The 57,671-nt window shown below is 53.1% G+C and carries 56 protein-coding genes (2 of these 56 only partly in view); 9 read left to right on the top strand and 47 right to left on the bottom strand.

The features are described 5' to 3' along the window. The 7 genes from ACOCF6_RS02160 to ACOCF6_RS02190 form a co-directional block, all read right to left on the bottom strand. On the bottom strand, window positions 1-1,458 hold the 5' portion of the coding sequence (locus ACOCF6_RS02160; protein WP_482458745.1) for an aconitate hydratase. The gene continues 474 nt to the left of window position 1, outside the view; 1,458 of the gene's 1,932 nt are visible here — the first part of the coding sequence; its start codon is at window positions 1,456-1,458; its stop codon lies beyond the left edge, outside the window. 97 nt (window positions 1,459-1,555) lie between these two features. Then, complete coding sequence (gene lpdA / locus ACOCF6_RS02165; protein WP_482458746.1) at window positions 1,556-3,025, bottom strand: dihydrolipoyl dehydrogenase; 1,470 nt, start codon at window positions 3,023-3,025, stop codon at window positions 1,556-1,558. A 58-nt stretch (window positions 3,026-3,083) separates the two neighbouring features. Then, entirely contained in the window at window positions 3,084-4,277 is a 1,194-nt protein-coding gene (locus ACOCF6_RS02170; RefSeq protein ID WP_482458747.1) for a tetratricopeptide repeat protein, read from the bottom strand. Between the two features lie 11 nt (window positions 4,278-4,288). Next, the gene (odhB, locus tag ACOCF6_RS02175; RefSeq protein WP_482458748.1) at window positions 4,289-5,563 is read right to left on the bottom strand and encodes a 2-oxoglutarate dehydrogenase complex dihydrolipoyllysine-residue succinyltransferase; all 1,275 of its coding nucleotides are present in this window, start codon (window positions 5,561-5,563) and stop codon (window positions 4,289-4,291) included. Window positions 5,564-5,717: 154 nt separating this feature from the next. Then, on the bottom strand, window positions 5,718-6,893 hold the full coding sequence (gene nifS, locus ACOCF6_RS02180; protein ID WP_482458749.1) for a cysteine desulfurase NifS: 1,176 nt from the start codon (window positions 6,891-6,893) through the stop codon (window positions 5,718-5,720). Further along, window positions 6,890-7,762, bottom strand: coding sequence for a Fe-S cluster assembly protein NifU (nifU, locus tag ACOCF6_RS02185; protein WP_482458750.1), 873 nt, complete (start codon window positions 7,760-7,762; stop codon window positions 6,890-6,892). Before nifU ends, nifS begins: the two co-directional genes overlap by 4 nt. 95 nt (window positions 7,763-7,857) lie before the next feature. Further along, window positions 7,858-9,276, bottom strand: coding sequence for a phosphoglucomutase/phosphomannomutase family protein (locus tag ACOCF6_RS02190; protein ID WP_482458751.1), 1,419 nt, complete (start codon window positions 9,274-9,276; stop codon window positions 7,858-7,860). A 171-nt stretch (window positions 9,277-9,447) separates the two neighbouring features. Here ACOCF6_RS02190 and ACOCF6_RS02195 point away from each other — a divergent pair, with 171 nt between their 5' ends. Beyond that, the gene (locus ACOCF6_RS02195) at window positions 9,448-9,741 is read left to right on the top strand and encodes a PxxKW family cysteine-rich protein (protein ID WP_482458752.1); all 294 of its coding nucleotides are present in this window, start codon (window positions 9,448-9,450) and stop codon (window positions 9,739-9,741) included. 106 nt (window positions 9,742-9,847) lie between these two features. Beyond that, on the top strand, window positions 9,848-10,288 hold the full coding sequence (locus tag ACOCF6_RS02200; protein ID WP_482458753.1) for an NUDIX domain-containing protein: 441 nt from the start codon (window positions 9,848-9,850) through the stop codon (window positions 10,286-10,288). 7 nt (window positions 10,289-10,295) lie between these two features. Here the strand turns inward: ACOCF6_RS02200 and ACOCF6_RS02205 are convergent, their stop codons facing one another. The 13 genes from ACOCF6_RS02205 to aroC form a co-directional block, all read right to left on the bottom strand. Further along, complete coding sequence (locus tag ACOCF6_RS02205) at window positions 10,296-12,680, bottom strand: putative bifunctional diguanylate cyclase/phosphodiesterase (protein WP_482458754.1); 2,385 nt, start codon at window positions 12,678-12,680, stop codon at window positions 10,296-10,298. A 1-nt stretch (window position 12,681) separates the two neighbouring features. Then, on the bottom strand, window positions 12,682-13,524 hold the full coding sequence (locus ACOCF6_RS02210; protein WP_482458755.1) for a menaquinone biosynthesis protein: 843 nt from the start codon (window positions 13,522-13,524) through the stop codon (window positions 12,682-12,684). Beyond that, complete coding sequence (locus tag ACOCF6_RS02215) at window positions 13,524-15,005, bottom strand: TolC family protein (RefSeq protein ID WP_482458756.1); 1,482 nt, start codon at window positions 15,003-15,005, stop codon at window positions 13,524-13,526. Before ACOCF6_RS02215 ends, ACOCF6_RS02210 begins: the two co-directional genes overlap by 1 nt. 75 nt (window positions 15,006-15,080) lie before the next feature. Continuing rightward, the gene (gcvH, locus tag ACOCF6_RS02220; protein WP_482458757.1) at window positions 15,081-15,467 is read right to left on the bottom strand and encodes a glycine cleavage system protein GcvH; all 387 of its coding nucleotides are present in this window, start codon (window positions 15,465-15,467) and stop codon (window positions 15,081-15,083) included. A gap of 5 nt (window positions 15,468-15,472) precedes the next feature. Further along, window positions 15,473-16,813: an acetyl-CoA carboxylase biotin carboxylase subunit gene (gene accC / locus ACOCF6_RS02225; protein WP_482458758.1), complete on the bottom strand. Its 1,341-nt coding sequence runs from the start codon at window positions 16,811-16,813 to the stop codon at window positions 15,473-15,475. Between the two features lies 1 nt (window position 16,814). After that, the gene (gene accB / locus ACOCF6_RS02230; protein ID WP_482463244.1) at window positions 16,815-17,285 is read right to left on the bottom strand and encodes an acetyl-CoA carboxylase biotin carboxyl carrier protein; all 471 of its coding nucleotides are present in this window, start codon (window positions 17,283-17,285) and stop codon (window positions 16,815-16,817) included. 69 nt (window positions 17,286-17,354) lie between these two features. Next, entirely contained in the window at window positions 17,355-18,422 is a 1,068-nt protein-coding gene (locus tag ACOCF6_RS02235) for a M24 family metallopeptidase (protein ID WP_482458759.1), read from the bottom strand. 85 nt (window positions 18,423-18,507) lie between these two features. After that, window positions 18,508-18,942 (bottom strand): type II 3-dehydroquinate dehydratase, encoded by a 435-nt coding sequence (gene aroQ, locus ACOCF6_RS02240; protein ID WP_482458760.1) that lies wholly within the window; start codon window positions 18,940-18,942, stop codon window positions 18,508-18,510. 2 nt (window positions 18,943-18,944) lie between these two features. Then, a complete protein-coding gene (locus ACOCF6_RS02245) occupies window positions 18,945-19,307 on the bottom strand; it encodes a roadblock/LC7 domain-containing protein (RefSeq protein ID WP_482458761.1) in 363 nt (120 codons plus the stop codon). Then, window positions 19,298-20,422: a tetratricopeptide repeat protein gene (locus ACOCF6_RS02250; protein ID WP_482458762.1), complete on the bottom strand. Its 1,125-nt coding sequence runs from the start codon at window positions 20,420-20,422 to the stop codon at window positions 19,298-19,300. Before ACOCF6_RS02250 ends, ACOCF6_RS02245 begins: the two co-directional genes overlap by 10 nt. Further along, window positions 20,419-21,504, bottom strand: a complete 1,086-nt coding sequence (aroB, locus tag ACOCF6_RS02255; protein ID WP_482458763.1) for a 3-dehydroquinate synthase — start codon at window positions 21,502-21,504, stop codon at window positions 20,419-20,421. The genes ACOCF6_RS02250 and aroB overlap by 4 nt, the downstream gene beginning before the upstream one ends. Then, window positions 21,501-22,019, bottom strand: a complete 519-nt coding sequence (locus tag ACOCF6_RS02260; RefSeq protein WP_482458764.1) for a shikimate kinase — start codon at window positions 22,017-22,019, stop codon at window positions 21,501-21,503. Before ACOCF6_RS02260 ends, aroB begins: the two co-directional genes overlap by 4 nt. Then, window positions 22,012-23,199 carry a chorismate synthase gene (aroC, locus tag ACOCF6_RS02265; protein ID WP_482458765.1) on the bottom strand — a complete coding sequence of 396 codons (1,188 nt, stop codon included), beginning with the start codon at window positions 23,197-23,199 and terminating at the stop codon, window positions 22,012-22,014. The genes ACOCF6_RS02260 and aroC overlap by 8 nt, the downstream gene beginning before the upstream one ends. Before the next feature lie 98 nt (window positions 23,200-23,297). Here aroC and ACOCF6_RS02270 point away from each other — a divergent pair, with 98 nt between their 5' ends. Then, entirely contained in the window at window positions 23,298-24,812 is a 1,515-nt protein-coding gene (locus ACOCF6_RS02270) for a ParA family protein (RefSeq protein ID WP_482458766.1), read from the top strand. 160 nt (window positions 24,813-24,972) lie between these two features. On the opposite strand, the gene ACOCF6_RS02275 is transcribed toward ACOCF6_RS02270, so the two are convergent. From ACOCF6_RS02275 to ACOCF6_RS02370, 20 genes are all read right to left on the bottom strand, one after another. Further along, a complete protein-coding gene (locus tag ACOCF6_RS02275; protein WP_482458767.1) occupies window positions 24,973-25,968 on the bottom strand; it encodes a hypothetical protein in 996 nt (331 codons plus the stop codon). 265 nt (window positions 25,969-26,233) lie between these two features. Beyond that, the gene (locus ACOCF6_RS02280; protein ID WP_482458768.1) at window positions 26,234-28,078 is read right to left on the bottom strand and encodes an Ig-like domain-containing protein; all 1,845 of its coding nucleotides are present in this window, start codon (window positions 28,076-28,078) and stop codon (window positions 26,234-26,236) included. A gap of 593 nt (window positions 28,079-28,671) precedes the next feature. Then, a complete protein-coding gene (locus ACOCF6_RS02285) occupies window positions 28,672-29,631 on the bottom strand; it encodes a divergent polysaccharide deacetylase family protein (RefSeq protein WP_482458769.1) in 960 nt (319 codons plus the stop codon). A 5-nt stretch (window positions 29,632-29,636) separates the two neighbouring features. Continuing rightward, window positions 29,637-31,016 (bottom strand): S41 family peptidase, encoded by a 1,380-nt coding sequence (locus tag ACOCF6_RS02290; RefSeq protein ID WP_482458770.1) that lies wholly within the window; start codon window positions 31,014-31,016, stop codon window positions 29,637-29,639. A gap of 52 nt (window positions 31,017-31,068) precedes the next feature. Next, window positions 31,069-32,247: a murein hydrolase activator EnvC family protein gene (locus tag ACOCF6_RS02295; RefSeq protein ID WP_482458771.1), complete on the bottom strand. Its 1,179-nt coding sequence runs from the start codon at window positions 32,245-32,247 to the stop codon at window positions 31,069-31,071. 6 nt (window positions 32,248-32,253) lie between these two features. Further along, a complete protein-coding gene (gene ftsX / locus ACOCF6_RS02300; RefSeq protein WP_482463246.1) occupies window positions 32,254-33,198 on the bottom strand; it encodes a permease-like cell division protein FtsX in 945 nt (314 codons plus the stop codon). Continuing rightward, window positions 33,176-33,868: a cell division ATP-binding protein FtsE gene (ftsE, locus tag ACOCF6_RS02305; RefSeq protein WP_482458772.1), complete on the bottom strand. Its 693-nt coding sequence runs from the start codon at window positions 33,866-33,868 to the stop codon at window positions 33,176-33,178. The genes ftsX and ftsE overlap by 23 nt, the downstream gene beginning before the upstream one ends. Window positions 33,869-33,872: 4 nt before the next feature. Continuing rightward, window positions 33,873-34,334, bottom strand: a complete 462-nt coding sequence (locus ACOCF6_RS02310; RefSeq protein ID WP_482458773.1) for a type IV pilin protein — start codon at window positions 34,332-34,334, stop codon at window positions 33,873-33,875. A 16-nt stretch (window positions 34,335-34,350) separates the two neighbouring features. Beyond that, window positions 34,351-34,863 carry a type II secretion system protein gene (locus ACOCF6_RS02315; protein WP_482458774.1) on the bottom strand — a complete coding sequence of 171 codons (513 nt, stop codon included), beginning with the start codon at window positions 34,861-34,863 and terminating at the stop codon, window positions 34,351-34,353. Between the two features lie 14 nt (window positions 34,864-34,877). Then, window positions 34,878-35,561, bottom strand: coding sequence for a hypothetical protein (locus ACOCF6_RS02320; protein ID WP_482458775.1), 684 nt, complete (start codon window positions 35,559-35,561; stop codon window positions 34,878-34,880). A 75-nt stretch (window positions 35,562-35,636) separates the two neighbouring features. Then, window positions 35,637-38,240, bottom strand: coding sequence for a cohesin domain-containing protein (locus ACOCF6_RS02325; protein WP_482458776.1), 2,604 nt, complete (start codon window positions 38,238-38,240; stop codon window positions 35,637-35,639). Between the two features lies 1 nt (window position 38,241). Further along, a complete protein-coding gene (locus ACOCF6_RS02330; protein WP_482458777.1) occupies window positions 38,242-38,886 on the bottom strand; it encodes a type II secretion system protein PulP in 645 nt (214 codons plus the stop codon). After that, entirely contained in the window at window positions 38,883-39,437 is a 555-nt protein-coding gene (gene pilO / locus ACOCF6_RS02335) for a type 4a pilus biogenesis protein PilO (RefSeq protein WP_482458778.1), read from the bottom strand. Before pilO ends, ACOCF6_RS02330 begins: the two co-directional genes overlap by 4 nt. Then, complete coding sequence (locus ACOCF6_RS02340; RefSeq protein WP_482458779.1) at window positions 39,434-39,973, bottom strand: PilN domain-containing protein; 540 nt, start codon at window positions 39,971-39,973, stop codon at window positions 39,434-39,436. Before ACOCF6_RS02340 ends, pilO begins: the two co-directional genes overlap by 4 nt. Further along, complete coding sequence (gene pilM / locus ACOCF6_RS02345) at window positions 39,973-40,899, bottom strand: type IV pilus biogenesis protein PilM (protein ID WP_482458780.1); 927 nt, start codon at window positions 40,897-40,899, stop codon at window positions 39,973-39,975. Before pilM ends, ACOCF6_RS02340 begins: the two co-directional genes overlap by 1 nt. 16 nt (window positions 40,900-40,915) lie before the next feature. Continuing rightward, on the bottom strand, window positions 40,916-42,634 hold the full coding sequence (locus ACOCF6_RS02350; protein WP_482458781.1) for a GspE/PulE family protein: 1,719 nt from the start codon (window positions 42,632-42,634) through the stop codon (window positions 40,916-40,918). Between the two features lie 8 nt (window positions 42,635-42,642). Then, on the bottom strand, window positions 42,643-43,851 hold the full coding sequence (locus ACOCF6_RS02355; protein WP_482458782.1) for a type II secretion system F family protein: 1,209 nt from the start codon (window positions 43,849-43,851) through the stop codon (window positions 42,643-42,645). 160 nt (window positions 43,852-44,011) lie between these two features. Further along, window positions 44,012-44,197, bottom strand: a complete 186-nt coding sequence (locus ACOCF6_RS02360; RefSeq protein ID WP_482458783.1) for a hypothetical protein — start codon at window positions 44,195-44,197, stop codon at window positions 44,012-44,014. 4 nt (window positions 44,198-44,201) lie between these two features. Beyond that, window positions 44,202-44,927, bottom strand: coding sequence for a polyprenol monophosphomannose synthase (locus ACOCF6_RS02365; RefSeq protein WP_482458784.1), 726 nt, complete (start codon window positions 44,925-44,927; stop codon window positions 44,202-44,204). 197 nt (window positions 44,928-45,124) lie between these two features. Further along, complete coding sequence (locus tag ACOCF6_RS02370) at window positions 45,125-46,381, bottom strand: NAD(P)/FAD-dependent oxidoreductase (protein ID WP_482458785.1); 1,257 nt, start codon at window positions 46,379-46,381, stop codon at window positions 45,125-45,127. A 143-nt stretch (window positions 46,382-46,524) separates the two neighbouring features. On the opposite strand from ACOCF6_RS02370, the gene ACOCF6_RS02375 reads away from it, so the two are divergent. The 4 genes from ACOCF6_RS02375 to ACOCF6_RS02390 all read left to right on the top strand — a co-directional run bounded on the left by ACOCF6_RS02375 (window position 46,525) and on the right by ACOCF6_RS02390 (window position 48,890). After that, on the top strand, window positions 46,525-46,845 hold the full coding sequence (locus tag ACOCF6_RS02375) for an Hpt domain-containing protein (protein WP_482458786.1): 321 nt from the start codon (window positions 46,525-46,527) through the stop codon (window positions 46,843-46,845). A gap of 59 nt (window positions 46,846-46,904) precedes the next feature. Further along, window positions 46,905-47,228, top strand: a complete 324-nt coding sequence (locus tag ACOCF6_RS02380) for a hypothetical protein (protein ID WP_482458787.1) — start codon at window positions 46,905-46,907, stop codon at window positions 47,226-47,228. Between the two features lie 2 nt (window positions 47,229-47,230). Continuing rightward, a complete protein-coding gene (locus tag ACOCF6_RS02385) occupies window positions 47,231-48,361 on the top strand; it encodes a glutathionylspermidine synthase family protein (protein ID WP_482458788.1) in 1,131 nt (376 codons plus the stop codon). 115 nt (window positions 48,362-48,476) lie between these two features. After that, the gene (locus ACOCF6_RS02390) at window positions 48,477-48,890 is read left to right on the top strand and encodes a DUF350 domain-containing protein (protein ID WP_482458789.1); all 414 of its coding nucleotides are present in this window, start codon (window positions 48,477-48,479) and stop codon (window positions 48,888-48,890) included. A 118-nt stretch (window positions 48,891-49,008) separates the two neighbouring features. Here ACOCF6_RS02390 and gcvT read toward each other — a convergent pair whose 3' ends face one another. Both gcvT and ACOCF6_RS02400 read right to left on the bottom strand, forming a co-directional pair. Next, on the bottom strand, window positions 49,009-50,097 hold the full coding sequence (gene gcvT / locus ACOCF6_RS02395; protein ID WP_482458790.1) for a glycine cleavage system aminomethyltransferase GcvT: 1,089 nt from the start codon (window positions 50,095-50,097) through the stop codon (window positions 49,009-49,011). A 17-nt stretch (window positions 50,098-50,114) separates the two neighbouring features. Then, window positions 50,115-50,600: a hypothetical protein gene (locus tag ACOCF6_RS02400; protein WP_482458791.1), complete on the bottom strand. Its 486-nt coding sequence runs from the start codon at window positions 50,598-50,600 to the stop codon at window positions 50,115-50,117. Window positions 50,601-50,769: 169 nt separating this feature from the next. Between ACOCF6_RS02400 and ACOCF6_RS02405 the strand changes: the two genes are divergently transcribed. Beyond that, window positions 50,770-52,008, top strand: a complete 1,239-nt coding sequence (locus tag ACOCF6_RS02405; protein ID WP_482458792.1) for an HD domain-containing phosphohydrolase — start codon at window positions 50,770-50,772, stop codon at window positions 52,006-52,008. A gap of 35 nt (window positions 52,009-52,043) precedes the next feature. Here ACOCF6_RS02405 and aroF read toward each other — a convergent pair whose 3' ends face one another. Together aroF and ACOCF6_RS02415 are read right to left on the bottom strand one after the other, a co-directional pair. Continuing rightward, complete coding sequence (gene aroF / locus ACOCF6_RS02410; protein WP_482458793.1) at window positions 52,044-53,063, bottom strand: 3-deoxy-7-phosphoheptulonate synthase; 1,020 nt, start codon at window positions 53,061-53,063, stop codon at window positions 52,044-52,046. Between the two features lie 288 nt (window positions 53,064-53,351). Beyond that, complete coding sequence (locus ACOCF6_RS02415; protein ID WP_482458794.1) at window positions 53,352-54,296, bottom strand: chemotaxis protein; 945 nt, start codon at window positions 54,294-54,296, stop codon at window positions 53,352-53,354. Window positions 54,297-54,456: 160 nt separating this feature from the next. On the opposite strand from ACOCF6_RS02415, the gene trpE reads away from it, so the two are divergent. Continuing rightward, window positions 54,457-55,932 carry an anthranilate synthase component I gene (gene trpE, locus ACOCF6_RS02420; RefSeq protein WP_482458795.1) on the top strand — a complete coding sequence of 492 codons (1,476 nt, stop codon included), beginning with the start codon at window positions 54,457-54,459 and terminating at the stop codon, window positions 55,930-55,932. 76 nt (window positions 55,933-56,008) lie between these two features. Here trpE and ACOCF6_RS02425 read toward each other — a convergent pair whose 3' ends face one another. The 3 genes in view from ACOCF6_RS02425 to ACOCF6_RS02435 are tightly spaced (at most 53 nt apart) and all read right to left on the bottom strand, a layout consistent with a single transcriptional unit that may run on beyond the window. Continuing rightward, complete coding sequence (locus tag ACOCF6_RS02425) at window positions 56,009-56,560, bottom strand: menaquinol oxidoreductase (RefSeq protein WP_482458796.1); 552 nt, start codon at window positions 56,558-56,560, stop codon at window positions 56,009-56,011. Window positions 56,561-56,612: 52 nt separating this feature from the next. Beyond that, a complete protein-coding gene (locus ACOCF6_RS02430) occupies window positions 56,613-57,461 on the bottom strand; it encodes a cytochrome C (protein WP_482458797.1) in 849 nt (282 codons plus the stop codon). A gap of 53 nt (window positions 57,462-57,514) precedes the next feature. Further along, window positions 57,515-57,671, bottom strand: partial view of a cytochrome c3 family protein gene (locus tag ACOCF6_RS02435; protein ID WP_482458798.1) — the final stretch only. 608 nt of this gene lie beyond the right edge of the window; 157 of the gene's 765 nt are visible here — the last part of the coding sequence; its start codon lies beyond the right edge, outside the window — the gene reads right to left on this strand; the stop codon is at window positions 57,515-57,517.

Raw genomic sequence — 57,671 nt, forward strand, 5'->3', positions numbered from 1 at the left:
CATAATATGGTCGGTGGTTATATTATCACCCAGCTTGATGACAACTTCCGCCCGCAACGTATCGGGCAAGGGTTCGAAATCCGGGAAGGGTACAATATTCGGACCGGTTTTTATTTCAATCTCCGAAGAGTCTTCCAACGGCGAGATGATGCCGGAATCATCCAGCAGGTACTGATCCGGGTTGCACACTCCAGGGCACTGCATGCGTTTGCCGAGATCCCGCGGGTCGGTGATCACACCGGCGAGCCCGGATGCGGCCGCTGTTTCCGGAGAGCAGAGATAGACCTTGTCACCCTTGGTACCGCTGCGGCCGGGGAAGTTACGGGGGAAGGTACGCAAACTCACCTGATTTGTCCCCGGTGCCTGCCCCATTCCAATGCATCCCAGACACCCTGACTGGTGAATGCTGACACCTGCCATCAGCAGCATCAAGACACCGCCATCCTGGGCAACATTTTCCAGTACCTGGCGACTGCCCGGATTGACATGAAAATGTACCCCGGGTGCCACACGGCTCCCTTCCACAATCCTGCAAACAGTCATCAGATCGCGGTATGATGAGTTGACCGAACTGCCCACAATGACCTGATCAACCTTGGTCCCCGCCACTTCACGCACAGTCACCACATTATCAGGTGACGAGGGACAGGCGATCAACGGCTCCAGCGCGGACAGGTCAATTTCGTCATACTCATCATAGGCAGCACCATCATCGGCTGTCAGCGTCTGCCAGCACGTTCCTCTGCCCTGCGACACAAGAAACTCGCGGGTTCGTTCATCTGACGGGAAAATGGACGAGGTGGCCCCCAGCTCAGCCCCCATATTGCCGATGGTCGCCCGGTCGGTGGCCGACAGTGTCGCAACCCCCGGGCCGTAATATTCGATTATCTTGCCGACGCCTCCCTTGACCGTATGACGACGCAACAATTCCAGAATGACATCCTTGCCCGAGACCCACTCGGGAAGCTGGCCGACCAGCTTGACTCCAAACACCTTGGGACAGGGCAGATTAAACGGATGTCCGGCCATGGCCAGTGCCACATCCAGACCGCCGGCGCCGATCCCGATCATTGAAAGACCTGCCGCGGTAGGCGTATGGGAATCGGCTCCAAGTAATATCTTGCCCGGCACATCAAAGCGCTCCAGATGCACCTGGTGGGAGACCCCGTTGCCCGGTTTGGACAGGTGCACCCCGAATTTCATGGCTGCACTCGTCAGGAAGACATGGTCGTCGGCGTTCTTGTAATCGGTCTGCAGCAGGTTGTGGTCAATGGACTGGGCGGCCAGTTCTACCTTGACCCGCGGCAACCCCATGGCGATAAACTCCAGCATGGCCATGGTGCCGGTGGCATCCTGCAGCAGGGTATGGTCAATCCGTATGGAGATCTCTGTACCCGGCTTCAGTTCACCTTCAACCAGGTGTGATTCAAGTATTTTAGTTGCAAGATTCTTTGCCATGTCACTAACCTCCTTCGATACTACCAGTATAAGCCACTTTCACCATCAAGAAACTCACATGGCGTAATCGTAACAAACCACATAGGTGCTGCTCAAATCATGCGTGTATCGCCTCTTTATGAACATCCAATGCCGCTTCCCTGATCGCTTCAGGCAGGGTCGGATGGGCATGGCAGGTCAGGGCGATATCCCGGGCGGTCCCACCGAAACTCATCACCGTAACCGCTTCTGTTATCAGGTCTGAGGCCCGCGGTCCGACGATGTGAACCCCCAGGACCCGGTCGCTTTCAGCATGGGCTAAAATCTTGACGAATCCCTCTGACTCATCCATGCAGCGGGACCGTCCGAGGGCGGCAAAGTTGAACCTGCCCGCCAGGTAGGGAACGCCGGATTCCTTGAGCTGCTCCTCGGTCTGTCCGACAAAAGCGGCTTCCGGCCAAGTATAACAGACGCCGGGTATGTAGTCATATTCAACAATTGAATGTTGACCGGCCATGAGCTCCACGCAGACAACACCCTCTTCGGATGCCTTATGAGCCAGCATCGGCCCCGCCACGAGGTCGCCGACAGCATAAATGCCCGCAACTGTGGTACGGTAGTCCGCATCCACAATCACCCGCCCCTTTTCATCACAGCTTACACCCAGATCATCCAGCCCCAGACCGGCTGTCAGCGGTTTACGTCCCACAGCCACCAGCACGCGGTCGCAATCGATCTCTTCACTGCCGCTGCCGTCGTTAAACTGCACTATCGCTTTGGTGCCGATGCGACGAATACCGGTGATCCGGGTGCCCAGCTTGAACTGGATCCCCTGCTTGCGCAATGAGCGGTACAAGATATCGGCTGCCTGGCGATCCATGGTCGGAAGGATCCGGGGCAGCATCTCGATGACCGTTACCTGAGCCCCCAGGCGTCGCCAGACAGAGCCCAGTTCGAGGCCGATATAGCCACCACCGGCCACGATCAGATGCTCGGGAAGCCTGTCAAACGAGAGCGCCTCCTTTGCGGTGACAATTACCTGACCATCCGGGGGAACAGCGGGAAGTGCGGCCGCTTCGCTGCCGGTAGCCAGCAACACCCGTTTGCCACGCAATGTAAGGTCACCCGCGCTATTTTCCACCTCCGGCTGATTGCTGCCGTCAGGAAGAGTCAACTGCCGGAGGGTCTTGACCGAAACCTCCTGCATTCCTTCAGCATCTGGCCCCTTCAGCAAGGCCGTTCCGGTAATATGTTCAATCCCGTTTTTTTTGAAAAGATAGATAATACCATCCGTCATTTTTTTTACAACGTCGTCCTTGCGACGCATCATGGCTGCCAGGTCAAGCCGGGGCGGATCAATGCCGATTCCATGCAGGGCGAACCTGTCCCGCGCCAGGGCAAACAGCTCGCTGGAATCAAGCAGCGCCTTGCTGGGAATGCAGCCCTCATTGAGGCAGACGCCGCCCAACGTGGTCCTTTTTTCAACCACCGCCACTTTCATACCCAGCTGGGCTCCCCGAATAGCGGCCACATATCCGCCAGGGCCGGCACCAATGACGATCAGATCAAAACATACTTTTTCAGGCATAGCTTCCCTCCGGTTTCTGCATGGATCGCCGCCATATTATGTACAGACAGCTTCAAATCTAGTTTGGATGCCGAAAAATTATTTCAAACGTGCCCCCCTGCAGTTTCTCCCATATTGAATGTGATGAAATCTGGGTCTGAGGCGCGTAGGCATCATAGAGGGTTGGCAGCGAAAACTTCAGGCCGAACAGCCCCTGATCGAGGATAAGACCTCTATTTTCAAGGCGCAGCTGATTTTCAGCCTGAAAATGTTCAGAACCTGCGCCTGCAGCAATTTCACAAGCTGCAGGGGAAACATTTGGCTGGCCACGATACGTCAGCAACTCCCCGATCACCTCTCTGGCCTTGCTGTTATTCTGTTGAGCCGCCTTACTGAGCCATTCGATCGCCTGGGCCTTGTCCTGGGCAACACCGTCACCGGAAAGCAGAACCATGCCGTAAGCCAGTTGCGCTTCCGCATACCCTGCAACTGCCGACTTCCTGAACCAGTCCGCGGCGGCCTGCCGGTCAACCTGCGAGCAGACACCCTGATAATAAAATGTCCCCATATAATACTGGGCGCGAACATCACCACGCTCGGCTGCTATCCGCATGAGCCGAACCGCTTCCGCCGGTTTCTGCGGCACACCTTCACCGAAATGATACATCAGGGACAGCATAAAGGCCGCACGGGGACTCTTTGTTGCTGCGGCGCGGTACCAGCGCACCTCCTCAGACCCATCTTTCGGCACACCATCACCTATCAGATACATGAACGCCAGGGTATACTGGGCATCGGGAACCTTGGCTTTTGCCTTTTGCTTTACGACAGCAACAACGCGCTCCCGGTCCTTCCGTTCCCCTCGACTCCCTTTTTCAAGGATTTTGAGCAACACAACCGCGCGATAGTCGTCGCCCGCTGAGGCTGCCAACAGGTATGACGTGGCCAGGGCCTTGTTCTTACTTACTCCTCGACCATACAGATAATGCTGCCCCAGAAGATACTGGGCGGCAGAATACCCTTCATCGGCGGAACTGCGAAGAAGTTCCAGGCCGCGGGTTTCATCCCTGGGCACCCCTTCTCCATGCAGATACATCAGCGCCAGAAAGTACGTGCCGACAGGTCCCCCCTGGTCTCCCGAGTTGAATTCGCGCAGCGCCGTAACGTAATCGCCTTTGCGGTAGGCCAGACGCCCTTCAATACTGCCGCCTACTGCGATCAGTGGAAGCAGCGTCAGTGCCAGCAGTGCCAGCAGTATCCTTGGCAGTTTCACCACGGGCCTTCTTACCCTTCCAACAGAAGTTCTTCCGGCTCTTCTATATATTCTTTGACCTTTTTCAAAAATCCAACCGCCTCGCGACCGTCAATGATGCGATGATCGTAGGACAGTGCCAGATACATCATCGGGCGTATAACAATCTGACCATCACGCACTACCGGTCGATCCTGGATAGCATGCATCCCGAGTACAGCGCTCTGTGGCGGATTCAAAATCGGGGTTGAAAGCATTGAACCGTACACACCGCCGTTGCTGATCGTAAAGGTGCCCCCGGTCAGATCGCTGATTGCAAGACGGTTGGTTGCAATCTTCTCCTTATATGTGACAATGGCCCGGTCAATTTCAAAGTATCTCATTTTGTCGACATCACGTAATACTGGCACGACCAGACCCTTTTCCGCACCAATGGCAATACCGATGTCATAGTAGTTGTGGAACACAAAATCGTCGCCATCGATACTGGCGTTTACCTCAGGAAACTCACGCAGGGCCTCCACGCAAGCCTTGACAAAAAACGGCATGAGCCCCAGGGGAGCGCCATGTAGTGCCGTAAAATGATCGCGGTATTTCGCGCGCAGGTTTGTTACCCTGGTTACATCCGCTTCATTGAAGGTTGTCAGCATGGCCGTCTGCTGGCGGACCGACACCATGCGCTCGGCTATCCGTTTGCGGATTGGAGACATGGCTTTGCGTACGTCACGGCGTACCTCATATGGAGGCGACTCCTCGCTGCGCACCGATAATTCTGGTACGGGGATATCATTTTGTATAGCAGCAGACGGCACGGAAACGCCCGGCTGCACCGCAGCCTGCTGCATGCCTGAAGCAGCCTCAGGTATGCGGCGGGCCTTCTCTTCGATGCGCGAGAACAGGTCATCCAGCGTTATCCGCCCCCCCCTGCCCGTACCGGCAACGGTGTCGGGATCAACACCCTGCTCGCGCATTTCTCGACGAATTGATGGCGATGTAGCCGTTGCCTTGACCTCGTCAACAGGGGAAAGCGATGCTGCGTCATCCGTTGCAAGAACCGGCGAAACGTTTGCAGCTCCCTCCTGTTCGGCAATTGATCCGATCACCGAACCGATGTTAACAGTGGTCCCTTCCGCAACCTGAATCGTGAGAGAACCGGCTGCATCCGCATGTACGTCCATTGTTATCTTGTCAGTCTCAATCTCACACAGCGGGTCATCTTTTTTCACCATATCCCCGGTTTTTTTAAACCACTTGGCAAGAAGGGCCTCCTGTACTGATTCACCCACCTCCGGAATCCGTATATCCATAATGTAGCTCCCTTACGTAGAGATGATACGTCGACACGTTACCTGAGGTTACACGTGCTGCTCATATTTTATATAATTTTGATCAATTCACCAGCAAAAAGGGCGACCATCTCACTCTGGTCGCCCCCGCTATTACTGTAATGTGATGAAATACTTACGCCTGTTCCTTCAAAAACTCACGCCCAAACGGTGACATCTGCCTGAGCCTGGCAATGATTGGTGGCATTTCCTGAATAACCGTATCGACTTCAGCATCGGTCGTAAAGCGGGATAGTGAAAAACGAATCGATCCATGGGCACAGGTAAAAGGCACACCCATGGCACGCAGTACATGGGACGGCTCAAGCGAACCGGAGGTACAGGCGCTGCCGGACGAAGCACAGATGCCCAATTCAGACAGCAACATCAGAATGGCCTCACCTTCTACGAACTCGAAAGCAATCGAGGTGGTATTGGGCAAACGCTCAGCTCCGCCGCCATTGATCCGGGCATGGGGAATGGCCGCCATCAAGGCATCCTGCAAACGGTCTCGCAGAGCCTTTACCGTTGTGTTCTCGGCTTCCATATGCAGCCCGGCCAGTTCACAGGCCTTTCCCAGTGCAATAATGGCAGCAGCATTTTCAGTTCCGGCCCGACGGCTCTTCTCCTGATGCCCCCCCACCAGAAACGGTCGATAGGGAGTACCCTTGCGCAGATAGAGAACGCCAATCCCCTTGGGGGCGTGCAGCTTGTGACCAGAGAGGGACAGCATGTCAATTTGCGAGGTTTTCATATTGATTGGAATCTTTCCAACCGCCTGCACAGCATCAGTATGAAAGAGCGCACCTTTAGCCTTGGCTATGGCTGCCGCCTCTTCAACGGGGAACATCACACCGGTCTCGTTGTTGGCCCACATCAAAGAGACAATTGCGGTGTCGTCATCGACTGCAGACTTCAGTTCCTCCATATCCAGGCGCCCGGCACCGTCCACACCGATTTCAGTTACACGGTAGCCCTTCTGGGTCAGGTTGCGACACTGGGTCAGCACGGCCGGGTGTTCAACCCGACTGGTGATGACGTGTCGTCGATCAGGAAACACCTCCAGTGCCGAACGGATGGCAGCGTTGTCACTCTCGGTACCGCAGGCCGTGAAGACAATCTCCTCCGGCGAAGCACCCAGGAGATTCGCCACGCGCCCCCTGGCCTCGGTCACCTTTCCCTGCACCTGACCTCCAAAAAAATGCATTGAGCTTGGATTGCCGTAAAGTTCGCAAAAATAGGGGCGCATCTCTTCGAAGACCGCTTCGTCCACTTTGGTGGTGGCATTATTGTCGAAATAGATCTCTTTCATACTGAGACCTCCTCAACAACAATATCTTCGGCCACCAGGTCACGCAGCTTGATTTCGACCATGCGGGCGGTGTTGCCGGATGAAGCGCAGCCGGCACAGGCTTTGCGGAAAGCAACCTGCACCTTTGAACCATCGATATCGATCAGTTCCAGATCTCCACCATCAGCCCACAACAGCGGCCGGATATCTCGCTCAAGCACCTCCTGGATCAGCTGCATCTTTTTCATGTTGGAGAGTTTCTCGGGGCGCTTGCGCGGCTCCTCGGGACGAGTCCCCATGACTTCATCAATCAGTTCCTTGATCTTCGGGATGCAGCCGCCGCAGCCGCCACCGGCCTTGGTGAAGTGGGTTACCTGCTCAGGCGTGGTCAGACGGTTGGTCTCGATTACCTTCTTCAGAAAGACATCGGTAATACCGAAACACTTGCAGACAACCGTACCCTCCTGGTCGGGATAGGCCGGACCGTGATCATGGTCATGGCTGTGCACGGGCAATTCATGTCCGCGGAACTTGGCAATAGCTACCTCCAGCGCCTCTTGCCCCATCACCGAACAATGCATCTTTTCTTCCGGCAGGCCGCCCAGAAAATCGGCGATATCCTGATTGCTTATGGCCAGGGCCTCGTCCAGATTTTTCCCCTTGACCATCTCGGTGAGGGCCGATGAAGAAGCGATTGCACTGGCGCAACCAAAGGTCTGAAATTTGGCGTCGACGATCTTGTCCTTGTTTTCATCCAGTTTCAGATACAGTTTGAGCGCATCTCCGCAGGCCAGGCTACCGACTTCGCCAACTGCATCGGCATCAGGGATATCCCCCACATTACGAGGGTTGAGAAAATGATCTTTAACTACCGGTGTATAATCCCACATGACTTTGTAGCCTCCAGATTAAGTTGTATGTAATTCAGTCAGCGTTTTCACTACTGCCAGCTTTGACCCGCAGCCTCTATGCCGCAGGTCAGTAGTTACCCCAGAATGAACTTCTTGCCGGCCTCTATGACCTCTGCCAGGCGGGCATCATTGGCTGCCTCTCCATAAAGACGCACTACCGGTTCGGTGCCGGATTTTCGGAACAGGATCCAGCTGCCGTCGGCAAGAATCAACTTGGTTCCATCAATCCTGATGATCTCCTTGACCCTGGCACCGGCAATTTCAGCAGGCACTGCGTCGACTTTGTCGGCATACACAGTTTCCAGTTCCGGGGAAAGCTTGAGGTTGTCACGGCGCGTAACGACCCTGCCAACCTCACCGTACAATCGTTCCAGCAATTCCCGTACCGTTTTACCTTCACGGGCAACCATCTCGGCCACCAGAAAGCAGGCCAGGATGCCGTCTTTTTCAGGCACATGGCCGCGGATAGTGAGCCCGGCACTTTCTTCACCGCCAATAACAAGTTTGTCCTGACTGATCAGTTCGCCGATATACTTGAACCCTACAGGTGTCTCATAAACAGGCACACCATGTTTTTTTGCCACTGCATCGATCAGATGAGACGTCGCGACACTTCGGGCAACGCCTCCCTCCATTTTGCGCACACGGATCAGATAGTCAAGGAGCAGGGCGATGATATAGTTGGGCTCGATGTAGCTTCCATCAGCATCAAGAATTCCAAAACGATCCGCATCGCCATCGGTGGCAATCCCCAGTCTGATGGCCGGATCCCCTTTTACCAGAGAGATGAAATCGGGAATATGCTTCTCGGCCGGTTCAGGAGGATGGCCGCCAAAATATGGATCAGGATTACCGTTGATGAGTGTATAGGCAATGCCGTGTGCGCTCAAAGGTCCATCCAGATAACCACGACCGGTACCGTACAGAGTATCAACCCCGAGTTTTCCGATGCTCTTGATGGCATCGAAATCGATTTTTGTTTCAAGGTCCGCCAGATAGGCCGGACGGGGATCAATACGCTCCACCAGTCCGTTTCGCAGGGCCACATCAAGCTGAACCTCTTTATAGCAAACCTCGCCCAGCATTTCGTTGGCGCGCCGCTCGATATCCTGAGTGGTTTCCGGCAGGGCCGGCCCTCCCCAGGAAGGAGAGAACTTTACACCGTTATATTCAGGAGGATTATGGCTGGCGGTGAAATTTACCGCGCCCGCGGCTCCACGACGCAGGATTTCAAAGGAGATGACCGGTGTCGGCGTATCCCGGTCGCACAGGTATGATTTTATTCCCGCTCCGGCAAAGACGCGGGCAGCTTCCTGAGCAAAGCGCTGTCCCATAAAACGTGTATCATAACCGATGACAACACCCTTGTGCTGTTCGCCGGCAGCAATCAGGTTGTCTGCAATCGCCTGGATGACCGCCTTGACATTGTCAAACGTGAAATCCTCGCACATAATACCGCGCCAACCGGACGTTCCGAAGGCAATACGCGTCATTTAAAACCTCCTGACCATAATAAGACAGCATTTGTCGTATTACAATAGTACACCAACGCCCGCCCGTCAAGTCAAAGAGCCGTTTATATAAAGGATTTTTCCTGTTGACTTTTTTCATCCATACTTGTTAGAGTTAAATTTCAATTCAGCACACATTCAGGAGGAAGAAGCATGCAGTGTCAGACAGTACTTCCAGGTACCGAATGTACCTTTTGGGGTAAGCAAGGTTGTATTTTTACGGATGGTTCCTGCCAGACGATCGTTGAGAATTGTGAGGGCTGTGAGCGGATCGTCACCGGTTCTATCGGCCAGGTGTGCAGCGCCTATCCGGCACCCGCCAAAAAATGGAACAACGGGATCTGCAATTTTGCCAGCCACGTCAAAATCGAGATCAAGGTTGATGATACGAAGGTCAACCCGCTGAAGGCATCCAAAAAGGCTTCAGGCGGCAGCAAGAAAAAGTAGTAATAGTTACAACCAGCAGGCACAAGGGGGGATGTTCATTCATCCCCCTTTTTCTTTATTACTTCGCCAGTAAATGCACCCTGTTTATCAGGTCAAGGAGCACGTTATGCCATTTGACACACTCAACTGCCCCGCCTGTGGTTCAGTAGTCAAACAATATCGCAATCCCTTTCCAACAGTGGATATCATAATCGAAATCCAGGACGGGATTGTGCTGATTGAACGCAAAAACCCTCCCTATGGCTGGGCTCTGCCTGGCGGTTTTGTGGATTACGGCGAAAGCCTGGAAACTGCAGCAGTGCGCGAAGCGCGCGAGGAGACATCACTGGACATAAGCAATCTGAGTTTATTGGGGTGTTATTCAGATCCCGGGCGGGATAAACGGGCGCATACCATCTCAACTGTCTATGTCGCAACAGGGCACGGAACGCCACAAGCCGCTGACGATGCCGTTAATTTGAAAGTTTTCAAAGTTGCTGACCTGCCGGAAGTTCTCTGCTTCGATCATGCAGCAATTCTGGCCGATTATGCAGCCACAATAAGATGATCACCCATCATGTAATCTTGATCATATCCCGGTGGTTAGTTTTCAGCAGCTCAAAGAGCTCATCAGGGGGCAATGGCCGACTAAAAAGATAACCCTGCACCTGATCACAGTTATTCAGTTTAAGAAATTCATACTGGGCCTGGGTTTCAACCCCTTCTGCAATAACATTCAATTTCAAGCTGTTTCCCATGGCAATAATGGCAGTAGCGATTGCCGCATCGGTGGAACTAAGTTCTACGTCACGCACGAACGACTTGTCAATTTTCAGCGTATTGACTGAAAAACGCTTCAGATGCGACAGGGAGGAATATCCGGTCCCGAAATCATCAATCGAGATGTGAATACCAAGATCAGTGATGACTGACAGGACTGAAACGGCAAAATCAGGATTCTGCATGATCACGCTCTCGGTGATCTCCAGCTCAAGCTGTTCCGGCAACATGCCGGTCTCTTTCAAGACCCTTCGGATTGTGGCGAGCAGCGCTGTATGCTGCAGTTGATACCCGGACAGGTTCACCGCCACCCTCAAATCCATAAACCCTTCGGATTGCCACTTTACGTTTTGAAGACAGGACTCCCGCAGGACCCATTCCCCCAACTGCATGATCAGTCCGTTCTCTTCTGCCAGCTGGATAAACTCCACCGGCGACAGGAGTCCCAGTTCGGGATGTTCCCAACGTACCAGAGCCTCCATAGCAACAATCCGGCCAGAGGCCACATCCACTTTCGGCTGGTAATACACCCGGAATTCGTTCTGTTCCAGCCCGCGTCGAAGACTGTTGGATATGACAAATCGCCGCGAAGCATTCTGGTCCATGTCATCATTGTAAAACTGGACATTATTGCGCCCCAATGATTTGGCATAATACATGGCGATATCTGCCTTCTTCATCATGTCATCCGTATCCTCACCGTCATCAGGATACATGCATACACCGAGGCTGGTCGAAACAAACAGTTCATGGTCATGCAATTTAAATGGCAGAGTCAGCGATTTCAGCACCTTATCTGCAAGCAGCTCTGCATCACTGTGACTATTAACGCTCGTAAGCAGGATGATAAATTCATCACCGCCAATACGGGCGACAGTATCTGTTTCCCGTAATGTCCGCTTCAAACGTGCAGCCACCATGCGCAACAGCTCGTCACCCACCGAATGTCCCAACGTATCATTGATCATCTTGAACCGATCAAGATCCAGAAACAGCACGGCAAAAAGACTGTTCATTCTGTGAGAAAATGCCTTGGCCTGCTGCAGGCGGTCCTCCAACAGAACCCGGTTTGGCAAGCCGGTCAAAATATCGTGGTGAGCAAGTTTATACAGTTCATGCTGAGCAATTTTTCGCTCGGTAATATCCCGGCACACACCCCAAAGAGTAGTCATGCCAGCCCCGTGAGAGCTGGAGGAAAGACTCATCTCAACATAGATGGAATCAACTCCCCCCGAATGGAGCTGCAATTCGACATGGCCAAGCTGGCTATCGTTTTTCAAACCATCGAACTGTTTTCTGAGGTTGTCTCGTGCGCCGGGGGCAATGAAATCAAACAGGTTGCGACTACCAAGATCTGCATCTTTAAATGCAAACGCCTCACAGCAGATCGTATTGGCATAGAGTATATGACCATCCGGACTGCAACAGAATATCAGATCATTGGCCGAATTAATGAAACCAAGCAGCGCATCTTCCCCCTCCTTGATCCGTGCGCGATCACGGCGCAGCACATCCATGACAAATGCACCGATCAGGGCCACCGTGGCGTTCATACCGGCCACCCAGAGCCACTGCAGCATCTGAAACAGGAAATCCTCGTACAGCGAAGCATCAATAAACGGCATTGCAATCGGGTTCAGGACATGAAATCCTTCCATCAGCAACAAAGCGCCATACAATACCGCTCCAAATGTACCGATCAACCAGACATCCCGCTTATCTTCAAAAAGAAATGCCGACTCCAGCGTTACCAGCAGGTAGACCGGCCAGAACCAGCTGACTATGCCGCCGGTAAAATGGATCAGCACCGTTACACACAACAGATCGAGCCCGATCTGGACATGAATGAGGCTGGTAAAACGGCGGAGCAAGGTACACGACCTGCTGAGTGCAACATTGTAAAGTACGACGACAGCAACGGACAGCAGGAGGTAGGAGGTTTGCTCCAAACCGAAACAAAACCCGAGACTGCTCATGGAAAAACTCAGCGCCGCACAGAGACCGTAGAGCGCAACAACGATCAGCATGATCCAGCGGGTTCGTGCGACCATCAAAACCCTGGAACAAAGGTCGTCGAATCGTTCCACTTCCCGTCGTTGTAACGGGTCGGCAATACCCTCGATAGTCTTGGAGAGGGAACTCATCCACGATCGATTTTGTTTGGCTGTCCTGAAATCCATGTTAAATATCCTTCTGGGGAGGGCCTGCTAAAAACTGGAGTTCAGGCTCGGCTTCCAATAGTTCCAGCTCGGTGCAATAATGATAAAACAGCATTAGTCCTTCCAGATGCCGCCCGTCAAGATCCCATGAAATATTTTCACGCCAATAATCCACAAGCCGGTCTGTCCCGATCCAGGAGGCTTCGGGAGAACTCTCGGCTATGGACTGAAGGTTATTTCGAGCGTATTCCTTTGCTGCCAACAACTTCATGGTCAGATCTGCCACTTCAGCATAACAGGCTTCGGCCATCTGCCTTCTGCAGAGCCACAGTGCAAACACAAACGGCAAACCGGTCCACGTGAACCACAGCTGGCCCAGATCAAATACGAGTAAATTCGATTCGAGGTATGATGCGCGCAATGCTGCATCGCCGATTAATAATAATGCGGGGGCGTCTCGCAGAGCTTCGTCGAAAGAAGATGTTTGTACCGAATAACTGCAGCGGCAGCCGAAACGTTTTTCCAGAAGGATTTTCAGCAGATTTACCGAGGTAGCAGATTCGGAACTGAGCATGATATTTCGGCCATCCAGAGCCTCAAGAGGTACACGGGAAAAAAGCAGGACACTTCCGACAGCACCTACGCTGCTGATCGACAGATCCGGCAGAATCAGGTAGCGCTCGGGATGGAGCGCATATTCAATTGAGGATGACGGGCAGACGTCAACCCCCCCCCCAGAAAGCAGGGCATTCAGCTGGGCAGGAACCCCCCCGACAAGCTGGTAGCAATCACTGAAACCATCTTTCAATAACGCATTGAAAATGGGGGTACAGTTGGCATACTCTATGCGGCCGATCCGTAGCATCAGCGTGAATTCTTGTAAAATTTATCAACATCGGCCTCAACAACCCGAATCCCCTCACGCTCCAGCAGTTCACCATCCAACTGCCATAGCAGCGTGATCGCATTGTTATACGAAACAAGCGCATTTATTTGGTTATTCTTGGCAGCGGCCAGATCGTTTTCAACATCCAGGACATCCTTTGTTGTGGCAAGTCCTACCTCGTTTTTTCGAATAAAGGCCTTCAGTCGCTCTTCGGCGTAGGCCCGACCCCGCTCAGCAACCTCGATCTGTTTATACCCGGTAGCAACACCACGAATTGCTGCCATTACATCTGTAGTTGCGCCAGCTTCAAGACTCTTGATCTGGAGTGCCGTTTGTTCAGTCTTAAGGCGGCTCTTGCGATAATCGTTTTCAGCCGCCCGGTTGCCGAGCGGATAAGAAAAATTCAGACCGATTGACCAATAGGGTGAGTCAAGCGTCCCTAATTTTTCGAATTCGCGGGAGTAGGTGCGGGCCTGGGCAGCAAGGCCGGCCGTTGCAACAAACTTGAGGTCGGGCTTGATATTATTCCCGAAAACGCGGGTCTGCAGCTCATTGATTTCAAGAGTACGTTTCAATTCCTTAATGTCTGGACGGTTCAAGGCCCGCCTGATAACGTCTTCTTCAGAAACCGGATACAGCTCCCGCATGGGTGGGTCTGCCACTGCAATATCGGAGCGGCCCTCAATCTGCAGCAGCAGACGCAGTACGTCAAGCTGGTCACTGAGTGCCTTTTCAACATCAATGACATCCTTTTCCCGAGAAACGGCGCCAAATTCAGCGTTAAGGATTTCCATCGCCGGCAGCACACCGGCATCAACCCGGGCCTTGGTTTCATTCAGAATCTTGCGGGCCAGTTCCAGAGAAACCTTTCTAACCTGCAGCTGTTCACGCAGATTGTAGAGCTTGAAATATTCCGTCCGCACCTGCGCCACGGTATTTAACAGTCGCGTGTTCAGATGCTCGAACGAGGCATACTTCGAAAGCCGGGAAATGGTTATATTGATCTCGGTATTTTCACGACCGGCATTCTTGAGGAGCGGCTGACTGAACGATACACCGAGTTGCGACTCCCAATAATACGGCACATTGCTTGCTGAATTCGTAGTGGTATATCGGTTCCTGTACACAGCAGAAGCCGTACCTCCGGTCCATAGCAGCTGGGACAGAGACGCATTTGCGTCAAACGTCTGACCATTGATGGTGGAAGCAGAGTTAAGAGAGGGTGACGTTGAATCAGCATACGTCGTTTCGAGCACCAGGAATGGGTCATAGATTGACCTGCTGCGATTAATGTCCGCCTCAAATTGTGCCGGATTGTAGTACTCCGCACGGACATCGAGATTCTTCTCGGCAGCCATCCGGATGGCTTCGGTCAAGGAGAGGTTCAGGGGAGCAGCGTTTGCAATGGAAGCTGACGGCAGCCATACCAATAGTAACGATATCAGGGAGACACGTTTCACAGATTATTCCTTTCAGAAAAAAAACAAGGCGAGATCAATAATCTCGCCCCTTATAGCATAAATTTCAGAAAATTTCTAATCCCTGTTTTCTACATAATCGGCATAATCATCAGCTGTCATGAGGCCCTTCATTTCATCCGTGTCGTCCAGGGCGACCTCCACCAGCCAGCCACCGTCATAGGGGTCATCATTCAGCAGGGTCGGACTGTCAAGCACCTCCTGGTTGACACTGACGACAACTCCACTGAAGGGAGCATAAATATCCGCCACGGTCTTGCGGGCCTCAATGGAACCGATTGAATCGTCCTGCTCAACCTCATCCCCTTCATCCGGCAACTCGACTCCGGATATGGCCCCCAACTCCTCCTGGGCGTAATCGGTAATTCCGATTACAGCACTGTTACCCTCAACCCGAACCCACACATGCTCTTTGGAATATTTCAGCTCTTCGGGAAAGTCCATACTCGCTACTCCAATACGATCCTTTCAAGGAACGATGTGTCAATATTGCCTTCGATGAAATCCTTATTGGCCATGATACGTTTGTGAAAGAAGATAGTCGTCTTGATCCCGTCGATCATATATTCATCCAGAGCCCTGGCCATGCGTTTGATAGCCTCATCGCGTGTGTCGGCGTGCACAATCAGCTTACCGATCAACGAGTCATAATGAGGCACTACGGAGTACTGGTCATACACAAAGGAATCCACGCGCACCCCCAGGCCTCCGGGAGGGTGATAGGCCGTGATCTTACCGGGACAGGGAGTAAATTTAAAGGGGTCTTCGGCATTGATGCGACACTCTATGGCATGCCCCCTGATCTGGATATCCTCCTGTTTGTAGCGCAGAGGAAGTCCGGCAGCAGACCGGATCTGTTCACGTACGATGTCAACACCGGTAACCATTTCAGTCACCGGATGCTCAACCTGAACCCGCGTGTTCATCTCCATAAAGTAAAAATTGTTGTTTTTGTCCACTAAAAACTCGATCGTGCCGACACTGTTGTATCCGACTGCTGCTGCAGCCCTGACAGCCGCCTCTCCCATTGCTTTACGGATTTCAGGTGTGACGACCGTAGAGGGGGCTTCTTCGATAAGTTTTTGATGACGGCGCTGAATAGAGCAGTCACGCTCGCCAAGATGAATGACATTACCATGCTTGTCGGCCAGAATCTGAATTTCAACATGGCGCGGCTGTTCGCAATACTTCTCGATATAAACTTCCGGGTTGCCGAATCCAGCCTGAGCTTCGGCGCGGGCCGTTGCAAAGGCATTGGGCAAGGTTGCCTGGGAGTGCACAATTTTCATTCCGCGACCGCCGCCACCGGCTGTGGCCTTGATGATAACCGGAAAACCTATTTCCTTAGCCACCTTGACGGCATCTTCAACTGAATGTACGCCTTCCTTGGTCCCGGGCAGGATCGGAACGCCCTGCTTGATGACGGCCTGACGGGCACTGATCTTGTCACCCATGATCCGCATGCTCTCGGCAGTTGGGCCAATAAAGACTATGCCGCATTTTTCACATACCTCAGCGAAGTTGGCATTTTCGGACAGGAATCCGTATCCGGGATGAATCGCTTCGGCATCGGTCAATTCTGCGGCACTGATGATGGCGTTGATATTGAGATAACTCAATGCACTGGAAGCAGGACCGATACAGACGCTTTCGTCGGCCAGCTTGACATGCAGGGAATGAATGTCGGCCTGTGAATAGACTGCTACCGTCTTGATGCCCATCTCTTTGCAGGCACGGATAATACGGATGGCAATCTCACCACGGTTGGCGATAAGAATTTTATGGAACATACTACACCCTTTCGACTATAAAGAGCGGATCGCCGAACTCAACTGATTGGGCGTTTTCCTTGCAAATCTTGACGATCTTGCAGCGATACTCTGATTCGATTTCATTCATGAGTTTCATGGCTTCCACGATGCAGAGCACCTGTCCCTTCTCAACAACCTGCCCGACTTCCACGTAGGGAGCAGCATCCGGTGCCGGGGCACGGTAGAATGATCCAACGATTGGCGAATTAACCGTCTCGCCGGCCTCGACAGCTGCCACGACGGCAGCTGGTGCACCCACGGCAGCCGCTGGTGACGCTGCCGCCTGCGGGGCAGCAGAAAACATCTGTGCCGCAGGAGCAGCAACATTAATATATTCCGTTTTGGGACCACGACGAATAACGATCTTCTCTTCCGAATTATCAAGTTCAAATTCAGTGATGTCGGTTTCCGTAATCATCTTTACCAATAACTTCAAATCCTTGATGTCCATCATGTGTCTCCTTTAAATTCAATGGTGTCGATGATGCAATGACCAACCTATCAGGGCCGTCTGCACGGCCTACAACTCAATCAGTTCTTTGGGGGCCTGCGTGAGCACAACACATCCATCAGCCGTAACAGCTACCGTGTCTTCAATCCTGACTCCGCCAAAACCGGGAATATAGATGCCCGGTTCAATGGTGAAAACCATGCCTTCTTCTACAACTGCGTTACTGCGAGGTGATACAACAGGTTTTTCATGGATATCCAGTCCTACTCCGTGTCCCAGGCCATGCCCGAAACAATCTTCATAGCCCTGTTGCCGTATGTAACTCCGTGCGACCTCATCAAGATCCACACACCGTATCCCGGGTTTGACCGCTGCGATCGCCCTGTCATGCGCTTCCTTGACAATTGCGTGGATCTCGCGGCCACGATCGCTGGTACGACCAAGTGAAACAGTAACGGTTTCATCCGAATAGTAGCCGTCTTTGACGGCACCGAAATCGATGGTCACCATTTCACCCTGACAGAGCGTCTTGCCAGATGCGCGACCATGCGGCATTGCGCCACGTTCGCCCGAAGCCACGATAAAATCAAATGCCCTGGCATCGGCACCACGCCGGCGCATTTCCATCTCAAGCGCCAAAGCGAACTCAGATTCCCTGATTCCAGGCTTGAGTGACACAAGAGCTGACTGTAAAGAGGCGGATGCCAATGCGGCAACTCCACTCAGAATCTCAATTTCACCCTGATCCTTGCAGGAGCGGATGGCATCCAGCGAAGCACCGATACCCACCAACTCGCAACCGATCAGACGCTCGGTCAGCTGTCTGAAATCCGAGACAACCGTATGGCTGGACTCGAAGCCAATCCGCAGGAACTTCTGGTCGGAAATCAGCGAGCAGATCGCTTCATACTTGGCGGAATACTCCCTGATCTCAGCACAACCCACCTCAGCAGCGGCCTGGGTGGTATAACGGGAGTCACACAGAAACCAGGCCTGATCACGTGTCAGCAGCAACGCACCGTCAGAACCGCTGAATCCGCACAAATAACGGATATTCGTGAGATTTGTGAATAAGAGTACATCCAAAGCATTATCTTCAAAGAACGGTGTGAGGCGAGAGCGTCTGTTTTTTAGCATAAATGAAACCAACTCTACAAACTGTTTTTACATGAGGTGAATAAATATCGGGATGACAATGTATTGACGACCTAAACAAGCATTATCAGTTTTTAAGATGGCTAAAAATGGCACGTAATCCGAGCAGATAACTTTCGCAGCCGAATCCGCAGATTTGACCAATCGCCAGAGGGGCTGTCAGGCTGACATGGCGGAACCCCTCACGCCGATAGACATTGGATAGATGCACTTCAACAAACGGCAACCCGATTGAAGCGAGTGCGTCACGAATGGCAATGCTGGTGTGGGTGTACGCGGCCGGATTGATCAGGATGCCGTCATACTCGCCCGAGGCCGACTGAATAGTATCTATCAGGTCGCCCTCGGAGTTGGATTGGTAAAATGCGACCGTACAGCCGAGATCAGCTGCCAACGTGGCTATTGACTGGTTTATCTCTGCCATGGTCAGGGTGCCATACACATCGGGCTCACGCTTTCCAAGCAGATTAATGTTGGGGCCATGCAGAACAATAATCTTCATGTCTAAGCCAACTCTTCCGCCAATTCGAATGACCTGAGGCGCAACAGGTAACGTCCCTTGCCGAAATTGCTGTCACGTTTCATGATCAGCACTATGAAGAGCTCACTCGTCAGCACCCGGATTGCTACGCAGGTCTGATTGGTGGTTATGGAAACCTCCTCCATGTCCCCAGCCTTGATAACCTCGACAGACCTTCTGATCTCCTTGAGTACCGTGGCATACTCAACGGACAAAAGCTGCATATCAAATTCAGTCTGCTCCAGGATGATCTCATCGACAGGGATGCCGTCATACGCCATGATCATTATAGCCAAGGCACCTTCAACATTTTCAACGATATTTCTGAGCGTATCTCTTAACGACATGCCTTGATCCTCCTGATATTTTCTAGCCAAGTGTCCAGAGTATCCACAACATTATCAGCTGATTGACGGGCAAGCGGGGCAAAGGCCATGGATTCTAACGGCGTCGACACCTCTTCACTTGTTTCTGAAACAGAATCTTCCGACTCAAAAACATCAAAGGATTTTTCCGGGAAGGATTCAAAGAGATCGGATTCCAGAGTGGCAGGAACTGCTTCAAAAGCTGTCTGCTCAGCAAGATCGGATTCTTCTGCAAAAGCGGTCTGCTCAGCAAGGTCGGTTTCTTCTGCAAAAGCGGTCTGATCAGCAAGATCGGCTTCTTCTTCAAAGTCCTCAGCAACTGCTTCTTCCGGAATCTCATCCGAAACGGGTTCATACCCTTCAAGCTGGGCAATCTTGGCCAGGAGCTGAGAATTGGCCGGATCATCTGCCAGGATGGTACGATAAATTTCAAGCGCCTTTGACAGGAAGCCCTGCTGTTCATAAAGTTCGGCAAGTGTCAGCGTAGAGAGCGGATCATGGAGAGCAGGCGTGACTTCCACCTCAGCCGACGAAACCACATCCGTTTCTTCTGCTGGCTCCTCAAGGACATCACTTTCGCTCAGCTCAATAATCTCATCTTCTTCAATCTCTGCCTCAACAGGGACAGACGCCGTTTCAACCGGAACGGATGTTTCATAGACATTCGAACGCATTGAATCGACCTGCTGGAGGGCTTCCAGTTCAATCGCGCTCCCTTTATCATCCGGCCGGAAATCCAGCACCGTCCGGTAGGTCCGGATCGCGGAAGAAGCATCACCGGCTGCGACGTACAGGCTGGCCAGCGTTTTCTGGGCTTCCACGTCCTCAGGCATCGCCGCAGTTACCTGTTCCAGGATACCGCGGCTCTCGTCTTGCAGGCCGCTTGCGTTGCAGGCCATAGCCAGGGCTCGCAGACCCGCCAGATACCCCGGATGTTTTGCAACACCGGTACGGGCTGTGTGGAGGGCGTCGGCCACCAGACCGACCTTGAGATATATTTCTGACAGACGCGCAAAACAGAAGGAATCAGGCTCCCTCTTCAAGCGCTCATCAAGAGACTTGATATCCGCCCAGAACGAAGCTTCTTTCTTTTTCATGAATACACCTCCAGCCCACTTAGGGTAAGCATCTCTTCAGGCAACAATGGTTCGACTGCAAAATTGCCGATGCCACGATTACAGATAAAACTGATGGCGCCGTCCTTGCTCTTCTTATCGGTCAGGATTGCGGCCAACATGGCATGGCGTTCGACCGTCGGCGGCTGTGTACTCAGTCCGAAACGGGTAATCAGTGACTCGATTCTTTCGATATCAGCCGCTGTACAATGCCCCAGCCCGGCAGAAATCCGGGCCGCCAGCATCATGCCGACTGCCACAGCCTCACCATGGACAAGCGCACTGTACCCGGCCAGCATCTCAATTGCATGTCCCAGAGTATGACCGTAATTCAGCACGGCCCGCAGACCGGATTCTTTCTCGTCAAGCTCGACCACATGGGCCTTGATCTGGCAACAGCGATGAATCATGGTTTCCAGGCAATCCTGGTCCATGGTCTTGATTGCATCAGCATGCTGTTCGAGATATTCAAAGAAAGGCAGATCGATTGCCACTCCGTATTTTATCACCTCTGCCAAGCCGGCGCGGTATTCCCGTTCGGGCAGCGTGGCGAGGGTATTCACATCAATCAGTACAAAACGCGGCTGGTAAAATGCACCAATCAGATTCTTCCCGCGGGGATGGTCGATGGCGGTTTTGCCGCCGACACTGCTGTCAACCTGAGACAGAAGCGTTGTCGGAACCTGAACAAACGGAACTCCGCGCAGATAGGTAGCTGCGGCAAATCCTGCCAGATCCCCTACCACACCTCCGCCAAGGGCAACTATGAATGATTTTCGGTCAAGCCCGGCATCAATCAAAGAGTCATAAACGTGTGCAATGGTCTCGGCGTTTTTATAGACCTCGCCATCCGGTATCTCGATGACTGTTACTGCACAGCCGGACTCTGCAAGCGAGAGCCGCACAACCTCGCCATACAGCGCATTGACGGTCGGATTGGTAATGATCGCCACACGCGATGCCAGACCGAGTGCAGCACAGCGGCTGCCAAGCGACGACAGCAGACCGCAGCCAATCAGGATATCGTAGCTGTTGTCAGCAAGGTTAACGGTCAGCACGCTCACGCGCGTAATCCCTTCACACAGCTCAGAATTTCTGCCGCCACATCTTCCACGGATTTCCCATCCGTGTCAATTCTAATATCAGCGTCTGCATAAAATTGTTTACGTTCATCCATCAGCGATTTCACACTGTTTGCCGCATCGCTGCCATTAAACAGCGGGCGATCGGTGGCGCCATGAAGTCGCTGGAGCACCTGCTGCAGCGAAACTTCCAAATTCACAACGATGCCGCAGCTGCGCATCAGACCACGATTCTCTGCGGATATGACGACACCGCCGCCAGTTGCTATGACAGAGTGCCCAGCTTGAAGTACCTGTTTCAGACAGAGGCTCTCCATTGAGCGAAAGGCCTGCTCGCCGTCCTGGGAAAAGATGTCATTGATTGAGCGACCGGCAGCGTCAACAATCTCCTTGTCCAGATCGATAAAAGGACAGGATAATCTCTTCGCAAGCAGGCGCCCGACACTGCTCTTGCCGCTGCCCATAAAACCGGTCAGGATCAGGGGACGATCAGGCATTGCATACCTGCTCGCAATAGCCCTGGAAATTGCGTCTGATTTCCGTCAGCGAGTCACCGCCAAACTTGTCAAGAAATGCAGTGGCAATTTCTATCGCTACGACCGCCTCTGCAACCACCAGCGCTGCCGGCACGGCGCAGGTATCGGAGCGTTCCACTGCCGCCTCGAACGGTTCATGTGTTTTCAGGTCCACCGAGCGCAGCGGCTTGTACAGGGTCGGAATCGGCTTCATGGCCGCTCGCAGCACGATCGGCTCCCCATTGGACATGCCCCCCTCTATGCCGCCGGCGTTATTGGTCGTGCGGTAGATGGGACTCAATGCACCGGCTTCAAGCTGGGCAACATCATAGAAAATTTCATCGTGAACCTTGGAACCGGGACGATCGGCAACCCCGAACCCCAATCCGACTTCCACCCCCTTGATGGCCTGGATACTCATCAGCGCCATGCCGAGCCTGGCATCCAGCTTGCGGTCCCAGTGAACATGGCTGCCCAGCCCGGGCGGGCACCCCAGCACCTGGACCTCGATCACGCCACCCAGGGTATCACCGGCAGCCTTGGCAGCATCGATGGCCCGCTTCAAGGAATCCTCAAATGCCCGGTCGCAGCAGAACAGCTCGGATTCAGCAGCGATCTGCCACAGTTCGTCAAAGGGCAGACAGGGCGGCGAAACCGAAATACCGCCGATCGCCGTGACATACCCTCCGATCCTGATTCCGAACTCACCCAGGAACTGCTTCGCCAGCGCACCAACAGCCACGCGAACGGCGGTCTCACGGGCACTGGAACGCTCCAGGATGTTGCGCACATCTCCGTGGTCGTATTTCAAGGCACCGGTCAGGTCGGCGTGTCCCGGGCGCGGCCGGGTCACGGCAATGGAATCATCCCGGTGTCCGGGCAGGGGTGACATCTTTTCGTTCCAGTTCTCCCAGTCACGGTTCTTTACCACCAGCGTCACCGGAGAACCAAGCGTCTCACCCCAGCGCACCCCAGACAGTATTTCGACCGTATCGGTCTCGATCTTCATCCTGCCGCCACGGCCATAGCCCTGCTGTCTGCGGGCCAGATCACGATCGATTGCCCCGGAAAACACCGGAATTCCGGCCGGCAACCCTTCAATTATTGCGGTCAACTGCGGGCCGTGGGATTCACCGGCAGTAAGATAGCGAAGTGTACTCACAAAAATACCTCCATCAGGATCCAAATCCCGATCAAATTACCACTGTTAGTACTCAATCGGCAAGGCAAAAGACATCGTAGACCGGTGTCCGGACAAGCATGCCTCGAAACCGGCGCAAACTGATACCACCAAAGCGGTTGACCGTTGGCAGCAAATTGACTACTATCGCTTATTCAGCGGCCAATAACCGCAATTCATTTCCAGCAACGGACACCGACTTTATGCACGCATATCCCTACATCATCACCATCTCCTCCGAAAAAGGAGGGGTCGGCAAAACCACCCTGGCAACCAACCTGGCAATCTATCTCAAAGCGATGCGCGAAGAGCTGCCGGTCACCATCCTATCCTTCGACAATCATTTCACCATCGACAAAATGTTTGAACTGAAGGGTCAAAAGCTGGCCGGGGACGTTCATGACATGCTGATGGGAGCCAAAGCGTCCGAGGTTGTGCATGTCGGTCAGTACGGTGTCGGTTATATCCCCTCGTCGACTGAACTGGGTGATATCCATGAACGCTTCAAGGGTCCCATGACGCTGACCCGCATGCTGGCGGAATCCGGCATTTCGGGCATTGTTATCATCGACACCCGTCCCGACCTGAACATCCTGACCCAGAATGCCCTCTATGCCGCTGATCGGGTCTTAATTCCGGTCAAGGACATGCCCAGCCTGGACAACTGCCGCAATATTTTCGCACTGTTCGAACAACGCGGCATCGACAAGAAGTCACTGGTGCTGCTGCCCTGCCTAGTGGACGAGCGCATCAAATTCGAAGGGGTCTTCAAGGACCAGAAGACGCTGCTGCGGGCCTTTGCCGCCAATCGCGGCTATCGCTGCCTGGACACCTATATTTCCAAGAGTCCGAAGGTGGAGAGCCTCAACACCAATCCGGACGGCAAGATCTACCCGATCCTGACGCACGCCCGCGGCACCGAGGTACATGGTCAATTCAGCGAGATCAGCCGCGACATCCTGCGCAATTTCGATGCCACCCCCGAATCACGGGCCTGCCTGTATTACACCTGGCTGGCCGAAAAGGAGGGCAAGAAGAAGGAGTCCTATCTTGCTCGACTGGAAGGGCTGGCCGAGCGCTGCCTGATCTGTGGGGCCCTGCTGGCTGAACAGCCCGATGGCAGGGGGTTCTACTACGAGACGTCCGATCGGACGGCCCGGGGCTTCCTGCATGACACCTGTTTCACCGACATGCTCTGTGCCTCGCTGTATGGCATGACCAGCGATTCACAGGCCTTCGGCGCGGCCCGCATGGTGATCGCCGACAAGGCCGCCAAATCCGTATCCCTGTTGAAACCGAAAACAGGGCTCGACGAAGCGATGCTGGATTATCGTCAATTCAACACAGCCGGCGAGCAGATCTTTCAGAAGGATCTGGCCCTGGAAGGATTTTCGGAAGGGGCTTTGGAAGGGATCAACAGCAGTCTGTATCTGCTGCTCAATGAGTCGCTGGCGGGCTATGAGGGCAAGTTGCGCAACGACATCTGGCTGGCGGTCCATCCGGTGGACCCGGCCAATCCCGACGCGGTGCTGCATGATGAGCGTTACCGCAGTATTCAGAAAACACAGGTTATGATCGGGGCGGCCATTGCTTAACCGCGATTAACCGTCCGAGCACTACCAAACCTTATGTAAGATTGACATACATCTCAAACAAAAACGCCGTGAATCCCAGTAATGAGGGTTTCGCGGCGTTTGAGTTTGCAGAGCAAGAGCAAATGAAGCGGTACTTGTGATTAGTCCCAGCCAATCGGTATCAATATATAGAATCCACCCTAGCTACAATACTCACCTGGAAATTGGTTGATACATTTGCTAATGGAGGAGGATCGGCGTCTCCGTAATACGTGTTAATACCATTTGTAGTTTCACCATTTGTTTGGCCTTGATAGTAAAAGCCAATGTATTCTCCGACATTGATAGCAACTGGAGAGAAACTAATTGTGGCAACACCTGAATTATTGTTATTCAGGACAACGGTACTCGTCCGCAGGGTAGCCCGATTAGCATCCTTGATCAATAACTGGAAATTGCCGCCAGTAGCTACACGAAGATCGACAGACGAGATCGTGCCGGTATGGGTGGCCGCGATTCCGGTAAAATAATATTTACCCGTGAAGTACGATGTTGTTCCGGAGGTTTTGCCCAACGAATCCTGCTGAACAAGTGGCACAGCACTCCAGGCAGAGCCGTTGTAGACGTTAATCCTGTTCGTATCAGTGTTGTAGATCATCAGGCCGGCCAGTGGAGAACTGATCGCAGTACGCTGTGTGGTATTCATGCGCGGCGGCAGGAAACCTTTGATCGTGGAGGTGACATCGAGAGCTGCGGCGGCATTAGGTGTACTGGTGCCGATACCGACTGAACCGGCGGTATACACGGCGTTAAGACCATTCAGGGTAAAGGGGCTGGCACCCTGAGGACCGGCAGGGCCCACAAGCGACACTCCGACACCCCAGCCGCCGTTATATGGACCGTAGAGCAGATGATTGAGCGTATCGATATAGAAATCATCTACATTGCCAATAATTGTAGGTGGGCCACTGCCGTTTAACACGCTTTTACCATCTTTGGGTGCTGCAGTAAGGACGTTTCCATCGTTGAAGACTATGCCTGTGGTTAAGCCACCACTGTCCGGTTTCAGTACAAGATTCCCATTCAGTTTGACAGCATCTGCTGCCGCACCGGACTCCATCGGGACAGCTGCTAGAGATATCACTGCTGCTAAAATAACAAGACGTCGTATCAACATGGCCATGCCTCCCTTAAAACTAGATATGCCTAACCTATATTCCAATAAAATCAAATCATCAACCGAATTCCATTGTTTCAACCGTAATGGAATACGCAAGCCGGGAGCAGAGATTCCTTAAAGTTGTGGTCTTGGACGGCTTTCGGAAGCGCGTTGAATTGTTCAATGAATCGCTGGCGGGATATGAAGGTAAGCAGTGGGGTGACAACTTGCAGGATTGCAATCGTGTACCGACCTGCCGGAGCAGGCCGGTACACGTTAACAATTACTTTGTTTTGAAAGTGTAGCTGTATGCTGCGTTGAGGTTCCCTGCAGCATCCGTAACCGCACCTGCAGGAACGGTTACGGTGTAGGTCGTCGCAGCGCTCAAGACACTTGACGGTTTGATCGTCAGCTTGTTGCCGGAAATTGTTTTGGTGCTGCTGACGGTTGAAGTACCTTTTTTGAGAGTAATGCTGGAATAAGCACTTCCCTGAACGATGTTTTCGCCATAAGTAAGGACAGCGCTCGAAGTTGTGCTGACACCGGTGGCACCTTTTGCAGGGGTAGTGCTAGTGACTGCCGGAGCGGTCTTGTCTATCGGATAGGCGACGCTATATGGTGAGACTTCGGCGTTACCGGAGTTATCAACGGCAAAATAACTGATTCCATAGACGCCATCGGCAGTCAACGAAATGGTTGCTGTTGATCCGGGAACCACAGTCTCTACGCCGCTAACATTATAGTGTATTTCTTTTACGCCAATGTTGTCCTGAGCAGTAATGGTGATGAATACATCGGAAACGTAGTAACCATTTCTGACCGTGCCCGACACTGTCGCTGAAGAGACAGGGGCAGTAGTATCCAGCACAAGGCGCTCATACGCACCGATATCGTTAGCAACTCCCTGCGGACGGGTAAGGCCCGTTAAATCATTAACAACAGTTAAGCCTGCAATTCGATCAATCGCTGGGGAGTCTGCGGCAAGCTGGTAATTTCTGACAGCCGAATTTACAAATTTTGGATCAGTGTCAAGAACACCGGCAGGGTCAACATTCAGGTCAGGCAATCCTGGGACGCCTCCTTCTACGATGGATCCGGCAAAAGGATTATAACCGAGATACGTCGAATTTATGTACATCGGCGAGGAGTTCCCGTAAATGATCGAGTAGGCAATTTCGCCTCTGCCGTCTGCCAGATACAGACTCCCTCCTACCGGTGCAGTGTTATTGGTAATTGTATTGTAAGATCCGGCAATCGAGGTTTGACCATCGACATAGAACGCACCGCCAATTTCCGTCGCACTGTTATGGTCTACCACCGTATTCTGAAGTACGACACCCGATCCGCCCAGACTGCCATTACCGGTTGAGTATCCGGCGCCTCCCTTCGTGGCGCTATTTCCGGTTACGTACGAATCATAAGCCCTGACAACTCCGGTGAAATGTGTATAAAAGGCGCCACCCTCTGCCGCACTGTTGTTAATAATATTGCACTTGTTAAACCAGACTGCTGCATTCAGGTAAGCATATGCTGCTCCGCCGATTGTGGCAGTGTTGTTGCTGATGGTGGAGTTATTGACAATTACAGTGGGAATCTCCGACCCCGAAAAAGTGCCCATAGCCTTGATTGCCCCGCCCCAGGTATTGCCGGTATTATAGCTCAGGACGCTGTTATTGACCGTGACTCCCCAGTTACCGGATACACTGATACCACCTGACGTTCCGCCAGCCATTGTCGTTTCACCAGCAAGACCATTTTGTACGGTAAACCCTTCAATTACGACAGAAGGATGAATCGAACTATGGTTGACTAAATTGATGACCGTCCCTTTTTTCCCACCGTCAATGACCGTCTGAGCAGCACCAGCCGTGCTCTTGAGTGTGATTGCTTTCGCGGGAAAAGTGAGGTTTTCAAAATATACCCCTCTCCCGACAACAACTTCATCACCATCTACTGCTGCGGTGAGCGCCTCCTGAATGGACGGATAACTGCTTGGAACCGTGAGTGTTGCCGCCAGCGCAGTTGATGCGCACAACGGTAATCCTGCCAATAATGCGAGTAGCCTTTTCTTCATACAAATCTCTCCCTTTTTATTAAAATACCGATCAGCAAAAACTGACGGTTTCAAAACATGCTCCACTTAGAAGAAAGTTCGCACGCAAATATCTGTTTTAAGGGTAGTTCTATCGGTCCAAGGGGAAAGAGGATCGCTCGCAATAGGATTCTGGTTTTCGGTAACGTCCGGGGACGTTCTTAGCTGTTTATCAATTACACTTTCAGCGACAACAAAGCAGCTCCCCAGGATTTTACCTTTAGCATTCACAAACAATCTGCCCCTTGCAAGCTCAGTCACGAACTTTAGATACCGTATCCACTTACGACTTTCAAGTTTAATTTCAGGTAGTTACGCCACTTTAACTGTGTAAAGTTTCTTTACACCCTCCAATTTTTGTTAAATAAATCAATAGGTAACAAAAGTGTAAAGTTTTTTTACACACCACGTAACACACTGTATTTAAATACATTTATTTTATTTACAGATTTATGGAAACCGAGGAATATCTGTCTTGGCAAGAACGAGAAGAGATTGAATTTGTGTGATGTTACAAACATGTCATACTGATGCGGCGGAAGCAGGTTTAATATTTGTCCAGAAAGACTGATCAGGGGAAGTACTGTGGAAGGGAGCGGCGGGAGCAGTGCAATATTATATAGAGTTTTCTACTTCACCAGTTGTGATACCGGCACAAACGTAATGCCCTGCTTTGCCAGACCGGGCAGTGCAGCTTCCAGCGTCCGGATCGTAACCGGATGGGGATGGCAGATGGCTATGGCCGAACCGGTTCGTTTAGCCAGCCGCACCGCCTGGTTGAGCTGCCCCAGTATGTAGGTCCCGTCCTGTTCATTATCCAGAAAGACCTGCCTCCGCCCGGATTTCAGGCCAAGCTCCTTTGCCAGGCGCACCCCAACGGTTTTGGGTGACGTCACGCTGTCCACAAAATACAAGCCCCTGCCCTTCAAGGTCTCCAGCACCGCCCGCATCTTGTCCTCATGCTCCGTAAACTCTGAACCGGTGTGATTGTTGGCCCCTGCCGCCTTGGGCAGGTTACGCACAAAACCTTCCATTCGTTCGGCGATATCACTGTCAGTCATGGACACAAGCAGACCATTGGACTCCAGGCGTCGTCCCGGCCACTCCTTGGACTGCATGGGGATATGGATCATGGTTTCGATACCACTGGAAGCGGCAAATGCTGCCACCTCCTGGTAATGGCTGAGACCGGGGATGATGGAAAAGGTCAGCGGGACACCGATGCTGGCCAGGGAGCGGGCTTCCTTCACCGTCGTGCCCATATCATCTATGATAATGGCCAGCTGCCCTGATCCGGTGACCTGCGTTGCTTGCGGTTGCTTCTTCGCTGACGAAATAGCTCCAACCGGGGCTGCAGTTTCAGGTTTTTGCTGCATTTCAGGGGCAAGGATTTTTGTCGGTGGGGCCTGCGGTTGCGGAATCTTTAGCGGCGGTGCCGTCTTGGGAGCAACGGGGATTGCCGGGGGTACAACTGCACTTTTGGGTGTAAAGATGAGATAGCCACCCACGACCAGACAGATTACCGCCAAAATAGCCAGGGCGGCATAACGACTGCCGCCCGGCTTATTATTGCTTGATTTACGAGCCAATTAACTTACTTCTCGCCCATTTTTTTGAGAATGTCCCAGCCCTTGAGCAGGTCAAGGGCGCGCATGACCTGGTAATCGTTTTTCAGTGCATCTTCCGGCTTCAAGGATACAGCCTTATCCTTGGCATCATCCTTCTTCTCATCTTTCTTCTCATCTTTTTTTGCATCCTTGGGTGCACCCTTATCCTCACCCTCGAAGTGGTTCTCCAGGTCCTTTTCCCTCAGGTGCATCATGTTTTTCTTTTCAGCAGATTCCTTGGGCAGTTCCAGCCGCTCCACAACGATATCGGGTGTGATCCCCTTGGCCTGGATCGAGCGCCCCTTGGGGGTGAAATAACGGGCTGTCGTCAGACGCAGGCCCGATTCATCGGACAGTGGAATAATGGTCTGGACAGAGCCCTTGCCGAAACTCTGGGTACCCATGACAATCGCCCGCTTGTGATCCTGCAGGGCACCTGCCACGATCTCGGAGGCACTGGCGCTTCCGCCGTTGATCAGCACCACGATCGGGTAGTTCGGCTCCTTATTTCCCTTTCGGGCGGTAAACTGCATCTTGGAATCTTTCTCGCGCCCTTCGGTGTACACAACCATCTTGCCTTCTTCGACAAAGTGCTCGGCGACCCTGACCGCCTGGTCCAGCAACCCGCCAGGATCATTACGCATATCAAGGATCAGTCCCTTGAGTTCGCCTTTATTCTCTTCCTTCAGACTTTTGAGATATTTGGCCAGATCCTCATCGGTTTTCTCCTGGAACTGTGCGATGCGGATATAGGCATAGCCGTCACCCATCAGCTTTGAGCGAACACTCTTCACCTGGATAATGTCGCGCATCAGGGAAAACTCCTGCGGCTTATCGAAACCATCCCGCATGATTGTCAGAGTGACCTTGGTGCCTTTCTGCCCACGCATCCGTTTGACCGCATCGTTAATATTCAGATCCTTGGTGAACTTTTCATCAATTTTGAGGATCTGGTCTCCGGACTTGATGCCGGCCTTGAAGGCGGGCGTATCTTCGATCGGCGAAATGACCGTCAGGATGCCATCCTTGATGCTGATCTCGATCCCCAGTCCGCCGAAGGCCCCCTTGGTATCAATCTTCATCTCCTTGTAGGTATCAGGGGGCATGAAGGAGCTGTGGGGATCAAGTGATGCCAGCATACCGTTGATGGCCCCGTAGATCAGCTTCTTGGTATCCACCTCTTCCACATAGCTTTTCTTGACAATCGCCATTACATCCGTAAAAAGCTCGATCGACTCGTAGTCACTCCCCTTTCCCTCGGCAATGCAGCGCCGCTGGGAGCTGATGCCTATGAAAATAACGAGGGCCGCGACAACAATCGCAAACCCCATGACTACCTTTTTTTTGCTGCTGCCTGGTGTTGACATCTGGTGCCTCCGATACTGTTGGTGTTTTATGTGATTGTGCCTAAACGATCGTTTACCGCACCCATCCGGCCGGATCCACCGGCTTGCCCTGATGCCTGATTTCAAAATACAGCAGCGGCCCCTTGCTGGAATCGGTATCACCCACCGTTGCCACGGTTTCGTGGCGGGCGACCTCAGCCCCCACCTTTTTCATGATCCTGGCCGCATGGGCATACAGACTGAAATAACCGCCGCCATGATCAATGATGATCATGTTGCCGTACCCTTTGAAATAATCGGCAAAGATCACACTTCCCTCGTAGATGGACTTGATCTCACTGCCGGCCCCCGAGGCAATCGACAACCCCTTGCTGAAGGTATATGAATTAAACTCGGGATGTTTATGCTTGCCGTAGGTCTCGATGACTTCGCCCCGCACCGGCAGGCTCATACGCCCTTTCTGGGAGGCAAAGCCTCGATCCGGAACAGGAGGAAGTTCCGCCAGCGGCTTCAATTTGCTGCCCGGCTTTTCATGGCGTGACGACAGCTTGCGGCGACTGAGGGCATCGAGCCGGCTCATCATGGTCTGCAGGCGGGCAGCATTGGCCTGCAGCTCCTTGAGTGATTTTTCATAACTGCCGCGGTCTTGGCGGACTTTCACCAGATAGGCCGCCTTTTTATTCTTTTCCTGCTCAATTTCCTGTTTCTTGGCGGCAATGCCGTCCTTGATGCGCTCCTTTTTGACAGCGTCGCGTTCAAGGTCGGTCTTCAGCTTGCGCAGTTCTTCTATCTTCAGGTTGTACTCTGTAAATATTTTCTTGTCATTATCCAGAATCGAGCGCATGTAGCGGATATTTTCGGCCATCTGGGGAAATGACTCGGCCGAGAAGAACATCCGCAGAGCGCCCAGTTCGCCGGCTTTGTACAGTGACGACAGTCGCCGCTCTATCTCCACCTTTTTGCGGTTGGCTTCATCGCTGACCCTGACAATTTCCCGTCCGGTCCGCCCCAGGCTGAATTCGACCCCCTTCAGGTCGCGGTCGAGTCGGCCAAGATCGGACTCCTTTTCCTCCAGACTCCTGTTGATCTCGCGCAACTCGGTGGAAACAACCGCCTCGACCTTGCGGGTCTTGGAGATCAGCTGTTTCTTGGCCTTGATCTCCTGCTTGACCCCTTTCAGCTCGTCCCGGGGATTTTCACTCCAGGCGGCACCGGCAGAAACCAGGAGCAGCAGTATGCAGAGCAGATGCATCATCACTCAGATTGAGATAAAGCGCTTCAGTGAAGAAAAGCTGCCGATAAAACCGAGAAGAATGCCGGCCAGCAGGATGCCGCCGACATACTCCAGCGGCAGAAAGGCCAGCCCGGAGGTGGTCGGATTAAACGTCAGAAAACTGCCGGCGTTATGCAAAAATCCTTCATAGAGTCCCAGCAGGAGCCCAATGGCAATCAAAGCACCGGCCCCACCCTGCATGATCCCCTCAATCAGAAACGGTGCCTTTATGAAAAAGCGGGTAGCGCCGACCAGCGACATGACCTCCAGTTCATCGCGGCGGGCATAGATGGTCAGCTTGATTGTGTTGGACACGATAAACAGTACGGCCACAACCAGGAAAGCACCGAGCAGGGCGCCCAGCATGCGCATGAAATTGAGAAACGTGTTGAACCGGCGGACCCATTCCTCGCCATACTGCACCTCGCTGATGCCGGGAATCCGCTTGAGAACGGAAACATACCGTTCAACATCCTGGGTATCGCGACTGCTCCGTTTCAGCGCTATTTCGAATGACGTCGGCAGCACCTCGGGACGCACACCCTCCAGCAGGGTTTCCTGGCCGCGCAGCCGCCCCTTGAAGCGTTTGAGGGCTTCATCGCGTGAAACGTAGCTGACCTTGGCAGTCCCGGGAATGGCGGTTATCCTGCCCCGGAGCGCGGCCTGTTCCTGCGTTGTCAATTCATTATCGAAATAGACCGTCACCTGAACCCGTTCACTCCAGTTTTCCGCGGCGCTTTCCAGGTTGACAAACACCAGCAGGAACAGCGAAACGATCAGGAGCGCCAGTGATATGGTACCGATCGTCACCACATTGACAAAGACGTTCTGACGGACGTTGGCCATGGCGCGCGAGAAAAAATAGCCTGTACGACCTTTGAACCCCTCGCCTGCCAGAGTCGGCCGTCTAGCGGGCTTGCTCTCCGGTATGTTCTTCTTTTTCCACTTGTTCAACGATCACTCCGTTATTGAGGGCCACCAGACGCTTATGAGCGTAATCAATCAGTCGGCGGTCATGGGTAGCCACCACCACTGTCGTGCCCCGGACATTGGCCTCTTTAAAGATATTCAGGATCTGGTTTTTATTGGCTTCATCAAGATTACCGGTCGGCTCATCGGCCAGCAGAATCTTGGGATCATTTACCAGCGCCCGGGCCAGCGCCACTCGCTGCTGTTCGCCGCCGGAGAGACGCTGCGGCGTGAGGCTGATTTTGGATTCCATCCCCATCTGTTTGAGGATATGCATGACTTTCTTGCCGATATCGGCGCGTCCCCAGCCCAACACCTCCAGGGTGATGGCAACGTTTTCGAACACCGTCCGCGAAGGCAGCAGTTTGAAATCCTGAAACACAACACCGACCGAGCGCCGAAGATAGGGGATCTGGGATGCGGTCATATGTGACACATTCTTGCCGTCAATCAGAACCTGTCCGCGGGTTGGTGTTAACGCTCCGTAGAGCAGCCGCAGCAGCGTTGTTTTGCCGGCACCTGATGGTCCGGTCAAAAACACGAACTCACCCTTTTCAATCCGCAAAGTGATGTCAGACAGGGCGGTGGCGTCCTTCTGATAGGCCAGGGATACATTATGAAGCTGGATCATGCTGCTACCATTCTCTGTAGGGTGTATTGGTTGTAGGGCTGATCTTGTCCGATCCACTCTTGACATCATAGACCTTGCCGGGGTTATCCGGCGTTGGTGATGAAGCGCCACCACTACCCGAACTCGGCAACGGCGGCGGTTCAAGCACCTCCCAGGTGCTATTGCTGTTGGTAAACGGATCCTTGGGGATGTCGCGCATATACTGTTTTGACTTCAGTTCATCCAGTGAATCCGGATATTTGCCCTGATCGGCATAGAACTGGTCGAGCGTGTTTCTGAAATTATAGAGAGTTTCCTTCAACACCGCTTCTTTGGCCTTGATGACACTCCACTGGTAATTGGGTACGGCAATAGCGGCCAGAATACCGATAATCGAGATTACGATCAAAAGCTCGATCAGGGTAAAGCCGCGACAGCCCGGATTGCATCTCGCAGCAGTAGAGGCTGGCGGGGTGTTTTGTTCCATCGAATATTTCACATGATTACCATTCATTATACTTAGTCCCGTCAAGCGCGGTTCCAGCCTGTGGTGCATAGACATCAAAGACATCTTCCTTGCCCCATGACGTCGAATCCGGTTTATCCTTGTAGGAGCGCAGGTTCCAGCCCCAATTCTCGTCTTCGGCACTCTTCGGGTCCAGCGGGTTGAGAACTTTTCTCCGCAGGAACTTGATCTTGCCGGTTTTTGCGTCACCAAAGTCTTTACCCTCAACCAGTTCCGCAAGGTCTTTCGGGTAACCGGACGTGTTGGTCGTCTTTAAGGGCCCTTCCGGCATCTTGTCATAGGTCTTCTTGTAGTCATCGATGGCAATCCGGATGATGCGCAGGTTTCTGCGAAGTTCGATCTCCTTGGATCTGATGGCGGTATTACGGACCAGCGGCATCACGCCGGCAGCCAGGATACCGAGAATCGTGATCGTCACGACCAGCTCCAGCAGGGAAACCCCGCAGCGTGATTTCAGCCGTTTCAACATAAGCCCTTCACTGCCATCCATCCAAAGCTCTTCATCTACCAACCTTCGTGATACGCCCGATAAATTTTAGAGTGGTCATTTTTCTGTGGAGATTCGGCAATAAACTTCCACTCACTGTATTTGGTCATCTTGCCCACATCCGCCAGCGGTTCGAGCGGTTTAAATCCATCTACCACCGGGGGTTTGATACCGTTCGTTCCCATGTTTTCCAGTGCCGTACCTTTGAACGACTGCTCGGTTCTCAACGGCTCTTCTCCACTTTTGCTGGCCACACCGATGATGGCCGAATTTCCGCCAGGGAATTTCATACAGATTTCATTTGTTGATGTGTTTACATCACATTTGATTATGTCCCATTGCTTGCCGGTCATGGGATCCTGCAGCAGCTTTATTTTTGGGCAATTGGGAGCACATTTCGGGTTCTTTTCATCCAATTCCGTGGCATAGGTTTGCGGCAGATAGCGAAACGATTCCGAGCCCCCCCTGAGATGAGGATTATCCAGCAGATCTTCCAGATTCACAAGTTGATGGGGCAGCCCCGCCCATTTTTTGCCGCCCGTCGAATACGCCGGATTGTACCAGTTTTCAATCGCTTCCTTGATCTGGCTGCCGCGAAAGAGCAATTCCTTTTCGCGCTCGCGCTTCATAATCGTTTTCCAGGATTGGCCGGTCATGCCCAGCATTACGCCCATGATCATCACGATGAAAATGGTTGTCAAAAAGGTAAAACCATTTTGGTTCAAGATGTTTGACTTCAACCGTGCTGATACAACTAAGTCTTCCATAGTGCCGGACTAGCGCACATCGACAGCCGTGCTGAACGGTAACATTTCGAGCGGCTTGCCGGCAGAGGAGGTGAAGTTGACGCTGCTGAATCCGAAACTGGCCGTACCCTTGGTCTTGGCTCGAAACAGCACTGAAACCAGCGTCCCGTTACCTGATACCCCACCACTGTTCGGGCTGCGCTCCAGTTTGACTGACAGCGCACCCGGGGTTGTGGATGAAAAGGAATAAATCGTCGGTTTACCCCCTTTTTTCAGGAAACCGCCCTCGGTTGCCAGGACAAATTCAACCAGGGCCGGGTCATAGGTCAGTACAAATGGTGCCCCCGCCAGGTCCTGGACATCAGCGGTCTTGATATCAACATAAAACTGCTGACCAACGGCAATCCCGGCCGGGGCGGCAATCTGGACCAGGCCACGCTTGGCTGGCACGGGCGCTGCCGCTGCTGCCGGTTTTGCAGGTGCCGGAAGCACCTCGACTGGCGGCGGAGTGACGGCCGCCGAGGCGGGTGCCTCACTCGGCGCAACCGCTGAAACGCTGGCGGAAGGTGCAGTCGTAACCGCCCCTCCCGGCTTTAGCGGAGTCGCAGTGGAGTCAACGACAGGTTTGGCTGCCGCTGCCCCGTCAGGCTTCACATCTGCCGGCTTCACCGGAGTTGGCGCAGCTGCCATTGGTGCCGGTTTTGCGGGCGCCGGCTTACCGGCTGCTGGCTTGGGTACCGCTTCATAGACCGGTTCCTGATCAAAGGATGCCATCGGGCGGGCCAGAGAAGGATCATCCTCTTTGCCGGATGAGAACGACATCAGGCTGTTCTGCGGAACGGTCACGCTCCGCACCAGGCGGGGGGTGATGGCCAGGATCAGTTCGGTTTTGTCCTTGGTTGTATCGTGATTGGTCAGGAGCGGGCCGATCAGCGGTATATCGCTCAGCAGGTAGATCTTCTGCTTGGTGTTGTTCTGGGTATTCTGGATGAGTCCGCCGATGATGCTGGTTTCCCCGTCCTTGAGGCTCAGTACCGTATCCAGGTTACGGGTCCCGATCGTGACGACCGAGGTCGGGCTGGACGATCCGCCGACAATCTCTTTGGACAGGATCGAACTGACCTCCAGGCTGAGCTTGATGATGATCTCGTTATTGAGCTGGATATTCGGCTCGGCGTTCAGCTTGACGCCGACGTCGACATACTGCACGTTGACCTGGGACAGTGTGCCGTTCAGTGTCGTGGTGGTGATCGGCACCCTTTGGCCCACGTTGAATTTGGCCTTTTCCTTGTTCTTGACCCTGATCTTGGGATTGGAGAGCACCTCACCCTTGGTAAGGGTCTTGCCGAAGTTGTACTGGGCATTGGGAACGGTTACAAAACCGCTGTAACCACCCATGGAAAAGGCCTTGACCAGATTACTAATTCCTGCAGTTGTTGTGACGGAGCCGCCTACACCCGCTGCAGGAGTAGTTGTTACGGTGCTGAGAGAACTTGACAGGGGCGTATCCTTATTGAACGCTCCCACCTGAACATTGTAGCTGCTCAACAACAAACCGAGATTCGATGCGTTCTTGTCGGTGATTTCCATGACCTCGACTTCCAGCACGACCTCGGGGTCGGGGACGTCGTTGGCCTCCAGGATCTTCTCGACAACTTCGATGACATCATTGGAATCACGCACAACGAGGGAGTTTGACTCCTCGTTGACATGGATCTTCTTGACCTGCAGCATGGTGCGGATCAGGTTGACCGCCTTTTTTGCATCCATGTAACTGAGATGGAAGGTGCGCAGGGTCAGATCTTCATACTGCTTGGACTTTTCCGGCGTCTTGGGATAGATCAGCACCGTACTTTCGTTGAGAATTTTCATGTGCAGTTTATTCATGTTCGTCAACAGATCCATGGTCTGCTGAAAAGTCGCGTTTTCCAGGTAAATGGAGATCGGCTGATCCTTGATCCCTTCGTCAAAGATGAAGTTGATGCCGGTCAACTGGGTGATGATGGTAAATACGTCCTTGATCTTGGCATCCTTGAACTTGAGGGTAATCGGCTTGGATGATTTGAGCGACAACTCAAATCCTTCAAGCTTGCTTTTGCGCTGGAGGTTGACCCGGGTCAAGGCGGCCTTGTACTCCTTGTTCTCGGGATTCAGCTCGACTGCAACCAGGTAGGTACGGTTGGCGTCCTTCAGCTTGTTGGCCTTTTCAAACTCAAGCCCTTCCGTATATGCAAACTGGGCATCCTTCAGGCGGCTGGTAACATCCATCTGCTGCTTGTATTTATCCTGGGTGGGATCCAGGGTGTACGCGGTCTGGAGTTCTGCCAGTGCGCCAACATAGTCACCCCGCTCGAACTGTTCCATACCCATCTTATAGCGCTTTTCGGACGCCTTGGCGCGGGCCTTGAAAAAACTCGCCCGGTATGCGCCGGCTTCAGGCTCTTTACGGAAGGCCTCGGCATAGCTGTACATGGCGTCTTCGTAGTTGCCTTCAACCTCAAATTGTTCACCCTTGCTGAAGGCACGACGTCCGGAGGAACAACCGGATAGTACGAAAATGGATACAAGCAGGCTGAATATTATAAAGTGTTTCAGGTAGCGCATTCGTAGCGTCTCCTCTGGGACTGGGTTCATACTATTTCCTCGCAGCCGCGGCCAGCGGCTTGTTTTCGTTCAGCGGAATGACGATCTCCTCGCCGCTGTCGATTACGCGGATCGTCAGGGCCTGATCGGTAATCTCAGTGGCCTCGTAGCGTTTGGCGAAGGTTTCGCCCTTTCGGACCAGAACAATATCCTTATCCTTGGACAGGAAGATCGTTTTGCGGTTGTCTTTTTTCAGAAAACCGAGAAACTTGAATTGAGCCAGGGTGCTCTGATGGGTTTCCGGCTGAACAGCAGGCTGAACAGGGATGACCGGTTTGGCAACTACCGCCACGGGCGGAACCGGCAGCGGCTTGAAGGCGGCCGATCTCTGCTTCATCAGCTTAACCTCATCCGTAAAAAGAGGCTTGAATATATTTCTGCGATACCCTTTGAAGCCGGTCTGTTCACGCTCCAGCAGATCCAGGCGCACGAAGCGGTCATCTGACACCGCCGTCACCTTCGCAGACGGTTTCGCTGCAACTGCAGCAACAAGCCGCTTTTCTGTCTGCCGTATCTGAACTGGTGGTCGCGTAAGGGTACTGACCGTTTTGGGACGCGGAGCAGACATAAAACTCCAGATAACAGCCACGACCAGCACAATCAGAGCTATAAAGAGGACGAGCTTCTGCTTGTTCATGCGCCCTCCCTGCCCTGCAGATAGACCGTCATGCGGATCTCCATGACGACATTTTCTTCAAAGAGATCGCTATTTGCCAAAGTGATGCTGTCCAGCACTATCAGCTCACCGTTTTTCTGCAGATCGGCAAGAAAGCTTTTAACCGCTGCATAGCTGCCGCTGACCGACATGGAAAGGCCATAGGCCAGCAGGTCGTCCTGCCCCTTGACGACCTCCGGCTTGTAGCTGACCGCTCCGGTAACAACACCACTGGAAGCGGCACTGTCGAGGATATCACCAAGTACGCGCGGAAGCTGCCGCTTGGCGGGAATTTTGGCCGAGATTTTTTTCAGATCGTCGACCCCGCGTCGATACACCGAAGCAACATCGGCTTTACCTGCTATGGCAACCCGCTGGCGCAGATCATTCCAGGCAGCCTGGGACGTGATGATGGCCGGGGCAAGGTACACATTGATACCGATGTACAGGGCTATATTAAGAATAAGCAGCACTGCTGTTGCTATCAGCAGACGGCGCTTCTGGCGGAACAGTTCAAGAATCGCCTGCTTCATTGGGGCGCCGCCTTGCATGAGATGGAGAATTGAACCGCCTTGGCCCGCTCTCCCACGGCAATAGTCGAGTGTGACAGCAGCAAGATGGATGTGAAGACCTTGGAATCCTCAAGCTTGTCGAGATACACTCTGAGCTGGGCAAAATTCTTCGCACGCCCTTCAATTTTGACAGTCCCGCTTTTCCTGTCAGGGGTCAGGGACGAGAGTGCAATTCCTTCGGGAGTGACCTGCTCCAGCTGTTCAAGCAGTCCCAGCCAGTTAAAGGTCTTGCGGCCGATAATCTCGTTATAGAATCCGATAGTGCCAAGCAGGCCGGTGTACTCCTTTTCAGACACACCATGCGGACGGCTGCTGAGACGGGACTCATCGGCTTTGATGTCCGCCCGCAATCGCCGCAGCTCGCCAAAACTCCAGGCCGCTCGGTTGATGTTCCAGGCAAGCAACACAAGCAGCGCAATCACGAGACAGGCTCCAATCCTGTTTACCAGCCTGCGGTCCAGATAGGTTCTGGTTGCCAGATTGATGGAAAAATACATCAGAGACTCCTCAGGGCCGCACCGATAGCGGTAGTATACGGATAGAGCGACACCTGATCCGCAGGAGCGGTATCAGCCGGTTTTACAATTGACTTCACCTCAAGGATTGTCGGCGCACAGCCGGTTGCCTCAGCCACCATACTGCAGAATTCCCCCGCCACGTCAGGCGGAGCGATGCAGGCAACATGCTGCACCTCCCGCTCCGGAAAGCGCTCACGATACACCATCAGGGAGCTGTTTATCTCCATGTAGATCCTGCTGTCAACACCACGTGAACCGGGAAGTTCCTTGACCCGTTGAAATTCGAGGATACCATCTGCAAAGACCAGTATGCTGAGGGTACCATCGTAGAACGAGATCAGCGCTACGTCATCCTGAAGCGCCAGACGGGCTTCAAAGGCGCGGTACAGATTGAACGAGTTAAAATCGATCCGGGCCGGCGTAAAACCTGCGGACACAAGCAGCTCTTCATACTGGCCGATAACGGCCCGGGACACAAGCGCCACCATCAGGGCCATGTCGCCGTTTTCGCGCAGCTTCAGCTGCTGATAATCCAGATGGGTGTCGTCTATATCGAAGGGGATGTTTTTCTTCAGTTTCCAGCGGATGATATCCAGTCCCTCAGCCCGGCTTTTGAAACGGCCTTCCACGTCAATCATCATGATCCGGCCCACCCCGTCCGGCAGGGTGATCGACAGGCGCGTACCGTTGTAGAGCAGCAGATTGTGGGCAGAGCGCACCGCATCACTGAAAGCCTGCGAGTCAAGGATATTGGGTTCACGCAAGGAAACGCGCACGACGCCCGGCGCCATGGCGGCAGATGTCACCCGCTCCAGTCGGGGAGATGACGCAGACCCGCCCAGCAGGGCGAATGCCACACCGGATGGTTTTATTTCTACGCCGATTGATTTTCTTGCAAACAACATGCGCGGTCCATTCCCGTCACTCCACAAACGTGACGCGATTGATCTCCTTGAGAGTAGTATCTCCTGCTATCAGCTTTTCGACGGCCGAGTCCCGCAGGAATATGACCCCCGCTTCACGGGCAGCCAGCTTGAGCTGGGTGGCCGTGACTTTGCCGATGATCAGGTCACGGATATGGTCATTCAGTTCCAATAGTTCGACAATGGCGGCACGACCGCGGTAGCCGGTATTATTGCACTCCTCGCACCCTTTGGCCTCGTAGACGGTCACGCCGCGCAGCAGCTCGGGGTCGACGCCCCCTTCCCGCAGCTCTTCATCCGAATGCTGCACCGGTTTCCGGCATTTACGGCAGACTTTGCGCACCAGCCGCTGAGCCAGGACACAGTTCAGGCTTGAGACAAAGTTGTAGGGGTCTATGCCCATATGGATGAAGCGGCCGATGACGTCGAACACGTTATTGGCGTGGACAGTGGTAAAAACTAGGTGACCGGTCAGGGCGGACTGTACAGCAATCTGGGCCGTCTCCGAATCGCGGATTTCACCGATCATGATCTTGTCCGGGTCGTGGCGGAGAATTGATCGCAGACCCTTTGCAAAGGTCAGCCCCTTCTTCTCGTTGACCGGAATTTGCAGGATGCCGCGCAGCATGTACTCGACCGGGTCCTCGATGGTGATGATCTTGTCTTCACCGGTCTGGATCTCGGTCAAGGCCGCGTACAGGGTGGTTGTCTTGCCCGAACCGGTCGGCCCGGTCACCAGCACCATCCCGTAGGGTTCACGAATCTTCTTGCGCAGCCGTTTGATCTCTCGCTCGCTGATGCCCAGGTTTTCGAGGGAAAGACCTTTCATGTCGTTTGCAATGCTTTCCTTGTCGAGGATACGTATGACCGCATCTTCGCCAAAGGAGCTCGGCATGATGGACACACGAAAATCGATCGACTTGGCCCCGAAGCGGATTTTGAAACGGCCATCCTGTGGTATGCGCCGTTCCGAGATATCCAGTTCGCTCATAACCTTGAGACGGGAGATGACCGGGGCTTGAAAATGTATGTCGATTGGATCGTTGGCCATGTAGAGCACGCCGTCGATGCGGTACTTGATGACAAGCCCGTCATGGCCGGATTCGATATGAATATCACTGGCACGTCGATTAAGCGCATCCAGCAGGGTGGTGTTGACCAGCTTTATGATCGGACTGGTGTCATCGGAAAGCGTCTCGACGGAAAGGATTTCCTCACCACGGTCGGTTTCCTTGACCAGTTGGAGCATGAAATCTTCAGAAACCTCCCGCAGAACACGACGGGCCCCCTCACCACCCTTGAGCACCGAAGCAATAGCTGTTTCAGAGGCGATACGAATCTGAAGGGGACGGTCCAGCAGCAATTCAAGTTCATCCAGCTTGATCACATCGGTCGGGTCGGAAACGGCAACAACCAGTGCTTCGGGCGTCATCTCCAGCGGAACAAAGTGAAAACGGTAGATGGCCTCCGGCGGCAAGGCATTGAGGATCTCCTCACTCATCTTGAAATCCGTCAAATCGACATAGTTGAGGTTGAACTGTTCGGACAGCGCCAACGCCACGTGTTCATCGGTAACAAAACCCTCATGGACGCAGATTTCGCCGAAACGCAGCTTGGTCGTAGCAAGCTGTTCAACAACTGCCGGCAGCTTTTCCTGATCAAGGCTGCCTCGATCAATAAGGATCGTTCCTATGTTTTTGCGCTTGTAGGACTGCATCAGGCTCCCTATCCGACAGTGCCGGCGATCTTGAAGACCGGCAGATACATGGCGATAATAATGGCACCGATGACCACACCCATAATAACCATAATGGCCGGCTCGATCGCCGTGGTCAGGAGCTGCATCCGTTCTTCCAGCTCATCTTCCAGATAATCGGAGATATCTACCAGCATATCCTCCAGCGAGCCGGTCGTCTCCCCTACCCCCAGCATGCGCAGCGCCAGAGGGGGCATGATATTAACCTTCTCGAACGCAGTGGAAAGCCGGCCCCCCTCTTCGACAAAACGGACCGCTTCAAAGAGCCGTTTCTCCATAAAGCGGTTGTTGAGTGTCCCGATGGACATGCGCAGCGACTCAATAATCGGAATACCGCTGCCGAGGACCGTCGCCAGTGTGCGGGCAAACCCCGCCACCGAATATTTTGTAAAGACATCACCGGCAAAGGGCACCGTCAGCTTGAAGCGATCAACGGTATAGCGGCCTGATTCGGTGCCGACCCATCTGCGATAGACAAACACTGCTCCAACGCCAAGCAGAAGCGCCAGGGGAGCAAAACGTCTCAAAAAAGATGTGAATTCGATCAGCATGCGGGTGGGTAACGGCAGGAGAGAACCGGAATCGGTATACACCTGGGCAAACGTCGGAACAACGTACAGTAAAAGAAGGGTAACAGCCATGCCCGCAAATACAATCAGGATTGCCGGATAAAACATTGCAGCAACGACCTTTTTGCGGATACTGTCAACCCGCTTGAGGTACTGGATGTAACGCCTGATTGTACGGGGCAGATCGCCGGTTCTTTCACCGGCCCTGATCGATGCGACATACAGAGCAGGAAAGGCCCGGCCATGCTTTTCCATTGCAGAGGAAAGCGCTGTACCGCTCTTCACGTCATCGCGCACCTGACGCAGGATTTCCGGAAGCTTGCCGCTATCATGCCGCTCAAGAATTGCGTCAAGCACCTGCATAATCGGCATGCCGGCCTTGATCAGCACCAGCATTTCCTGATTGAAGGTCAGCAGGGCACGGTTATCAATACTGCGACGCTTGACACCCTTGTCGAAAAGAAACTGCAGCGGTTTCCGTTTTACTTCAAATACAAAAAAGCCCTGATCTTCGAGGCTCTTCTGCAGCATGCCCGGCTCCACTGCCTCGATCTCGCGATAAATGATTTTGCCGTCTGATGCGCCAAGCTTGCAGGTGTAAAGTGACATAAGTTAATAGCATTACCATAAAAGCCCGAAAAACAAAACACAAAAACCACCGGCAATGTGCCGGTGGTTCAAGATATTCTTCAGTAAAATCAAGTTATGTTACAAGCAGATGGCGTATACAGACACGAGATTCGACACCACTCAACGAGGCTTCACCTGCTCACGCATTGAGCATACCTGCAATCCAGACAGCGTACGAGAGAATGACAACGACACCCCATATGCGCGCCGGTCTCGCTTCAAACCTGTCCCGCCCCGGAAAAGCCTTAATGATAAACACCAGCATGGCTGATACCCACCCCAGAAGCCCGACCAGTGTAATAATGGACCAGATTTCATTCGACATGGATCTACCCTTTTCCCATAACACGCCTGAAGAACGTGCCGAGCTTGAGTTTCCATACCAGGAGAACCGCCTCCCGAACGATTTTTTTCGACATCTTGGAGCTGCCGGCATGACGATCGATAAAAATGATCGGCACCTCGACAATCCTGAGTCCCTTTTCCATGCAACGGTAGTTCATCTCAATCTGAAACGAATAGCCATCGGAACCGACCGTATCAAGATCAATAGCCTCGATGGTTGCTCTCCGGAAACACTTGAAACCACTGGTACAGTCTTTAACCGGCAAGCCGGTAATTATCCGGGTATACAGACTGGCAAAAACACTGAGCATCAAACGCCGGATCGGCCAGTTTACAACGCTGACACCATTCAGATAACGCGAGCCGATAACCAGGTCGCAATGCTGAATGGTTTCAAGAAAAACAGGCAGAATCGTCGGATCGTGAGAAAAATCCGCATCCATCTCAACCAGATAGTCGGCACCCATATCGAGTGCCAACTTGAAACCGGCACAGTAGGCAGACCCCAGGCCGAGTTTGCCGGGACGATGCATAACCCTGATGCGATCATTGCGCAACGCCAGCTCGTCGGCCAGTTTTCCGGTGCCATCGGGAGAATTGTCATCCACAAACAGAATCTGTATGGAGGGGTCCTGCGAAAGAACTTCACCGGCCAATCGGACAATGTTATCGCATTCGTTATAGGTAGGGATGACGACGATAGTTTTCAAGCGTCACGTAACTCCAAAATCTATGGTAGCTGGCATATCGGCAACAATACGGGAAAGCGGCCAGGAAAGTCAAGGCGCTCGTACCGCGGGCCACAATCAGCACCGACAGCTTTTAGTAAGTTAGAAGATATTTTCTGCACTTTTCAAGCAGAAAACAACTTCATTAACGCACTTATCCTGTTTATCAGGGCCAGGCATCATTGCTGCGCAGGGCGTTTATCCCCAGTAATCAGGCGCACCTGGCGTTCATGAAAGAAGTAATAAAATGACCAGTTCATTAACACCAGCAGGCGATTGCGGAATCCGATCAGGTAATAGAGATGCAGCACCAGCCAGGCCAGCCAGGCAAAATATCCCGAGAGCTTGAAACCATGGGTGGTTGCGACTGCGGAACTTCGACCGATGGTTGCCATGGCGCCTTTATCGACATAACGGAATGGAGGGAGAGCCTGGGAACGTTCGCGGGCAATAATGGCCCGGGCAGCGTACCGGCCCTGCTGACTGGCTACCGGCGCCATCATCGGGAGCGGCCCGCCCCCCTGATTGAGACAGGCCATATCACCGATGACAAACACATCAGGGTGCGCTTCGAGACTGAGATCAGGGCATACCGCAACTCGACCGGAAGAGGATTGCATGGCTCCCAAGCGGTCAGCCAGTTCGGCAGCGGCAACTCCGGCTGACCAAAACAGGGTGTGAGACTGAATGGCCGAACCATCGTGAAAGCTCACACTCTCGGCCTCGGCCGCAGTCACACGGGTTTCCAGCAGGACCTCTACCCCCATGCTCCGCAATTTATTGCAGGCATACGCGCTCAACTCCGGCGGCATGGCAGTCAACAGAGAACCGGCCGCCTCCACCAGGACTATCCGGGTTTCTCCGCCCGTGATTTCAGGGTAATCGCGGGAAAGCACATGTTGCGCCAGTTCCTGCAAGGCACCAGCAAACTCTACACCGGTCGGACCGCCGCCGACGATGACAAATGTCAGCAGTGCCTTGCGTTGAATCGGGTCCTGCTCCCGTGTTGCCCGTTCGAAAAGCAGCAGGATGTGGTTCCGCAAATCCTCGGCCTGAGTGAGTTTTTTCAGATCAAACGCGTAGCGTTCCACACCCGGAATGCCGAAGAAATTGGTCCGGCTTCCGGCCGCCAACACCAGGTAGTCATAGGCCAGCTTACCGTCATCAAGATGCAGAATTTTACCAGCAAAATCGACGTTGACGACCTCACCCAGCCTGAAACGGGTAGCCTGCCAATTCCTCGCCAGGGCACGCACGGGGTACGCAATTGATTCCTGTTCAAGACCGGCAGTGGCCACCTGATAGAGCAATGGCTGGAAGAGGTGATAGTTATTCCGGTCGACCATGACGATTTCCAAACCGTTTCCCGCCAGTGCTTTTGCCGCGCTCAGGCCACCGAAGCCCATCCCAACTATCACAACACGCTTCAACCCCATTCAAACCTCACTCGAAATAATGTCCAGATAAAAGAGACGCCACCTCACATGGCATTGTTGCAATTAATCTTTTTTTACCTTATAAACTGAATCCAATGTACTGCATAGAATAAAACTTTCCCCCGATATTTCGAAGGTCCCCCATGATACTCGACAGGCAGACAGCCCTCGAACGGATCGATCATGACCAGGCATTATATGATGAAATTTGCGGGATATTCCGCGATGATGTTCCAAGGATCATTTCCCAGCTGAAGGAAGCCCATAGTCGCGGTGATCACCAGGTTGCCACCCGCCACGCCCACACGCTTAAATCAGCCGCTGCCAACATTGGCGCAACGGATCTCAGCGAATCTGCCAGGACAGCTGAGAACGCCTTTCGGGCAGGAGAACTTGAAAATATCCACATGCTGATTTCCGAGATAGATGAGAACTTCTCCCGCGTACTGGATGCACTCAAATAAGCCGTTGCGGGAGCTGACGCAGGTAGAATTGTTTAGTTCAAACAATAGTGGAGTTACTCATGCGGCGGAGATGCACACTCCAGATAACGCTCGTCCTGATTGGAACGCTCGCGGTTGCCGGGTGCGGCAAAAAAGAGCAGCGTCATGTCTATACCAACAAGCAGGACTGCCTCGATGACTGGAACAAGGACGAGAAAAACTGCGAAGAAATCCCTCCCAACAGCCCCAATTACCGCTCCAACGCCCATTATTTCTACGGCCCCCACTTTCGTCCAGGAACGGTGTTGAGCGGCGGTCAGGGCAGCCGCTCCATCCGCACAATGAGCGTATCACGAGGTGGTTTCGGCAGTCTTGCCGGATTCCACTCTTCAGGCGGCAGCTGACCGTGGAGAGGATCATCACACCACCCCGTTTTGATTGGCAGGAAAAGGTTGCAGCCCAGGGCCTGAGCTATCATACGATCGATGGGCAGCCATACTGGGATGAAACCGCTTATTATTCCTTTACATCGTCCGAGATCGACCAGCTTGAATCTGCCACCGCCGAACTGCACGAGATGTGTATCAAGGCCGCCGAGCATATCATTGACAACAAACTTTACAGCCGGCTGATGATTCCACCCCAGGCCGTGCCGCTGATCGAGCGCTCCTGGGACAACGATGAACCTTCCATCCTGGGTCGCTTCGACCTTGCCTATGACGGAAATTATCCGCCGAAGATGTTGGAGTACAATGCCGACACCCCTACGGCGTTGCTGGAGGCCAGTGCTATTCAATGGTTCTGGCTCAAGGAGCGCTTCCCCGACGCAGACCAGTTCAACTCCATCCACGAAAAACTGATCGACGCCTGGAAAGATTTGAAACAACACCTTCACGAACCGCTCTACTTCGGCTGCGTCAAGGACGCACCCGAGGACCTCGGCAATCTTGAATACCTGCGTGATACGGCCATTCAAGCAGGCTTACAGACAGATCTGATTTTTGTGGAGGAGCTCGGCTTCGATTCGGTCAATACCCGGTTTGTTGATATGAACGACGCCCCTGTTGCCTGCATGTTCAAGCTCTATCCTTGGGAATGGCTGATAAACGAACACTTCGGCCAATACCTTAAGCAGAGCGGGATTATCATGATTGAACCGGCCTGGAAGATGATTCTCAGCAACAAGGGCATCCTGCCGATCCTGTGGGAACTGAACCCGCATCATCCGAACCTGCTGGAGGCCAGCTTCAATGCGGATCATTTTCACGACAACTATGTATCCAAACCACTGCTTTCCCGTGAGGGGGGCAACATCTGTATTCACTGCAACGGCATGGTCAAAGAATACGACGGGACATACGGGGGCAAAGGGGACATTTATCAGGAACTGGCCAGCATCCCGTCTTCGGCCGGCAACTACCCGGTCATCGGTTCATGGGTGATCTACGGTGAGCCGGCCGGTATCGGCATACGCGAGGACAATCAGGAAGTCACAACCAACACCAGTCGTTTTGTGCCGCACCTGTTTAGTGCGTAAGAATTGATTTCTGGAGATTTAACAGAAATCAATTCGTTTATGCACTTATCCTGCGCAGCAGGGTCAGATAATTGAGATCAACTTAGTCAAAGGATGCATAAAAGGAGGGCAGGAAATGCAAACCTCTCTGCTGGAATCATTGTCAGGATTAGTAGGGTTTTGTAAATATTTTGTGGCTGCTCTGGGGTTTGTGGTGGTCTTCTGCCAGGTCTACTGCTGGATAACCCCCTACGATGAACTGAAGCTCGTTCGAGAGGGCAATGTTGCGCCGGCCATCAGCTTTGGCGGGGCGCTGATCGGCTTTATTCTGCCGCTGTACAGCGCCATAACCCACAGCGTAGGCTTTATCGACATGCTGATCTGGGCCGCCATTGCCACGGTGGTGCAATTGACCATCTTCGGTATCGTCCGGATCTTCTTCAAGGATCTGGTGCGTGAAATTGAGAACAACCAAACCTCAGCAGCCACCCTGTTGGCCTTCTTCTCAGCAGCCATCGGGCTCTTGAATGCTGCCAGCATGACGTACTGAACAGGATTGTCACCAGCCTTGATGTGATCATTTTTTTACAGCAAACAACACTACAAAAAAAGGCCCTTGCCGCGATGATAGTGTGCAAGGGCCTTTCTAGTGTCACAGCCTCATAGAATCAGGAGCGCAGTGAACCACCCTTGAAGAAAGGCAATTCACACACCGTAGCCTCCATGCTGACACGCTCATGCTGGATCGTGAGCGGCGCACCGATCGGGTATGCCCCTGCGGCAACAAACCCGATGCCGATACCGCTGGCAAGCATGGGAGAAAAGACACCGCTGGTGACGCTGCCGACCTGCTGCCCGCCTGAAATAATTTCGTAGTGATGTCGCGGCGAGCGACGGCCTGAAACCTGAAAAGCCACCTTCTGCCGGGAAATCCCCTGGGTTTTCTGCTTCAACAGGGCATCCTTGCCGACAAACTGCTTATCAAAATTGACGAAGCCTTCCAGACCGGCCTCCAGCGGCGTCGTACGTTCATCAATGTCGCTGCCGTAGAGCGAGTAGCCCACCTCAAGCCGCAGCACATCCCGGGCTCCCAGACCGGCGGGCTTGACACGCGGGTCTTTCAGCAGCAGGTCCCACAGTTCAGCTGTTTTCTCTGCAGGCAGGAAGATTTCGTAGCCCAGCTCTCCGGTATAGCCGGTACGGCTGACAATGGCATCGCTCCCCAGGACCTTCGTGGTGATGAACTTGAAATAGGGGATTGCAGCAACCTGTTCCCCAACTGCAGCAACCAGCACCTCGCGAGCCTGCGGCCCCTGGATATCCAGCTTACCGGTGACGGCTGTTACGTTGGTGAACGAACCGCCCTGCAGACGGCTGCCGATGACAGTAAAATCATTGTCGGCGGTAGCAGCGTTTACCACAATCATAACCTTGTCCTCGGCCAGGCGAAAGATGATCAGGTCATCGATGATACCACCCTGTGCGTTAAGCAGAAAACCGTAACGGGAACGCCCGAGCGGGATTGTCTTGACAGAAAAGGTAAAGACATCCTCCAGTCCGTCAGCCTCAAAGTTCCCCTGGAAGATAAACTCGCCCATGTGGCAGATGTCGAATAAAGCCGCCTGGTTCCTGCACCAGGCGTGCTCGGCGATGATGCCTTCATACTGGATCGGCATATCCCAGCCGCCGAAGGGGGCCATGAGGGCATTCAGGTCACGATGACGACTGCACAGGGGGGTCCGCTGTAATTGTTCCATGATCATTCTCCGTACTCTCAAGGGTTATTTTTGTAGGGATTGTATTTCTTTTTGCTGACGTGCCTGGTTTTCTTTGCTGTGGCGCCCGATATCGCCAGAACATCTGCCAACTGCATCTTCCAGATATTCTCTTCGTGGGTAAGCTTGAATTCCCTGGTGCTGGATTCCGCAACGTTGGGGGTACCTTCCAGACCTATCCTGGCATACACGGTGGCCTCGGTGCGCTTCTCGTTCAACACCTTGAAATTTTCCAGCTTCTGAAAGCAGCAGGCCGGACGAATGGATGTGTCGCGCATCTTTTTCACAAACTGTTCTTTGGATGTCTTGCCCCGGTGTGCAAGGTGCTCAAATAGCTGTTCATAGCGCCCTTCACGCCACAGGTCAAGCGTATCCGACATAGACTGTTCGAGAATTGCCGGAGATGTTTCGGCCAGAGCGGGCTCAAGCAGCAGAAACGGTGAAATCAACAACAGGAAGAATACTATGACTGAAACTTTGCGCATGGGATCACCTCCACGTCTAAACCTGAAGAATGCCACGCATGGTAGTGCAATTAAAACCGGTACGCAACCTGAAAATACTGCTCCAAACGGCTTTCATATTCTGCTGGTTTTTCTTGTGTAAAGCTGAATAGTAGCTAAAATATAAAAAATTCACCGCACGAGGTACCCCATGGAATGCAGTGACAGCCATTTCAAGAACATTCTCAACCTTGGGCTCGAGATTTCCCAGATCAAGGATATCGACCTGCTTCTTGAAAAGATTCTGAGCGAAGCTCGGGGCTTTACCCGTTGCGATGCAGGTTCCATCTATATTAAAGAGGGAGACACCCTCAAATTCAGCTATACCCAGAATGACACCTTGCTGAGCCAATTACCGCCCGGCAGGAAATTGCCTTACTCCACGTTCAGCATACCAATCAACAATGCATCAATTGCCGGCTACGTCGCGGCTAACGGCACCATCCTGAATATTGCCGATGTGTATGAAATTGCGGGTTCCTGCCCATTCTCCTTTAACCGTTCCTACGATGACGTAACCGGTTATCGCACCTGTTCCATGCTGACCATACCGCTGAAAAACTTCCGCAACGACGTGATCGGCGTGCTTCAGTTGATCAATGCCTTGGATGATCACGGCAATGCCATCCCCTTTGCCCGGGATAACGAGGAGATCATCCACTATTTCGCCAATAATGCCGCCAATGCCGTCGAACGGGCCAAGATGACCCGCGAGATCATCCTGCGCATGAACAGGATGGCCGAGATGAGAGACCCAAAAGAGACCGGGCCGCATGTCAACAGGGTGGCATCCTATTCGGTTACACTCTACGAAGCCTGGGCCCGCAGAAGAGGGCTGGCCCAGAATGAGATTGACAAAAACCGGGATGTGCTGCGCATGTCCGCCATGCTGCATGATGTGGGAAAAGTGGCCATTTCGGATATGATCCTCAAGAAACCGGGCCGCTTTACACCGGAAGAATTCCAGACCATGAAACTGCACACGCTCTTCGGCGCCAACCTCTTCTCCGACATCTACTCGGATTTTGATGAATCCGCCGGCATAGTGGCACTCAATCATCACGAACGCTGGGACGGCAACGGGTACCCCGGTTACATCGATCCGCTCTCCCAGCTCCCGCTACCCGGCTACGAGACCGCTAACGGTTCTGCCCGCGGCAAACAGGGCGAAGAAATACCGCTCTTCGGCAGGATCGTGGCCCTGGCAGACGTCTACGATGCACTCTCCTGTCGGCGCTGTTATAAAGAGGCCTGGGATCTGGACGAGGTGCTGAATACCATCCGGGACGAAGCCGGCAAACAGTTCGACCCGGAGCTGGTGGCGGTTTTCCTTGAATGTGTCGACTCATTCCAGCAGATTGAAAAACTGTATCCTGACCCTGATCAGTGAGGGGGGTGAGCATTCTCACCCCCACGCTCGAATTCCTACAGCGACCGGCCTGCCGCCCCGGCAAACAACTTCAGTTTTTCCATCATCAACTCAAATTTAGCCGGTTTAAGCGATTGCGGCCCGTCACTGGAAGCATGTTCCGGATCCGGATGCACCTCGACAATCAGCCCGTCAGCACCGGCTGCCACCGCAGCAAAGCACATGGGAGCCACATAATGGTGGTTGCCGGTGCCGTGCGAGGGATCAATCACAACCGGCAGATGGGTCTTCTCCTTGAGAACCGGAATCGCGGAAAGATCCAGGGTGTTGCGGGTGGCGGTTTCAAAGGTACGGATACCGCGCTCACAGAGGATTACATTCTGGTTACCTTCGCTCATGATGTACTCGGCGCTCATCAGAAATTCCTGGATCGTCATGGACATGCCGCGTTTGAGCAGCACCGGCTTCCGCAGCTGACCCACCTTTTTCAGGAGAGCGAAATTCTGGGAATTGCGCGCACCGATCTGGAGAATATCGGCATACTCTGCAACAAGTTCGGCGGTTTCCGGATTGATGACTTCGGTCACAAACGGCAGCCCCGTAAGGTCCCGTGCCTTGGCAAGCAGTTTAAGTCCCTCTTCTTCCAATCCCTGGAATGAGTACGGTGACGTACGCGGCTTGAAAGCCCCACCCCGCAGGATGTGGGCGCCGGCTTTTTTTACCGCCACCGCTGATTCGATGATCTGCTGCTCACTCTCCACCGAACAGGGTCCGGCCATCATCACGATCTGGTCGCCGCCGATTACAACGTCATCACTGATCCGCACGACACTGGCCTCTTTCCTGACCTCTTTGGATGCCAGCTTGTAGGGCTGAAGAATCGGTACGACGTTTTCCACGCCATGCATCGATTCAATCGATTGCAACACCGACTTGCCCCGCTCATCCCCCACCGCGCCAATGACATCGCGGGTTTCACCATGAATGACATGCGGCTTGTACCCCAACTCCCTGATACGCTTCACCACCTCATCGCGATCCTTCTTTGCAGCCCCGGCTTTCATTACGACAATCATTCCCAGCTCCTTTTCCACAAAAAAAGACCGGAAGGTTTCCCCCGATCTTTGACTGCTGTACATATGGCACAGCACAAAAAAACCGGGGAGACTTCCGTCCGCCCCGGTATTGTGGTTGTGATGTGACCGCTTCTTCGCGCTTACACCTCTACCCGGGCAGACGGCTTAAAATAAAAGCCGAACCAGAAGTAAAAGGAAAAGGCACTAAAGTAGCGATTGGTTTTCATGGTTTCCAATAAATCACAGCTCTCAAATATATGTCAAGCAAATATCCTGGTTCCGACAAACTTAATACACCGCCAGTTCGTCGGCTACCTTCACCAGGTTGGGAAGGTCGGGCTTGGTCAAGATGTGATTGGCACCCAGACCGACCCACTTCCGCTTATTGTCTTCGGATGCCAGGGAGGAAAAGATCACAATAGGAACATCCTTAAGCGCGTCGGTCTTGCGGACCAGCGAGGTGAGATGCAGACCATCCATCTGAGGCATTTCAACATCGGTAATCAGCAGACTCAACTCATGCCTGATATCGGTACCGTTCTTCTCGCAGAGCGCCAGCTTTTGTTGAATCATATCCCAGGCCACGGAACCATCTTCAGCTTCTTCCACGGTATATCCGGCTCCACGCAGGGTGCTGCACATGGTGTTCCTGATAAATGACGAGTCGTCAGCCACAAGCACGGTCTTCTCTGTGCGGTTCGCATTGGAGGCACGCTCCAGCAATTCCACATCGTTTATCGGCCTGAGCGCACTTTCCGAACAGAGTTCTCCGACAATCTTCTCAAAATCGAGTACCAGGATAATGCGGTCATCCATCTTGACCAATCCGGTCACCTGATCGCTATGCACAGACTTTGACGGCGGCTCGACGTTTTTCCATGAAATCCGGTAGATGCGGGAGACTGAATGCACCAGAACACCCACCATAAGATTGTTGAACTCCAGCACAACCACCCGGTCGGCAACCATTTCACCGGTTTCCTTGCCAAGCACCTGTGCCAGGTTGATAATCGTGATGACCTTGTCACGCAGCTGGATCATGCCTTCAACGCCCGGTTTGGCATTGACTACCCGGGAGATCTGAGGCAGTCGGATAATCTCGCGCACCTTGGCAACATTGACACCATAATAACAGGGAACCACGTTGCCATGCCAGTCCATCTCGTCTATTCTGAACTCGACAATTTCCAGTTCATTGGTGTCACTTTCCAACAAGATATTGGACTGTTTCATGAATAAGACCCCTTACTGTTTGATTTTGAAACTATACCATGAAACCTGTAAATTCAAATGGCAAAAATGCCGTACAGCCTAAGCCTGCTTCGCTTGACTCTCCGGGGCGCCTGTGCTAGTTTTTTTCGATTCCAATGCAGCTCGACAACGGAGTTTACCGATGTATTTCCCCGATATTGCAGCATTTCAGAAACTCGCCTCACAAGGCAACCTGATTCCGGTCTACCGCGAGATCATGGCCGACATGGACACACCAGTCACTGCTTTCAAAAAACTCGATGACGGCCGATTTTCCTTTCTGCTGGAAAGCATTGAGGGGGGAGAGAAGTGGGCCCGTTACAGTTTTCTCGGCTCAAACCCTTCGACAATTATCCGCTCGAAAGGCAATACAGTTGAAATCATAACAAACGGCACCACGACCTCGATCATTGCCGAGGATCCTCTGGACTGCATCCGCACGACCCTGGCACGCTACACCCCGGTAGAGGTGGAAGGACTCCCCCGCTTTTTCGGCGGAGCAGTTGGATATCTCGGATATGACATGGTGCGGCATTTCGAACATCTCCCCAGCAACAGACCGGCTGAGCTTGACGCCTACGACTCCTACTTTCTGATTACCGATACCATCGTGATCTTTGACAATGTCAGCCAGAAAATCAAGGTAGTATCCAATGCCCATCTGGATGGGAACAAAACCCCCGAACAAGCGTACCAGGAAGCTGCAGAAAACATCGAGGCCATAATAAAACGGTTGCGCGTGCCACTGCCGACCGGGATTGCTCCACCCTCCGGAAAAGCGGTTGAGCTCCGCTCCAACGTGAGCAGGGAAGAGTTCGAGGCCTCTGTTGAAAAAGCCAAGGAATACGTCCGCTCCGGCGATATCATCCAGGTCGTGCTCTCCCAGCGTTTCAGCGGAAATCTCTCCGCAGATCCTTTTGACATCTACCGCGTGTTGCGCACTCTCAACCCGTCACCATACATGTTCTTCCTGCGTCTGGACGACACTGTCATCGCCGGCGCATCGCCGGAGGTAATGGTTCGCAAGGAGGGACGTCGCGTCGAACTGCGCCCCATCGCCGGAACCCGTCCTCGGGGTTCTTCCGCTGAAGCAGATGAAGATTTGGCAAATGAATTGATGGCCGATCCCAAGGAACGGGCAGAGCATGTCATGCTGGTTGACCTGGGCAGGAATGACCTGAGCAGGGTCTGCACCACCGGGTCGGTCACGGTTTCGGAATTGATGGTCGTTGAGCGGTATTCGCACGTGATGCACATAGTCTCCAACGTGCAGGGCCAATTGGAAGACAACCGGGACGCTTTCGACCTGGTACGGGCCACCTTTCCGGCCGGCACTCTGTCCGGTGCCCCCAAGGTGCGCGCCATGCAGATCATCGACGAACTGGAACCTGTGCGGCGCGAAATTTACGGCGGCGCGGTAGGCTACTTCTCTTTTTCAGGCAACATGGACCTGGCAATCACCATCCGCACCCTGGTGATCAAGAACGGCAAGGTACACCTTCAGGCCGGGGCCGGACTGGTAGCCGACTCAGACCCGGCTTCCGAATGGCAGGAAACGGTCAACAAGGGGATGGCCGTAATGAAAGCCATAGAACTGGCTGAGAAGGGGCTCGAATAGCAAAACACCAGAATGCTACATCAACATCAAACAAACCTCTGGGGGGTACTGCGGTTTTTCAGGAGGGAAGATCAATTCAAAGTGCTTCTTCTTCGATCGGGACGCGGCCTGTCCTGATTATGAAAGCCAATTGTTCGTTTTTCTTCGAAATGGCCTCGGAGCAGAAAGTCCAGATCCGGTAACTCTCGACGCCCAGAATTGTAATACCTGCACCAAAAACCGCCCAGTAGTTGTTGTCCAGCTCCTTGGCGAAGTGGTAGAACAGGAAAAATCCTGCCAGATAGCCCACATGGCAGAAACTGCTTTTATGCTCAATATTCCCCATCATGCGCGACAAGCTGAGAATGATTGCTGAAAAGGTGTAGATCAGCAATAGCATGCTGATCATTTGAGATGATGGCGGCGGACCAAGAGCGGCTACAACCTTGTCGGGCAAGGGCAATATGGGGAAATCCCGCCACGCCAGCATACAGACAACCAGAAACAGAGAAAAGGCCCATAAGCCCCTGTTTGCAAAGCGCTTGAGCCTTTTGATGTCTGCTTCGACAGCTATGCGGACAGCTTCAACACGGCTACTTTCCGTGCCGCTTGTAAACGCCGGCTGGTTGTCGTCATCACACGGCTTCATTGCAGGTCATCGCCTTTGAAAAGTTGTATCCGGATGCACAAGAAAACAACTCTTATTCATCTTGTCTCGCCACTGTAGTATCGATTGTTGAACCGCTCGATTTCCCCTGTGTGCTGCGAAACTTCTGGTGCAGTTTATATATGCAATTGGCAATCCTGTCAAGCTCACGCGGCAGGCGTGATCGAGATGCAGGGATGTCTTCATCGTCCTCAGCCTGACGAGCCAGAACTTCCAGTTCCTGCATCGGGAGAAAAACGCTCCTTCTCAAAATGGCGGTTACACCCCCGACCGTGAGAATGAGAATCATCAGGGTAAAGAGAATCATCTGATTTCTGATCGAAGCCAGTGTTGCGGTCATCATCTCCTGTGAGAGCCCGATATCCAGCGTTCCAAGTATTTTTTGCGAAGATGGATGGAAATGACAGGCGGCATTTGAGCACTGGGGATCGTTGTAGATCGGGGCAGTGATGGCTATTACCTCCGTACCCTCCTTGTTCCTGAAGGTACGGGCCTGCTCCATTCTTCCAAGTTTTGTAGTCGGAGTATCTGCGGCATGGCAGCCGATGCACCCCTCGGCCTTCTTGTCCAGCAAGCGGCCGATTTCATCCGTATGCGCCGAGATATTTACAACCCCTTTTTTATTGAATATCCGCACATGTTCAACACCCTTTTGTTCGCCGATATTGCTGACAATCGTGCTGAGAGTTTCCCGGTCTGACTTGAGCATTGCATAGCGGGTCGACTTCAATACCGTATCGGCCAGATTTGCGGCATGGTTGACCGCATCACGCGTCACGACATTTTTGACAGCAGAATAGAGGAGCAGAAAGCAGACCACGACAAAACCGGTGACCGCCAGTCCAACGGGAACGAGAGCTCTGCCTGCAAGAGTCCTGATCATGATAATATCCTCCGCAAGTCGGGGCGCGTCCGGAAACGCGCCCCGCTACGCCATTACATCTTATGGCAGGTGGCGCAATTCTCTTTCACGGTAAATCCTGCTTTTCCGTCATGGCACGCGCCACACGACTTACCTTCTTCCATCTCTTTCATTGAAACCCTGACTTTACTCCTGGCTGTCGCAAAAAGTTTTGTATGGCACTCGCCGCAT

This window comes from Geobacter psychrophilus, assembly GCF_056821595.1.

Bases quoted from the DNA above. Each gene is read 5' to 3' on its own strand.
- ACOCF6_RS02340 (WP_482458779.1), bottom strand. From the start codon at position 39,973: ATGTATTTTTCCATCAATCTGGCAACCAGAACCTATCTGGACCGCAGG.
- ACOCF6_RS02425 (WP_482458796.1), bottom strand. From the start codon at position 56,560: ATGAAGCCGTGTGATGACGACAACCAGCCGGCGTTTACAAGCGGCACG.
- accB (WP_482463244.1), bottom strand. From the start codon at position 17,285: ATGGACATCAAGGATTTGAAGTTATTGGTAAAGATGATTACGGAAACC.
- ACOCF6_RS02430 (WP_482458797.1), bottom strand. From the start codon at position 57,461: ATGATCAGGACTCTTGCAGGCAGAGCTCTCGTTCCCGTTGGACTGGCG.
- ACOCF6_RS02325 (WP_482458776.1), bottom strand. From the start codon at position 38,240: ATGAACCCAGTCCCAGAGGAGACGCTACGAATGCGCTACCTGAAACAC.
- gcvT (WP_482458790.1), bottom strand. From the start codon at position 50,097: ATGGAACAATTACAGCGGACCCCCCTGTGCAGTCGTCATCGTGACCTG.
- aroQ (WP_482458760.1), bottom strand. From the start codon at position 18,942: ATGAAGATTATTGTTCTGCATGGCCCCAACATTAATCTGCTTGGAAAG.
- ACOCF6_RS02200 (WP_482458753.1), top strand. From the start codon at position 9,848: ATGCCATTTGACACACTCAACTGCCCCGCCTGTGGTTCAGTAGTCAAA.
- ftsE (WP_482458772.1), bottom strand. From the start codon at position 33,868: ATGATCCAGCTTCATAATGTATCCCTGGCCTATCAGAAGGACGCCACC.
- accC (WP_482458758.1), bottom strand. From the start codon at position 16,813: ATGTTCCATAAAATTCTTATCGCCAACCGTGGTGAGATTGCCATCCGT.
- ACOCF6_RS02350 (WP_482458781.1), bottom strand. From the start codon at position 42,634: ATGCAGTCCTACAAGCGCAAAAACATAGGAACGATCCTTATTGATCGA.
- ACOCF6_RS02195 (WP_482458752.1), top strand. From the start codon at position 9,448: ATGCAGTGTCAGACAGTACTTCCAGGTACCGAATGTACCTTTTGGGGT.
- lpdA (WP_482458746.1), bottom strand. From the start codon at position 3,025: ATGCCTGAAAAAGTATGTTTTGATCTGATCGTCATTGGTGCCGGCCCT.
- nifS (WP_482458749.1), bottom strand. From the start codon at position 6,893: ATGAAAGAGATCTATTTCGACAATAATGCCACCACCAAAGTGGACGAA.
- odhB (WP_482458748.1), bottom strand. From the start codon at position 5,563: ATGGATATACGGATTCCGGAGGTGGGTGAATCAGTACAGGAGGCCCTT.
- ACOCF6_RS02245 (WP_482458761.1), bottom strand. From the start codon at position 19,307: ATGTCGTTAAGAGATACGCTCAGAAATATCGTTGAAAATGTTGAAGGT.
- ACOCF6_RS02355 (WP_482458782.1), bottom strand. From the start codon at position 43,851: ATGTCACTTTACACCTGCAAGCTTGGCGCATCAGACGGCAAAATCATT.
- ACOCF6_RS02400 (WP_482458791.1), bottom strand. From the start codon at position 50,600: ATGCGCAAAGTTTCAGTCATAGTATTCTTCCTGTTGTTGATTTCACCG.
- ACOCF6_RS02235 (WP_482458759.1), bottom strand. From the start codon at position 18,422: ATGCTAAAAAACAGACGCTCTCGCCTCACACCGTTCTTTGAAGATAAT.
- ACOCF6_RS02210 (WP_482458755.1), bottom strand. From the start codon at position 13,524: ATGCTACGGATCGGCCGCATAGAGTATGCCAACTGTACCCCCATTTTC.
- pilO (WP_482458778.1), bottom strand. From the start codon at position 39,437: ATGAAGCAGGCGATTCTTGAACTGTTCCGCCAGAAGCGCCGTCTGCTG.
- ACOCF6_RS02390 (WP_482458789.1), top strand. From the start codon at position 48,477: ATGCAAACCTCTCTGCTGGAATCATTGTCAGGATTAGTAGGGTTTTGT.
- trpE (WP_482458795.1), top strand. From the start codon at position 54,457: ATGTATTTCCCCGATATTGCAGCATTTCAGAAACTCGCCTCACAAGGC.
- ACOCF6_RS02260 (WP_482458764.1), bottom strand. From the start codon at position 22,019: ATGCCTGATCGTCCCCTGATCCTGACCGGTTTTATGGGCAGCGGCAAG.
- ACOCF6_RS02295 (WP_482458771.1), bottom strand. From the start codon at position 32,247: ATGCATCTGCTCTGCATACTGCTGCTCCTGGTTTCTGCCGGTGCCGCC.
- ACOCF6_RS02370 (WP_482458785.1), bottom strand. From the start codon at position 46,381: ATGGGGTTGAAGCGTGTTGTGATAGTTGGGATGGGCTTCGGTGGCCTG.
- ACOCF6_RS02310 (WP_482458773.1), bottom strand. From the start codon at position 34,334: ATGGAACAAAACACCCCGCCAGCCTCTACTGCTGCGAGATGCAATCCG.
- ACOCF6_RS02270 (WP_482458766.1), top strand. From the start codon at position 23,298: ATGCCTCGAAACCGGCGCAAACTGATACCACCAAAGCGGTTGACCGTT.
- ACOCF6_RS02275 (WP_482458767.1), bottom strand. From the start codon at position 25,968: ATGTTGATACGACGTCTTGTTATTTTAGCAGCAGTGATATCTCTAGCA.
- ACOCF6_RS02205 (WP_482458754.1), bottom strand. From the start codon at position 12,680: ATGGATTTCAGGACAGCCAAACAAAATCGATCGTGGATGAGTTCCCTC.
- ACOCF6_RS02190 (WP_482458751.1), bottom strand. From the start codon at position 9,276: ATGACGCGTATTGCCTTCGGAACGTCCGGTTGGCGCGGTATTATGTGC.
- ACOCF6_RS02405 (WP_482458792.1), top strand. From the start codon at position 50,770: ATGGAATGCAGTGACAGCCATTTCAAGAACATTCTCAACCTTGGGCTC.
- nifU (WP_482458750.1), bottom strand. From the start codon at position 7,762: ATGTGGGATTATACACCGGTAGTTAAAGATCATTTTCTCAACCCTCGT.
- ACOCF6_RS02360 (WP_482458783.1), bottom strand. From the start codon at position 44,197: ATGTCGAATGAAATCTGGTCCATTATTACACTGGTCGGGCTTCTGGGG.
- ACOCF6_RS02330 (WP_482458777.1), bottom strand. From the start codon at position 38,886: ATGAACAAGCAGAAGCTCGTCCTCTTTATAGCTCTGATTGTGCTGGTC.
- gcvH (WP_482458757.1), bottom strand. From the start codon at position 15,467: ATGGACTTTCCCGAAGAGCTGAAATATTCCAAAGAGCATGTGTGGGTT.
- pilM (WP_482458780.1), bottom strand. From the start codon at position 40,899: ATGTTGTTTGCAAGAAAATCAATCGGCGTAGAAATAAAACCATCCGGT.
- ACOCF6_RS02415 (WP_482458794.1), bottom strand. From the start codon at position 54,296: ATGAAACAGTCCAATATCTTGTTGGAAAGTGACACCAATGAACTGGAA.
- ACOCF6_RS02315 (WP_482458774.1), bottom strand. From the start codon at position 34,863: ATGGATGGCAGTGAAGGGCTTATGTTGAAACGGCTGAAATCACGCTGC.
- ACOCF6_RS02250 (WP_482458762.1), bottom strand. From the start codon at position 20,422: ATGAAAAAGAAAGAAGCTTCGTTCTGGGCGGATATCAAGTCTCTTGAT.
- ACOCF6_RS02375 (WP_482458786.1), top strand. From the start codon at position 46,525: ATGATACTCGACAGGCAGACAGCCCTCGAACGGATCGATCATGACCAG.
- ACOCF6_RS02380 (WP_482458787.1), top strand. From the start codon at position 46,905: ATGCGGCGGAGATGCACACTCCAGATAACGCTCGTCCTGATTGGAACG.
- ACOCF6_RS02290 (WP_482458770.1), bottom strand. From the start codon at position 31,016: ATGTCAACACCAGGCAGCAGCAAAAAAAAGGTAGTCATGGGGTTTGCG.
- aroF (WP_482458793.1), bottom strand. From the start codon at position 53,063: ATGATTGTCGTAATGAAAGCCGGGGCTGCAAAGAAGGATCGCGATGAG.